The 53340-nt window shown below is 69.5% G+C and carries 46 protein-coding genes and 1 pseudogene (1 of these 47 running past the window's edge); 25 read left to right on the top strand and 22 right to left on the bottom strand.

The genetic code is table 11. From position 1 onward, the window contains the following. Positions 1 to 96: 96 nt before the first annotated feature. Positions 97 to 1032: a pirin family protein gene (locus AB0M73_RS06100; RefSeq protein ID WP_363887453.1), complete on the bottom strand. Its 936-nt coding sequence runs from the start codon at positions 1030 to 1032 to the stop codon at positions 97 to 99. Between the two features lie 36 nt (positions 1033 to 1068). Between AB0M73_RS06100 and AB0M73_RS06095 the strand changes: the two genes are divergently transcribed. Further along, a complete protein-coding gene (locus tag AB0M73_RS06095; RefSeq protein ID WP_363887450.1) occupies positions 1069 to 3003 on the top strand; it encodes an acetoacetate--CoA ligase in 1935 nt (644 codons plus the stop codon). Here the strand turns inward: AB0M73_RS06095 and AB0M73_RS06090 are convergent. Beyond that, positions 2972 to 4162: an LCP family protein gene (locus tag AB0M73_RS06090; protein ID WP_363887448.1), complete on the bottom strand. Its 1191-nt coding sequence runs from the start codon at positions 4160 to 4162 to the stop codon at positions 2972 to 2974. The genes AB0M73_RS06095 and AB0M73_RS06090 overlap by 32 nt on opposite strands. 133 nt (positions 4163 to 4295) lie before the next feature. Here AB0M73_RS06090 and AB0M73_RS06085 point away from each other — a divergent pair, with 133 nt between their 5' ends. Further along, the gene (locus tag AB0M73_RS06085) at positions 4296 to 4766 is read left to right on the top strand and encodes a DUF6542 domain-containing protein (RefSeq protein ID WP_363887446.1); all 471 of its coding nucleotides are present in this window, start codon (positions 4296 to 4298) and stop codon (positions 4764 to 4766) included. Positions 4767 to 4839: 73 nt separating this feature from the next. On the opposite strand, the pseudogene AB0M73_RS06080 reads toward AB0M73_RS06085, so the two are convergent. The 3 genes and pseudogenes from AB0M73_RS06080 to AB0M73_RS06070 form a co-directional block, all read right to left on the bottom strand. Further along, a pseudogene (locus tag AB0M73_RS06080) lies at positions 4840 to 5922 on the bottom strand (glycoside hydrolase family 19 protein). Between the two features lie 178 nt (positions 5923 to 6100). Further along, positions 6101 to 7777 carry an MFS transporter gene (locus AB0M73_RS06075; protein ID WP_363887443.1) on the bottom strand — a complete coding sequence of 559 codons (1677 nt, stop codon included), beginning with the start codon at positions 7775 to 7777 and terminating at the stop codon, positions 6101 to 6103. Further along, positions 7774 to 8223 carry a MarR family transcriptional regulator gene (locus tag AB0M73_RS06070; RefSeq protein WP_363887442.1) on the bottom strand — a complete coding sequence of 150 codons (450 nt, stop codon included), beginning with the start codon at positions 8221 to 8223 and terminating at the stop codon, positions 7774 to 7776. The genes AB0M73_RS06075 and AB0M73_RS06070 overlap by 4 nt, the downstream gene beginning before the upstream one ends. Before the next feature lie 503 nt (positions 8224 to 8726). Between AB0M73_RS06070 and AB0M73_RS06065 the strand changes: the two genes are divergently transcribed. The 8 genes from AB0M73_RS06065 to AB0M73_RS06030 are packed head-to-tail and all read left to right on the top strand — an operon-like array spanning position 8727 to position 16726. Continuing rightward, on the top strand, positions 8727 to 9968 hold the full coding sequence (locus AB0M73_RS06065) for an MFS transporter (protein WP_363887439.1): 1242 nt from the start codon (positions 8727 to 8729) through the stop codon (positions 9966 to 9968). A gap of 11 nt (positions 9969 to 9979) precedes the next feature. Continuing rightward, complete coding sequence (locus AB0M73_RS06060; RefSeq protein WP_363887435.1) at positions 9980 to 11155, top strand: radical SAM protein; 1176 nt, start codon at positions 9980 to 9982, stop codon at positions 11153 to 11155. 3 nt (positions 11156 to 11158) lie between these two features. After that, on the top strand, positions 11159 to 11413 hold the full coding sequence (locus AB0M73_RS06055; RefSeq protein WP_363887432.1) for an acyl carrier protein: 255 nt from the start codon (positions 11159 to 11161) through the stop codon (positions 11411 to 11413). Further along, positions 11410 to 12591 (top strand): hypothetical protein, encoded by a 1182-nt coding sequence (locus AB0M73_RS06050; protein ID WP_363887430.1) that lies wholly within the window; start codon positions 11410 to 11412, stop codon positions 12589 to 12591. Before AB0M73_RS06055 ends, AB0M73_RS06050 begins: the two co-directional genes overlap by 4 nt. Beyond that, positions 12581 to 13543 (top strand): Gfo/Idh/MocA family oxidoreductase, encoded by a 963-nt coding sequence (locus tag AB0M73_RS06045; RefSeq protein ID WP_363887427.1) that lies wholly within the window; start codon positions 12581 to 12583, stop codon positions 13541 to 13543. The genes AB0M73_RS06050 and AB0M73_RS06045 overlap by 11 nt, the downstream gene beginning before the upstream one ends. After that, complete coding sequence (locus AB0M73_RS06040; RefSeq protein WP_363887424.1) at positions 13540 to 14514, top strand: aminoglycoside phosphotransferase family protein; 975 nt, start codon at positions 13540 to 13542, stop codon at positions 14512 to 14514. The genes AB0M73_RS06045 and AB0M73_RS06040 overlap by 4 nt, the downstream gene beginning before the upstream one ends. Further along, positions 14511 to 15524, top strand: a complete 1014-nt coding sequence (locus tag AB0M73_RS06035) for a hypothetical protein (protein WP_363887421.1) — start codon at positions 14511 to 14513, stop codon at positions 15522 to 15524. The genes AB0M73_RS06040 and AB0M73_RS06035 overlap by 4 nt, the downstream gene beginning before the upstream one ends. Then, positions 15521 to 16726 carry a condensation domain-containing protein gene (locus AB0M73_RS06030; protein WP_363887417.1) on the top strand — a complete coding sequence of 402 codons (1206 nt, stop codon included), beginning with the start codon at positions 15521 to 15523 and terminating at the stop codon, positions 16724 to 16726. The genes AB0M73_RS06035 and AB0M73_RS06030 overlap by 4 nt, the downstream gene beginning before the upstream one ends. On the opposite strand, the gene AB0M73_RS06025 is transcribed toward AB0M73_RS06030, so the two are convergent. Then, positions 16713 to 17426: a GNAT family N-acetyltransferase gene (locus AB0M73_RS06025; RefSeq protein WP_363887414.1), complete on the bottom strand. Its 714-nt coding sequence runs from the start codon at positions 17424 to 17426 to the stop codon at positions 16713 to 16715. The two genes, AB0M73_RS06030 and AB0M73_RS06025, sit on opposite strands and share 14 nt — an antisense overlap. 577 nt (positions 17427 to 18003) lie before the next feature. Next, positions 18004 to 19323: a phenylacetate--CoA ligase PaaK gene (paaK, locus tag AB0M73_RS06020; RefSeq protein WP_363887411.1), complete on the bottom strand. Its 1320-nt coding sequence runs from the start codon at positions 19321 to 19323 to the stop codon at positions 18004 to 18006. Between the two features lie 40 nt (positions 19324 to 19363). Here paaK and AB0M73_RS06015 point away from each other — a divergent pair, with 40 nt between their 5' ends. Then, a complete protein-coding gene (locus tag AB0M73_RS06015) occupies positions 19364 to 20455 on the top strand; it encodes a LacI family DNA-binding transcriptional regulator (protein ID WP_363887409.1) in 1092 nt (363 codons plus the stop codon). Positions 20456 to 20462: 7 nt separating this feature from the next. On the opposite strand, the gene AB0M73_RS06010 is transcribed toward AB0M73_RS06015, so the two are convergent. Both AB0M73_RS06010 and AB0M73_RS06005 read right to left on the bottom strand, forming a co-directional pair. Continuing rightward, positions 20463 to 21086: a TMEM175 family protein gene (locus AB0M73_RS06010; RefSeq protein WP_363887407.1), complete on the bottom strand. Its 624-nt coding sequence runs from the start codon at positions 21084 to 21086 to the stop codon at positions 20463 to 20465. Between the two features lie 119 nt (positions 21087 to 21205). Further along, the gene (locus AB0M73_RS06005; RefSeq protein WP_363887406.1) at positions 21206 to 24172 is read right to left on the bottom strand and encodes a LuxR C-terminal-related transcriptional regulator; all 2967 of its coding nucleotides are present in this window, start codon (positions 24170 to 24172) and stop codon (positions 21206 to 21208) included. A gap of 132 nt (positions 24173 to 24304) precedes the next feature. Here AB0M73_RS06005 and AB0M73_RS06000 point away from each other — a divergent pair, with 132 nt between their 5' ends. Continuing rightward, positions 24305 to 24895 carry a dihydrofolate reductase family protein gene (locus tag AB0M73_RS06000; protein WP_363887404.1) on the top strand — a complete coding sequence of 197 codons (591 nt, stop codon included), beginning with the start codon at positions 24305 to 24307 and terminating at the stop codon, positions 24893 to 24895. A gap of 511 nt (positions 24896 to 25406) precedes the next feature. Further along, positions 25407 to 26150 (top strand): hypothetical protein, encoded by a 744-nt coding sequence (locus AB0M73_RS05995; RefSeq protein ID WP_363887401.1) that lies wholly within the window; start codon positions 25407 to 25409, stop codon positions 26148 to 26150. 1312 nt (positions 26151 to 27462) lie between these two features. Here AB0M73_RS05995 and AB0M73_RS05990 read toward each other — a convergent pair. Both AB0M73_RS05990 and AB0M73_RS05985 read right to left on the bottom strand, forming a co-directional pair. After that, the gene (locus tag AB0M73_RS05990) at positions 27463 to 28278 is read right to left on the bottom strand and encodes a transglutaminase-like domain-containing protein (protein ID WP_363887399.1); all 816 of its coding nucleotides are present in this window, start codon (positions 28276 to 28278) and stop codon (positions 27463 to 27465) included. Positions 28279 to 28288: 10 nt separating this feature from the next. Further along, complete coding sequence (locus AB0M73_RS05985; protein ID WP_363887398.1) at positions 28289 to 29728, bottom strand: methionine--tRNA ligase; 1440 nt, start codon at positions 29726 to 29728, stop codon at positions 28289 to 28291. Positions 29729 to 29877: 149 nt separating this feature from the next. On the opposite strand from AB0M73_RS05985, the gene AB0M73_RS05980 reads away from it, so the two are divergent. Beyond that, a complete protein-coding gene (locus AB0M73_RS05980) occupies positions 29878 to 30291 on the top strand; it encodes a hypothetical protein (protein ID WP_363887395.1) in 414 nt (137 codons plus the stop codon). Between the two features lie 14 nt (positions 30292 to 30305). Here the strand turns inward: AB0M73_RS05980 and nhaA are convergent, their stop codons facing one another. From nhaA to AB0M73_RS05965, 3 genes are all read right to left on the bottom strand, one after another. Further along, positions 30306 to 32192, bottom strand: a complete 1887-nt coding sequence (gene nhaA, locus AB0M73_RS05975; RefSeq protein WP_363887393.1) for a Na+/H+ antiporter NhaA — start codon at positions 32190 to 32192, stop codon at positions 30306 to 30308. A gap of 159 nt (positions 32193 to 32351) precedes the next feature. Further along, positions 32352 to 35141: a PKD domain-containing protein gene (locus tag AB0M73_RS05970; protein WP_363887391.1), complete on the bottom strand. Its 2790-nt coding sequence runs from the start codon at positions 35139 to 35141 to the stop codon at positions 32352 to 32354. A gap of 182 nt (positions 35142 to 35323) precedes the next feature. Then, positions 35324 to 35935 carry a DsbA family protein gene (locus AB0M73_RS05965; protein ID WP_363887389.1) on the bottom strand — a complete coding sequence of 204 codons (612 nt, stop codon included), beginning with the start codon at positions 35933 to 35935 and terminating at the stop codon, positions 35324 to 35326. A gap of 118 nt (positions 35936 to 36053) precedes the next feature. On the opposite strand from AB0M73_RS05965, the gene AB0M73_RS05960 reads away from it, so the two are divergent. After that, on the top strand, positions 36054 to 36986 hold the full coding sequence (locus AB0M73_RS05960) for an alpha/beta hydrolase (protein WP_363887387.1): 933 nt from the start codon (positions 36054 to 36056) through the stop codon (positions 36984 to 36986). A 4-nt stretch (positions 36987 to 36990) separates the two neighbouring features. Here the strand turns inward: AB0M73_RS05960 and AB0M73_RS05955 are convergent, their stop codons facing one another. After that, on the bottom strand, positions 36991 to 39042 hold the full coding sequence (locus AB0M73_RS05955) for a prolyl oligopeptidase family serine peptidase (protein ID WP_363887384.1): 2052 nt from the start codon (positions 39040 to 39042) through the stop codon (positions 36991 to 36993). A gap of 95 nt (positions 39043 to 39137) precedes the next feature. Between AB0M73_RS05955 and AB0M73_RS05950 the strand changes: the two genes are divergently transcribed. Next, the gene (locus tag AB0M73_RS05950) at positions 39138 to 40073 is read left to right on the top strand and encodes an amidohydrolase family protein (RefSeq protein ID WP_363887382.1); all 936 of its coding nucleotides are present in this window, start codon (positions 39138 to 39140) and stop codon (positions 40071 to 40073) included. Positions 40074 to 40113: 40 nt separating this feature from the next. On the opposite strand, the gene AB0M73_RS05945 is transcribed toward AB0M73_RS05950, so the two are convergent. Further along, positions 40114 to 40749 carry a TetR/AcrR family transcriptional regulator gene (locus tag AB0M73_RS05945; RefSeq protein ID WP_363887380.1) on the bottom strand — a complete coding sequence of 212 codons (636 nt, stop codon included), beginning with the start codon at positions 40747 to 40749 and terminating at the stop codon, positions 40114 to 40116. Positions 40750 to 41022: 273 nt separating this feature from the next. On the opposite strand from AB0M73_RS05945, the gene AB0M73_RS05940 reads away from it, so the two are divergent. From AB0M73_RS05940 to AB0M73_RS05910, 7 genes are all read left to right on the top strand, one after another. Continuing rightward, positions 41023 to 41175, top strand: a complete 153-nt coding sequence (locus tag AB0M73_RS05940) for a hypothetical protein (protein ID WP_363887379.1) — start codon at positions 41023 to 41025, stop codon at positions 41173 to 41175. Then, positions 41172 to 42968 carry a M48 family metalloprotease gene (locus tag AB0M73_RS05935; RefSeq protein WP_363887376.1) on the top strand — a complete coding sequence of 599 codons (1797 nt, stop codon included), beginning with the start codon at positions 41172 to 41174 and terminating at the stop codon, positions 42966 to 42968. The genes AB0M73_RS05940 and AB0M73_RS05935 overlap by 4 nt, the downstream gene beginning before the upstream one ends. Continuing rightward, the gene (locus AB0M73_RS05930) at positions 42965 to 44074 is read left to right on the top strand and encodes an FAD-dependent monooxygenase (protein ID WP_363887375.1); all 1110 of its coding nucleotides are present in this window, start codon (positions 42965 to 42967) and stop codon (positions 44072 to 44074) included. Before AB0M73_RS05935 ends, AB0M73_RS05930 begins: the two co-directional genes overlap by 4 nt. Before the next feature lie 72 nt (positions 44075 to 44146). Continuing rightward, positions 44147 to 45196, top strand: a complete 1050-nt coding sequence (locus AB0M73_RS05925) for a zinc-binding dehydrogenase (RefSeq protein ID WP_363887372.1) — start codon at positions 44147 to 44149, stop codon at positions 45194 to 45196. 79 nt (positions 45197 to 45275) lie between these two features. After that, entirely contained in the window at positions 45276 to 45497 is a 222-nt protein-coding gene (locus AB0M73_RS05920; protein WP_363887369.1) for a hypothetical protein, read from the top strand. A gap of 134 nt (positions 45498 to 45631) precedes the next feature. Then, positions 45632 to 46702 (top strand): histidine kinase, encoded by a 1071-nt coding sequence (locus tag AB0M73_RS05915; protein ID WP_363887367.1) that lies wholly within the window; start codon positions 45632 to 45634, stop codon positions 46700 to 46702. Further along, on the top strand, positions 46699 to 47328 hold the full coding sequence (locus AB0M73_RS05910) for a response regulator transcription factor (RefSeq protein ID WP_363887365.1): 630 nt from the start codon (positions 46699 to 46701) through the stop codon (positions 47326 to 47328). The genes AB0M73_RS05915 and AB0M73_RS05910 overlap by 4 nt, the downstream gene beginning before the upstream one ends. Here AB0M73_RS05910 and AB0M73_RS05905 read toward each other — a convergent pair. Beyond that, the gene (locus AB0M73_RS05905; RefSeq protein ID WP_363887363.1) at positions 47301 to 47786 is read right to left on the bottom strand and encodes a methylated-DNA--[protein]-cysteine S-methyltransferase; all 486 of its coding nucleotides are present in this window, start codon (positions 47784 to 47786) and stop codon (positions 47301 to 47303) included. The genes AB0M73_RS05910 and AB0M73_RS05905 overlap by 28 nt on opposite strands. A 42-nt stretch (positions 47787 to 47828) precedes the next feature. After that, positions 47829 to 48755 carry a helix-turn-helix domain-containing protein gene (locus AB0M73_RS05900; RefSeq protein ID WP_363887362.1) on the bottom strand — a complete coding sequence of 309 codons (927 nt, stop codon included), beginning with the start codon at positions 48753 to 48755 and terminating at the stop codon, positions 47829 to 47831. Between the two features lie 85 nt (positions 48756 to 48840). Between AB0M73_RS05900 and AB0M73_RS05895 the strand changes: the two genes are divergently transcribed. Further along, positions 48841 to 49269 (top strand): Rid family hydrolase, encoded by a 429-nt coding sequence (locus AB0M73_RS05895; RefSeq protein WP_363887360.1) that lies wholly within the window; start codon positions 48841 to 48843, stop codon positions 49267 to 49269. Here the strand turns inward: AB0M73_RS05895 and AB0M73_RS05890 are convergent. The 4 genes from AB0M73_RS05890 to AB0M73_RS05875 all read right to left on the bottom strand — a co-directional run bounded on the left by AB0M73_RS05890 (position 49247) and on the right by AB0M73_RS05875 (position 52600). Beyond that, complete coding sequence (locus AB0M73_RS05890) at positions 49247 to 50119, bottom strand: serine/threonine-protein kinase (protein WP_363887359.1); 873 nt, start codon at positions 50117 to 50119, stop codon at positions 49247 to 49249. The genes AB0M73_RS05895 and AB0M73_RS05890 overlap by 23 nt on opposite strands. An 81-nt stretch (positions 50120 to 50200) precedes the next feature. Continuing rightward, positions 50201 to 51073: an exodeoxyribonuclease III gene (locus AB0M73_RS05885; RefSeq protein ID WP_363887357.1), complete on the bottom strand. Its 873-nt coding sequence runs from the start codon at positions 51071 to 51073 to the stop codon at positions 50201 to 50203. 92 nt (positions 51074 to 51165) lie between these two features. Continuing rightward, positions 51166 to 52053 carry a hypothetical protein gene (locus AB0M73_RS05880; protein ID WP_363887355.1) on the bottom strand — a complete coding sequence of 296 codons (888 nt, stop codon included), beginning with the start codon at positions 52051 to 52053 and terminating at the stop codon, positions 51166 to 51168. Continuing rightward, positions 52025 to 52600 carry a hypothetical protein gene (locus tag AB0M73_RS05875; protein WP_363887353.1) on the bottom strand — a complete coding sequence of 192 codons (576 nt, stop codon included), beginning with the start codon at positions 52598 to 52600 and terminating at the stop codon, positions 52025 to 52027. Before AB0M73_RS05875 ends, AB0M73_RS05880 begins: the two co-directional genes overlap by 29 nt. A 182-nt stretch (positions 52601 to 52782) precedes the next feature. On the opposite strand from AB0M73_RS05875, the gene AB0M73_RS05870 reads away from it, so the two are divergent. Beyond that, positions 52783 to 53340, top strand: partial view of a tetratricopeptide repeat protein gene (locus AB0M73_RS05870; RefSeq protein WP_363887350.1) — the 5' portion only. Its footprint extends 2292 nt past the window's final position; 558 of the gene's 2850 nt are visible here — the first part of the coding sequence; it begins with the start codon at positions 52783 to 52785; its stop codon lies off the right edge, out of view.

Below are 53340 nucleotides of genomic sequence, written 5' to 3'. Positions count from 1 at the left end.
CGCCGCCCGGGAGATCTACCCACGCCTGATGGCCGATCTAGCCGCGCTGCCCACCCTCCAAACGGCTTGACAGACCATAGGAGCATCTCGCGGGGGTCAGCGGCGGCGGGGTGTCAATCTGACGCCGGGGAGGGGTGGGGCGGGGATGCGGGCGCCGTCGTGGCCTTTGACCAGGCCGAAGCGGTCGCCGTCCGCCCACTCGGCCCGGGCCTGGGCGATGTCGTCGTGGCTGCGGCCGACGAAGTTCCACCACATGACCAGGTCGTCCTCGTACGGCGCGCCGCCGAGCAGGACGGCCCGGGCGCCGCCGTCACTCGTCACGGTGACGTGGTCCCGATCGGCCCCCAGGTACAGCATCGGCCCCGACGGCAGGTCATGCCCCAGCGCCGACAACGACCCCTCCACGACCACCAGCGCGTGCTCGAAGTCCCGCCGCAGCGGCACGGTCGCGGTGTCGCCGGGGGAGAGGGAGAAATCGGCCCCGACCAGGGGGCTGTAGGTGGTGGCAGGGGAGGTCACGTCCCCGATGGAGCCGATGAACACCCGCGCCCGAAGGCCGTGGTCGGTGAAGACCGGCAGGTCGGCGTGCTGCTCGAAGCTCGGGGCGACGCTGTCGGCCGATCCGGGCAGGGCGACCCACAGCTGGAGCCCGTCGAGCCGGGGCCGGTCACCGAGCGAGAACTCGGAGTGCGAGATCCCCCGACCGGCGGTCATCAGGTTGAGCTGCCCGGGCTTGATCAGGACGTCGCTGCCGAGGCTGTCGCGGTGCCGGATCTCGCCGGCCAGCGGCCAGGTGACGGTCTGCAGCCCGGTGTGTGGATGGGGCAGCACGGTCATGTCGTCGTACTGCGGCCCGAACCGGTCGAGGAAGCACCAGGCGCCGACGGTGGGCAGGGTGCGGTGCGGCAGCAGCCGGTCCACCTTCATCGCCCGCAGGCCGCCGAGCGGCACGGCCCGCGCCTCCAGCAACCGCGTCTTGTCGACGACCGGGTCGGAGGCTTCGAGGGAGGGATTGGTGCACTGGTTGCTCATCAACAGACCCCTGTCGGAAGTACGCTGATCACCACTATGACAGGGCCCGTCTGGATTCCGAGCCAAGCTGTCGTCGACGGCTGCAACGTCGAACGCTACCGGCGGTGGCTGCCCGCGCACGCCTGTCCGGACCTCCCCGACTACGCGGCGTTGCACGCGTGGTCGGTGGCGGAGCCGGCGCGGTTCTGGGGCTCCCTGTGGGAGTACTTCGGGATCATCGCCACCTCGCACGACGAGGTGCTGGCCTCGGCGGAGATGCCCGGGGCGCGGTGGTTCACGGGGGCGACCCTCAATTACGTTGACCAGGTCTTCCGGCACGCCCGTGAGGGCACCGCGGTGATCGACGCACCGGAGGAAGGTCCGACCAGGACCCTCAGCTGGACCGAGCTGCGCCGCCAGGTCGCGGCCGTGGCGAACACGTTGCGGGCCCTCGGCGTCGGCCAGGGCGACCGCGTCGTCGGCTACCTGCCGAACATCGTCGAGGCAGTGGTGGCGTTCCTCGCCACGGCCAGTCTCGGGGCGATCTGGTCCTCGTGCGGGCAGGACTACTCGGCCCCGGCCGCGGTGGCCCGCCTCGGCCAGCTCTCCCCCAAGGTGCTGATCACCGCCGACGGCTACCGCTACAACGGCAGACCGCAGGACCGCCGCGAGGCGATCTCCTTGATACGCAACGAGATCCCCTCGCTCGAAGCCGTCATCGTCGTCCCCCGCCTCGGCCTCGAACTCCCGCCCGGGACCAGGCCGTGGTCGGCGGACGGCGACCACGAGCTGACCACGGTCGCCGTGCCGTTCGACCATCCGCTGTGGGTGCTGTTCTCCTCCGGCACCACCGGCAAGCCCAAGGGCATCGTGCACGGCCACGGCGGCGTGGTGCTGGAACACGTCAAACAGCTGTCCCTGCACCTGGATCTAGGACCGCGGGACACCTTCTTCTGGTACACGTCGCCGAGCTGGATGATGTGGAACTTCCAGGTGGCCGGCCTGCTCGTCGGGGCGGCGATCGTCTGCCACGACGGCAATCCCGGCTTCCCGACGCCCGGCGCGCTGTGGGATCTGGCCGCCCGCCTGGATGTCACGGTTCTCGGCACCAGCCCCGCGTACCTCCAGGCGTCGGAGAAGGCCTCCGTCCACCCATCGCTGCCCAGGCTCAGAGCCTTGGGCGCCACCGGATCCGTGGTGCCGGAAGCCGCTTACCGTTGGGTGGCAACGGAACTGGGCTCGCACATCGCCCTCGCCGCCACCAGCGGCGGCACGGACGTGGTGAGCGCCTTCGCCGGCCCGGTGCCGACGGTCCCGATCTGGGCCGGCGAGATGTCGGCCCCCTGCCTCGGCGTCGCACTGGAGGCCTGGGACGCCGAAGGCCGCAGCGTAATCGACGAAGTCGGCGAACTCGTTGTCACCCAACCGATGCCGTCGATGCCACTGTCCTTCTGGGACGATCCCGGCGACACTCGCTACCGTGACGCCTACTTCACCGCCTATCCCGACGTATGGCGGCACGGCGACTGGATCACGATCACGAGCCGCGGCACCGTGCTCGTGCACGGGCGATCCGATTCCACCTTGAACCGCAACGGGATCCGGATGGGCAGCGCTGACATCTACGCCGTGGTCGAGAAGCTCCCGGAGATCACCGAGTCGCTGGTCATCGGGGCGGAGCAGGACAACGGCGGCTACTGGATGCCGCTTTTCGTGGTGCTGAACGACGGCGTGGAACTCACCGACGAGCTCAGAGAACGGATCCGCGCCGCCATTCGCACCGACGCCTCGCCGCGGCACGTGCCCGACGAGATCATTGCCGTTGCGGGCATTCCGCACACCAGGACCGGCAAGAAGCTGGAGGTGCCGGTGAAACGGCTGCTCCAGGGGGCCAAGATTCAGGACGTCGTCGATCCGCAGTCGGTCGACGACGCCCGCCTGCTCGACGTGTTCGCCGAGCTCAGTTCACGCAGGTCACGCCGCTGGCGGTGATCGACTGGTCGGTCTTGGCGGTGTCGTCCGACACGATCGGCGACTTGCGGCTGCCGTCGGCGGCCGCCTTGCCGGTCGGCGGCGGGCCGGTGGTGGTCGACGTCGGCGGCGCGGCCGCGTCGCCGGCGAACTTGGCCGCCACGAACGCCTGCACCTGCTCGGGATCCACCTGCACGGCGTCGCCGTCGGCCGGCGTCCAGTAGGTGATGTTCACGATCGGCACGGTGTCGAAGGTGATGTTGCCGCCGGAGATGCCCTGCACCTGCTGGGCGAACTGCACCAGGTTCCAGTCCTGGTCCAGCACGATGGAGTTCTGCACGGCGGTGATGATGTCGTTGAGCTTGCTGGGGCTGGTCAGTGTGCCGACCGACAGCAGCTGGTGCACGGCCGAGGCCAGGAATGCCTGTTGGCGGCGTTCGCGGTCGATGTCGCCGTTGTCCAGTCCGTGCCGCTGGCGCACGAACTGCAGCGCCTGCACGCCGGACAGGCTCTGCGGCCCGGCCGGGAACACCGCGCCCGAGTACTCACTGTCGTTGACGGCGTGGTTGAGGCACACCGGCACGCCGCCGAGGGCCTGGCTGATCAGGTCGAAGCCGTACAGGTTGATCTCGGCGTAGTGGTCGATGGTCACGCCGGTGAACTTCTCCACCGTCTTGATCAGCGTCTTGCGGCCCTCGGTCTGCGAGCCGCCGTTGTTGTTCATGCCGATCGAGTACGCCGAGTTGATCTTGTGCTTGCCGTAGCCGCCCGAGCCGTCGCCGCTGGCGATGTCCACGTACGAGTCACGGGGAATGGAGATGGCCGACGCCTTGCCGCCGTCGCCCGGCACGTGCACGACCATGAGCGTGTCGGTGTTCAGGAAGTGGTCGTCCGGGCCGGCGTGCAGCGAGGCCAGCACGTCCGGCGGCAGCGGATTGCCGTGCACGTCGGTGCGGCTGTCGATGCCCACCAGCAGGAAGTTGACGTCCTGGCCGTCCTGGTGCTGGATGGTCGCCGGCCGGGCCGGCGGCGTGTGGTGCTCGATCACGTTGTCGGTGGTCATGTGCGCCTGGGCCTGGCTCAGCAGGCTCCAGCCGTAGCCGGACAGCCCGATGACCGCCACCGAGGCCAGCGCGACCACGGCTCTTCCCGTGACCACGGCAGGTCTTGCAGTGCGCACTGTTCCTCCCCGAAAACGAACTCCCCACAAGGCAGACGCCCGACCGCACGATCCGGTTGCATGTGTCCTGGGACGCAACCCTGGGCGTACCCACGGCGTCACTACCCTGAACGGGATGAGGTGAAGAGGGAGCATGGAAACCGAGACGACGACCGCTCGACCGTGGGGTCTGCCCTGGTGGGCGGCGATCCTGCTGCCGCTGGCGACCACCGCGGCCGGCGCGTACGTGGACCTCACGGTCAACCACGGCCTCGGCCTGCCGTTCCAGGCCGCATATGCGGGCGGCTGCCTGCTTTCCGTGCTGCTGGTGCGGCGGCGCAACCTGTTCGGCCCGATGGTCCAGCCGCCGCTGATCCTGCTGTTCGCCGCCTCGCCCATGGCCCTGCTGCTCAACGGCGGCAACGGCAGCCTCGGCTCCCAGCTCGGCTCGCAGTTCGTCAACCAGGCCCTGACCTTCGGCATGCCGCTGGTGAACAACTTCGTTCTCCAGGCCGGTGTGACCATCGCCACCGTCGTCATCGGCCTGATCCGCCTGATCATCACCCGCCGCCGCCCGGCCGCCACGGCACCCGAGCCGTCGGAGCCCGAGCCGGCCGCCGCCTGACTCCGGACGGCGTGAAGGGACCATTCCTCCACTCCGAGTGGAGGAATGGTCCCTTCCGAACTTCACAACGGCGTCAGCAGGTCAGATTGCCGCCGGGCGAGACGCCCAGCATCGAGGCGTACTGCTGGTACAGGTTGACCCGGTCCTGCATCTCGCCGGTGTTGTTGCCGTTGCACTCCAGGCCGCCGTTGATGGCCCGGATCGTCGCGCCGAAGCCGTTGCCGTTGACCATCGCGTTGTGCGACGTGACGCCGCCCGCGCCGGTGCCGGTGAACCAGTACCAGAGGCCGGTCTGCCAGGCCACGGACGGATCCTGCTCGACCAGGTACGGGTTGCCCAGCAGGTTCAGACCGAGGTAGTCGCCGGCCGCCTTGTAGTTGAAGTTCCAGCTGAGCTGGAGCGGACCGCGGCCGTAGTAGGCGTAGGTGCCGGCCGGGCAGCCGTAGGACTGGCTGGTGTCGCAGTAGTTGCCCGACTTGTCGATCTCGGTCACGTAGACCAGGTGGCCGGTCTCGTGGCTGACGTTGGCCAGGAAGGCCGCCGCTTCCTGCTTCTGCACGGTGTCGCTGCCGGTGCTGGCGAAGCCGGGGAACTTGGCGATCGCCGCGGTCAGGCCGGCGTAGGTGTAGAAGCTGTTGCGGCTGGGGAACATCGAGTTGAACTGCGCCTCGCTCACCGGGAAGGCGCCGGTGCCGCCGCCCCCACCGCCGCCGCCCCCGCCGGTGCAGGAGAACGGCGACCAGAACCAGGTGCTGATGGTCGGGTCGTAGCCGGGATTGTCGTGCGTGGCCTAGTAGTACTGGCCGTTGGCCGGGTAGCGCACGATGTTGCCGGTCACGTAGTTGACGCCCGCGGCCCAGTCCGGGTAGCTGCAGGTGGTTCCGCCGCCACCGCCGCCACCGCCCGAGCCGCCGGAACAGGCGCCCTGGTCGGCCCAGACCCCGGTGCCGCCGGTGCTCGGCGCCTCACCCTGGGTCCACCACTTGGCCTGCCAGTTGTGCGAGTTGTACGAGGCGGACATGCCACCGGTGTAGACCTGGGTGGCGCTGTAGGCGGCGGCGCAGGTGGCCGCGTTGGCGGTCGCGGGGGCCACGACCGCGAGGGTCGCGGCCACCGCGGCGGTGGCCAGTCCGGCCAGGATTCGTCGTAACGACAAGCCGATCACTCCTCGACGCGCGGGGCTGCGTGGGCCCGAGGAACTGCACAGGATCGGCGGGAGTGGCGGCTGGCGCCGAACCTGCCCTCTGTGGGCTGGACCACTCAATCCGATTGGTCTATACCAGTCAAGAGTGTGAACGTCGGATTAGGCCAGCCAGCTGACCGGATTCGTCCGGTCAGCGGACGGTGCGGCCTCGCAGCAGCGAGGCCAGCGCCGCGACCGCCGCCATGACGGCGGCCGCGCCGAACACGGTGACCAGGCCCTGGTGGAACGGGCCGGAGATCAACTGCGGGAAGAACTCCTTGCCGGTCAACGTGGCCACGTGGTCGGGCGGCAGGGTCTTGAGCACGCCGCTGGGGCCGAGCAGGTGGGCGATCGGGTTGTCACCGAGGAAGGCGGCGAACAGCGTGCTGACCGGCGGCAGCGACGCGATGGACTGGGCGGTGCCCAGCGGCACGCCCTGCGCCTGGAGGCCGGCGGTGAGCGTCGTCGGCAGCGAGGACGCGAGGCCGACGATCATCAGCGAGAAGAAGACGCCGATGGACAGCGAGGTCCCGGAGTTCTGGAACGTGGACCGCATGCCGGAGGCGACGCCGCGGTCGGCGGCCGGGACCGCGCCCATGATCGCGGACGTGTTCGGCGCGGAGAACATGCCCTGCCCGATGCCGCTGAGGAACAGCAACAGCGCGAACAGCGTGTACGAGAAGTTCACCGGCAACGCCAGCAGGCCGAGGAACGCCAGCACCACCAGGACCAGGCCGCCGGTGGCGAACAGCCGCGCGCCGAACCGGTCGGACAGGAAGCCGGCCACCGGGCCCGCCACCAGGAAGCCGAAGGTGAGCGGCAGCATGTAGATGCCGGCCCACAGCGGTGTGTCCTCGAAGTCGTAGCCGTGCAAGGGAAGCCAGATGCCCTGCAACCAGATGATCAACATGAACTGCATGCCGCCGCGGGCCACGGCCGTGAGCAGCGCGGCGATGTTGCCGGCGGCGAAGGCGCGGACCTTGAACAGGCCCAGGCGGAACATGGGATGGGGGATGCGGGTCTCCGCGATGCAGAACACCACCAGCAGCGCGATGCCCAGCGCGAGTCCACCCAGGACGGTCGGACTCGTCCAGCCGGTCGGATGTCCGCCGTAGGGCTGGATTCCGTACGTGATCGCGGCCAGCAGGGCGCCGGTGCCGGCGGTGAAGGTGAGCGTGCCGACCCAGTCGATGCGCGCCGGCTGCGGCGTGCCGATCTCGCGCAGGCTGCGGTAGGACCAGAACGTGCCGATCACGCCGATGGGAACGCTCACCCAGAACACCGCGTGCCAGTCGATCACGGCCAGGAAGCCGCCGGCCAGCAGACCGATGAACTGCCCGGCCAGCGCGGTGATCTGGTTGATGCCCAGAGCGGTTCCGCGCTGGTTGGCCGGAAAGGCGTCGGTGATGATCGCGGCCGAGTTGCCGGTCAGCATCGCGCCGCCGAACGCCTGCACGACGCGCCAGCCGATCAGCCACAGCGCGCCGGGGGCTCCCATGAGCGGATCCAGTGACAGGGCAAGGGAAGCGGCGGCGAAGATGGCAAAACCGGCGTTGTACATCTTGACCCGGCCGAACATGTCGCCCAGGCGGCCCAGCGCCACCACCAGCACCGCGGACACCAGCAGGTAGCCCAGGATCATCCACAGCAGATAGCTGATGTTGCCCGGGGCCAACGGATCCAGTCCGATGCCGCGGAAGATGGCCGGCAGCGAGATGATCACGATCGAGCCGTCGACGGTGGCGATGAACACGCCGAGCGTGGTGTTGGACAGGGCGATCCACTTGTAGCGGCCGCCGATCGCGGGCTCGTCCCTGATCGCCGTCACAGCCGCTCCGCCAGCCGGTCGAGCAGCGGCAGCACGGCCAGCAGCTTGCGTCGTTCCACGGCCGTGAACTCCTCGGCGAGGGCGTGGGTGATTCGCTCGGCGCTGGCAGATCGCCGCTCCGACAACATCTTCCGGCCAGCTGCGGTGACGGAGACCAGCACCTTGCGGCCGTCGACCGTGTCGGGTTCGCGCCGCACCAGGCCACGACTCTCCATTTCGGACAGTGTGGCGCCCATGGCCTGTGGTCGGATCCGCTCCAGCTCGGCCAGCGCGGCCGGCGTCTTCGGGCCGTCACGGTCCAGCCGGGCCAGCACCGACACCTCGGACAGGGTCACGTCGCCCACCTCGTGGGCCTGCCGCAGCCGGCGGGCGATCCGGCCGACGGCGACCCGCAGGTCGGCCCCGGCCCGGACCAGGTCCGGCGACAGCTCCTTCAGCTCAGCCACGGGTACCAACACTAGGTTTATCAGTCTGGGTTGGCAAGCTTCCAATGAAGTGACCATCCAGACACGGCGAGTAACAGCAATTAACGCACTACTCATCGAGTGAATAGTGACGCTATTCCGCGAGTGGGTAGCTCCACGGAAATTCACGTCCATGATCATCCGAACACCGAGAAGCATTCGTGTTCCGAATGTTTCAGTCCACAGAAGCACGGACCACACGGACCGATATGGTCACCGTCGGTAGCATTACTGCTCCGTTCGTGTGCATCACTGAAACGCTCTTGAGTCCACCCGGGGGCCGGGCTAGCTTCCGAACAGGGCATGAGCAGGCCCGAAAACCGGGGGTCCAAAGATGAAAGCATCACTGCCCGATGGGACAACACCGCACTGAACAATCGCGACCGTCGCTTACTTTCCATTCGTAGGCGCGCATCCTGACAACGTTGTCGCGGCATATTCGCCCATGCCGCGACGGATTGGGGACGCATGCGATCGGGCACCGCATGAGCAGAGCTCCGGCCTGTTTCCGCTGGTACTGGTTCAGTCAGACCGCGAGCTTCGTCGGGGACCGTCTCACCGGCTTCACCGCGCCCAGCATCGCCATCCTGGTGCTACACGCCTCCAGCGCCGAGGTCGGCCTGCTGTCCGCGACCGGCTGGCTGGCCTACCCCGTGTTCGGCATGCTCGCCGGCGGCCCGCTGGCCCACGTGCGCAAGCGGCCGGTGCTGGTGGCCGGCGAACTCACCCGGCTGCTCGCCTTCGTCGCCGTCGGCGCGTTCGCGACGATGGGTCACATCAGCGTCGCCGGGCTGGTCGTGGCGGTCGCGATCGCCGGTGTGGCCACGGTGTTCGGCGACGTCGCCGGCCAGACCTACCTGCCGACGCTTGTCGAGCCCCGCTCGCTGTTCGCCGCCAACGCCCGCCTCCAGAGCTCCAACAGCCTGTCCAAGCTGGTCGGGCCGGCGCTGGCCGGCCTGCTCATCGACGTGGTCGGGCCGCTGGCCGCGCTGGCCGTCAACGCCCTGCCCTTCGCGCTCTCGGCCTTCGGCCAGTCCCGGGTGGCCACCGTGGAGCCACTGCCCCGGCCTGAGCGGCGTGACCCGGTGCTGACCAGGATTCGTGACGGCCTCGGCCAGGTTCGCCGCATCCCCACGCTATGGCGGATCGTGCAGGGCTCGGCCCTGCGCGCCTTCGGCATCGGCGTCGTCGACACGGTGTTGCTGCTGTTCGCCTACCGTGCGCTGGGACTGTCCAGTGTGGGCGGTGGACTGCTACTGGCCGCCGGATCGCTGGGCGCGCTGGCCGGCGCGTTCCTGACGGCCCGGCTGGCGGCGCGGTTCGGCGTGCGGCGGTTGATGCTCGCGTCCGGGCTCGAAGGCGCCACCTGGCTGGCCCTGCCGCTGGGCCTGCTCGTCGCGCCCGTGGCCGTGGTGGTGGCCATCCGCGTGTTGTCGTCGTTCTGGCTGCCCGTGTGGGCGGTCCTCACCACGGGCGTGCGGCAGTCGCTGGCCCCGGCCGGGCACGAGAGCGCCGTGCACGCCACCGTCAGCACCATCGTCTCCTCCGCCGTCCCGGCCGGATCACTGGCCGGCGGGCTGGCGGCCGGCGCCGCCACGGGCTGGCTCGGCGTCACCGACGGGCTCGCGCTCGTGCTGGCCGCCGGCGGCCTGCTCGCCGCCGCCGGCGTGCTGTTCGTTCGCCACCCCGACCGAAACCTCGCCCCACCCGAACTTGTCGCTGCCTGATTGGGGAAGACATGCACCCGCTCACCACACGAAGGATCAACGCCAAGGAATTCGCCGACATCAAGCACACCGTGGCGATGCGGTCGCGGGCCCGGCGCAGCCTGCTGGCCGACCCCGGCTACGCCGCGCCGCTGCCGCAGGAGGTCAGCCTCCAGTTGACCTACCGCTGCAACCTGCGGTGCAGCCACTGCTACCAGTGGAACGAGCAGGGCTTCTTCCGGGACTTCAGCCCCGAGCGGCAGAAGACCGAGCTGGACGTGGAGATCATCTCCAGCGTGCTGCGCACCACCGCGCCCACCCGGTCCAAGCTGTTCCTGTGGGGCGGGGAGCCGTTGATGCACACCAAGTTCGGCCAGGTGGCCGAGCTGCTGGAGCGCTATCCCCGCACGGTCAACATGTGCACCAACGGCCTGCTGTTCAAGCGCAAGCTGGACGACCTGCTGCGCATCGGGGAGAACCTGAACCTGCTGATCAGCCTGGACGGGCTGGGCGAGGACCATGAGGCGCTGCGCGGCAAGGGCACGTTCAAGCGCACCATGGAGAACATCCGGATGATGCTGGACCTCAAGCGGTCCGGGCAGTTCGACGGCGAGATCTCGTTGTCCTGCATGGTCTCACACGTGACCGTGGGCAAGATGTACGAGTTCATGGAGTGGGCCGAGGAGCTCGGCGTCAACACCGTGTACTTCCAGTTCCCCTGGTACATCAGCCCCGAGGTGGCGACGCAGATGGACGAGGTGTACGAGAAGTCGTTCTCCTGGCTCAAGCCCGACACCGGCACCAAGCAGCCGACCTGGCACTCCTACACCTACCAGCTGCCGTCCGAGCAGCTGCCCGTGCTACGGGAGTCCATGGCGCGCCTGGCTTCCCGGTCGTGGCGGGTCCGCGTGCGGTACCAGCCGCAGCTGGAGGCCGACGAGGTCGAGGACTTCATCCTCGGCACCTCCCGTCCCGCGCAGCGCCGGTCCAAGTGCCTGGCCGTGTCCAACCGGATGGAGGTGCACGCCGACGGCAACGTCAGCTCCTGCAAGTTCTTCCCCGAGTTCGTGGTGGGCAACCTCTACGACACCGAGGTCACCGAGCTGTGGCAGAGCACGGCGTTCCGCGAGGTGCGGTCGATCCTGTCGGCCAACGGCATGATGCCGGTCTGCTCGAAGTGCATTCTCCTCTACCTGAACGGGGTGTGAGTCATGGACGACGTCGAGAACAAGGTGCGCGCGGTGCTGGTCGGCGTGCTGTCGAACGGGCTCGCGGTGGACGAGGTGGCGCTGGACGCCGACCTGGTCGACGAGTACGGCCTGGACTCGCTGCAGATGATCTCCTTCCTGCTCGGCATCGAGGACTCCTTCGACCTGGAGCTGGACTACGAGAACCTGGAGCTGGACCATCTCCGGTCGGTGTCGCAGTTCGCCTCGTACGTGCGGCAGCTGGCGCTGGCCGCGTGACAGCCGTCGTCCTGGGGACCTTCGACGCGGAACGGTGGTGGCGACCGCCCGACCTGGCCACACTGCCGGCGGCCGCTGCCGCCGACGGGGCCGCGGAGTCGATGGACGAGCTGCTGGCGGGGTTCTGTGCACCGGGCGATCTGTTGGTCACGCGGCGGCCGGTCGCGCCGGCGGTGGTGTCGGGGCTGGCCGCTCGCGGGATCACCTTCCGTCAGCATGCATGTCCAGTTCCCACTGCCGGCACTGTGGAAAGCGCTCTCCTCGGTTCGGCTCAGCTGTGGTCGCATGCCGAGTTCCGCCCCTACGCGGTGCTGCCGGACACCGTCCGTCTCGATTGGACGGACGATCTGCCGCCCCTGCCGGTGGTGGCCGCGGTGAACTCCAAGTCCTGGTCCAACGATCTCGCCCTGGAGCTGGGGCTGCCCGGCACCGGAACCGTGGTTCGTTCCGTGGAGGAGCTGACCGCGGCCGTGGACGGGACCGTGGTGGTCAAAGACCCGTACGGGGTGTCCGGGCGGGCGATGCTGGAGGTCGCCACGCCCGGGGTGTTGCGGGCGGTGACCAGGACCCTGGCCCGGCAGGATCGCCGGATCGAGCTGCTGGTGCAGCCGAAGTTCGAGAAGCGCCTGGACTTCTCCGGCCACCTGGAGGTCTTTCGGGACGGCGGCTGGGAGTTCCTCGGCGTGCAGGCCATGAACAACCGGGGCTTCCGGCACATCGGCTCCGCCCCGCCGTCCGTCGAGCTGCTGGACCTGGTGGAGCGCAGCGGTTACGTGGAGGTGCTCGGCTCGGTGGCCAAGGCGGTGTCGGCGGCCGGCTACTGGGGTCCGGTCGGCGTGGACTCGATGGGGCTGGCCGACGGGACCGTCGTGCCGGTGCTGGAGATCAACGCCCGGCGGTCGCTGGGCCTGCTGTCCCTGCTGTTGGCCCGGCGAATGCCGGGCTTCCGGTTGTGGCAGCTGGAACTTCGGATCCCCGAACGGCGCGGCATCGAGGACGTGGTGGCCGCCCTGCCGTGGCCCGAGGTGATCGTGCTCAGCGGCAGCGGGCTGGCCGCCCCGGGTGGGCGGGTGTATCTGGGGCTGGTGACCGACGATGTCCGGCGGCTTCAGGACGCGGTGGTGGTCGCGCTGACGGCCGCCGGGCTGGTGCCGAAGGGAGTTGCCGATGCCGCTTGACATCGGGCTGATCGGCGCGACCGGGATCGCGGAGAGGGCCATCCTGCGGCCGGCGTCGGCCTTCGACGACGTCACAGTGCGGGCGGTGGCGGCTTCCGATCCGGTGCGGGCCAAGGAGTTCGCCGCCCGGCACGGCATCGACCGTGTGCACGACACGTATGCCGAGCTGGTGGCGGATCCGGCCGTCAACACCGTCTACGTGTCGCTGCACAACTCCGCCCACCGGGAGTGGGTGGTCGCCGCGGCCGAAGCCGGCAAGCACGTGGTCGTCGAGAAACCGCTGTGCCTGTCGGCCTTGGAAGCGGCCGAGATCGCCGCGGCAGCGGTGGGCGTGCAGGTGATCGAGGCAGTGCCGACGATCGGGCATCCGTGGCAGGCCGCGGTCCGGGAGATGATTCTGGGCAACCGTTTCGGCCCGCTCACCCGGATCCGCACCGAGATCCGCTTCGGCGTGCCCGCGCCGGGGAGTTATCGGGATCATCCTGAGCTCGGCGGCGGCATCTTCCTGGACAGCGCCGGCTACTGGCTTCAGGCCGTGCAGGCGACGGTCGGCCTTGACGGCGCGGTCGGCTCCGCGCAGTCCGCGTTCGACGGGCCCAACGGCGTCGACCGCTCGTTCGACGCCGCGCTGACCTGGCCCGGCCTGACGGCCGAACTGCACTGCTCGGTCGGCGACAAGCACATCGCCAACCACGAGTTCACCTTCGCCGAGGCCACGGTCAAGATCCGCAACTTCCTGCTGCCCGCCGCCGGCGCCCTGCCGCTCAACCTGGCGATCCGGCGGGTGGGCGGGCCGACCACCGTGGAAGCGTTCCCACCGGTTTCGTACTACGACCTCCAGCTGGCCCGCGTGCGTGACATGGTGGCCTCCGGCGGTGGCGAACTCGACGCCGCCGTGGACCGCATCACGCTGATGGCCGCCCTCCATCGGCGGGCCAGGGAGGCATCGTGACCAGCATCAGCAGCTACCAGCGGCACATCGACGACGTACAGCTGGCCCGTGTGCTGTCGGCGTCCGGCATCGCGCCGTCCCGGCTGGCCGAGCGGTCGGAGCTGAGCGAGGCCAGCTACAACGCCGCCTACCGCCTCCGCCTCACCGACGGCTCCGGGCTGGTGCTGAAGATCGCGCCCGACCCGGCCATGCCCGGTCTGTCCTACGAGCGTGACCTCATGCGGACCGAGACTCTGTTCTACCGCACCGCTTCCGGTGTGGTGCCCGTGCCAGAGGTCGTGCACGCCGACTTCTCCCGCGATCTCCTCGACAGCGATTTCCTACTCATGACCGAGCTCCCCGGAGCCAACTGGTACGGCCTGCGTTCCTCCTTGGCCGACACCGACCGCGACCGCCTGCGTGGTGACCTCGGCCGAATGGCGGCCGACCTGCATCGGATCACCGGCGATGAATTCGGCTATCCGCAAGGGGAAACGTCGCCCAGCTGGCGCACCGCCTTCCTCGGCATGCTCGACGTCCTGCTGGCCGACGCTGCCCACTGGGAGACGCCGCTCCCGCGTTCCCTGTCCCAGATCCGCCAGTTGATCGGCGCCAACGCGTCCGTGCTGGAGGAGGTCACCACGCCGGTCCTCGTGCACTTCGACCTCTGGCCCGGCAACATCCTGTTGCACGACAACCAGATCACCGGCATCGTCGACGGCGAGCGCGCGTTCTGGGGCGATCCCCTGGCCGAGATGGTGTCCCTCGCCCTGTTCGCCAGCATCGAGGACGACGCCGCCTTCCTCGACGGCTACGGCCCGCTCGACTTCACCGACGCCGCCCGCCGACGGCTGGCCCTCTACCGCACCTATCTGTACCTGATCATGCTCATCGAGGGCGCCCCGCGCGGCTACTCGGGGCCGGACCGGGACGCGCTCGTGAAGATCACCTCCCTGCACCTGCGCAAGGCACTCACGGAGTTGCAGTCATGATCGAGATTCTCACCTCGGGTGTCGCCCTCGGCGTGCACGTGCCGGGGCTGCTGCTGGCCGACCGGTTGCGCGAGAAGGGAGTTCCCGTCGGCGTCAGCGTGGTGGAGCGGCTGCTGCCGGCCCAGAAGCTGGCCACCACCGCCACCATGAAGTTCGCCTTCCACCGGGACTTCCGGGTCGCGCTGGCCGGGCAGAAGATGGCCGGCTCGCCGGCGGACTCGGTGGATCCGGCGGCGGTCGAGGCGCTGTTCGCCGACTGGCGGGCGCGGGGTGTGGACCGCGTGGTGGTGTTCTCCGGCTTCTGGCTGCCCATCCTGGCCGGTTACGACTGTGCGATCGACGTCTGCCATGTTGATTCGGTGGCTTCACCGTCATTCACCAAGACAGTCACGGATCTTGACGTTCGTCCGGTGTGGCTGGCCGACGCCGAGGCCGGCACCATCCCGTGCAGCATCCGAGTCAGCCATGAACCTCCGATCCCCTGGGCGGATCGCTCGCCGCGTGTGTTCCTGCACGGCGGCGGTTGGGGCATGGGCACCTACCGGGACCGCATCGGCGAACTGCTGGAACACGGGTTGCAGCTGGACGTCATCGCCTACGAGGGCCGGGACGTGACAGCCCAGGGCGTGCGGTACTTCATGGTCGATCCGGAGTGGCATCCCTGGCTGGACAACGGATACCCGCCGTTCGGCGAGGTCGGCGCCGACTTCACGCGCGGCGTCGGCCACCACGGGTCTTTCGATCTGACCCGGACCGCGCTGGCCACGGTGAGCAAGCCCGGCGGCGGCACCCTGCTGGACTCCCTGTGGTCGGCGACGCCGGCCGTGCTCCTGGAGCCGTTCGGCGCGCACGAGCAGCGCAACGCCGACCTGTGGTGCTCGCTGGGGTACGGCATTCCCTTCGACACCTGGCGTGCGTCGGGCTTCGACCCGGACTTGTTGCGGCCCTTGCACGAGGCGCTGCTGAAGGCCGATGTTCCCGACTACGCCGAGGAGTTGGCGCGCCGATGACCAGCGTGGAGACGACCTGGCCGCTGTCCATCTGGCAGCGGCAGTGCATGGGCCTCGAACGCGCGCACCCCGGCTCGTTCACCGACCCGCTCTACACCATCAGCGCCGTCGTCGAGCTGCGCGGCCCGCTGGATCTCGTTGTGCTGCAACGCGCCGTCGACGAGCTGATCCGGCGGCACGAGATCCTGCGCACCCGGTTCGTCGAGGACGCCCAGGTCGTGTCCCCGCGAGCCTCGTCCGAGGTCGTGCTCCTCGACGAGGTCGGCGTGCACTTCCCGGTCTACGCTTCCAGCCCGACGCCTCTCGCGGTTACCGTGTCCCGCCACGGCACCAACGAGCACCGGCTTTCCTTTCACCTGCAACACCTTGCCTGCGATCCGGTCACACTGTGGTCGGCGCTGGCCGAACTGGGTGCCTTGTACCATGCCGAACTCGGCGGTCCTGCCGTGCCACCACCCAGTGCGCAGTTCGGCGAGTACGTCACGTTCGAAGGCCAACAGCAGCGGGCCGACGAGGTCGCCGCCCGCGCTTGGTGGGAAAGTTGCTTGGGTGGCAGGGCTTTCGCCCGCGTTCCCGCCGACTCCACCGCACCGTCGTTCGAGTACCGGGACGATCTGCTGTCCGTCGAGGAGTTCACGGCACTGGCGAAGTTCGGCCGTGCGCACCGTGGCACCGTGCTGACCACGCTGGCCGCCGCTCTCGCCTGCGCCATGGGTCCGCACGTCAGCGGCGGCGATCTGTTGTTCTCCACCATCTTCCGCAAGCGCGACCGTCCACAGTGGCAGCGGATGCTGGGGCCCTGCTTCGCAGTCACCCTTTTCCCGGTCCCCGCCCCGCCGGACCGGCTCGCCGCCGACTATTCCCGCGCCGTGCGCGACATCCTGGTGCGGTGCCAGCGATACAACCGGTTCGACCTGCTGGAGCTGCACGCCCTCATCCCGGGCTTCACCCCCGCGCTCAACCACTTCCTCGAGTTCATGCCGCCCGACCGGCCTGATGGCATCGCCTTCGGGCCGGTGACCGGCAAGGTGTTGACCGCCGCCGGCCCGCCGACGGACACCCCGTTCGGCCTCGACCTCCGCACCCGGGACACCCCGGCCGGCGCCGTCGTCGGACACATCAGCGGGTGCGGCGGCGGCTGGCGTGAGCCGGCCGTCCGTCAGCTGTGGCGGGATGTCGCCGCGCAGCTCAGGGATGGATGAACGGCGTGGTCGTGGCCAGTTGCACGAAGCCGAGCCGTTGCAGGATCGGGCTGCTGTCGTCGGAGGCGTCGGCCTGGAAGTAGCGGAATCCCGCATCCTTGGCCGCTCGTGTTCCGTGGGCCACCAGCGCCCTGAACAGGCCGCGTCCCCTCCACTGCGCCAGCGTTCCGCAGCCCCACAGGCCGGCGAAGTCCGTTCCTGGCGTGAACTCCACGCGGGCGCAGGATACTGGGCCCTCGTCGGCCACCACCACGAAGCCCCGCTGGTTCTCCTTGTCCTCCAGCAACTTCCGACCGACCGCCGAGTAGTCGCCGCCGAACACCTCGTTGTGCACCTTGACGAACATCTCGACCGTCTCTTCGTCGGTCACAGACAGGAGCGTCGTGCCCGCCGGCAACGCCGCTTCCGTCGGCAGCTCGTCGATCACCGCCACCAGCAGCGCTTCCGTCGGCTCCGGCGTGAATCCCGCCGCCAGCAACCGATCCGCGAGATCCGCCGGCTTGTCATAGGAGTAGTGCTTCCACTCCCACTCGCGGCCGAGCTCCGCGAACCGGGCCACGTGTCCCGCGATCGCCCCGTCCGCCGTCGCCTCGTCCAGATCGCTGGCCACCACCCCCGCCCAGTCGTCCTCGATCAGCACCTCACCGTCCGCCCGGCGAATCTGACGCTCGAACTCGGCCAGCACATAGTCGCGATCCACCGCCGCAGTATGCCGTCACGGCCGACGTCAAAAGGTGGGATCAGCCCTCGGCGAACGGGACCGCCGCTCGCGGCCGCGCCGGCGGCCGCCAGACGGAGAACGCCGGCCTGCACCACGCTCGTGTCGCTGATCGAATACTTCGCCCGAGCCACAACGCCGCATCACCAGCCGGCCTCGGAAACACCTAGGCCGAATCACCCACCACTTCAGCGGCCAGCTCCAGAAACACCCAGCCCGAGCCACACGCCACTTCACGGCCAGCCCGGAAACACCCAGCCCAAATCACCCACCGCATCACGGCCAGCCCCGGAAACACCCAGCCCGAATCACGCACCGCATCACCGGCCGACTCCGGCAACGGCCGGCGGCAGCCACCACCACTTCACCGGCCAGCCCCCGAGAACACCCCAGCCCGAGCCACCATCGACTTCGGCCGGAAAGAGTCGCCCCCGAATCAATCCAAGCACATGTTCCTGTGAACGGGCCGATCCACTGTTCCCGCAGGCCTTCGCCACGGAGCCCGGCTGGCCGTTTCGACTAGAATTGATTCGGGGGCTGCTCAACACCGCAAGATCAACTAGTCCTTGGGCCGTTCGTCGATGACCCGTTTGAGCTTGCCCACCGAGCGTTCCAGGGTCTCCGGATCCACCACCTCGACGGCCACGGTCACGCCGACGCCGTCCTTGACGCGGCCGACGATCTCGCCGGCGGCCGCGATCCGGTCCTGCGCCAGGGCGTCGGGCCGGGCCTCGACGACCACGGTGAGGTGGTCCATGCGGTCACGGCGGTTGAGGCGGAGCTGGAAGTGCGGGGACAGGCCGGCGGTGCCGAGCACGATCTCCTCGATCTGCGTGGGGAACACGTTCACGCCGCGCAGGATGATCATGTCGTCGCTGCGGCCGGTCACCTTGTCCATACGGCGGAATGCCGGCCGGGCGGTGCCGGGGCGCAGGGCGGTGAGGTCGCGGGTGCGGTAGCGGATGATCGGCAGGGCCTGCTTGGTCAGCGAGGTGAACAGCAGCTCGCCAGTCTCGCCGTCAGGCAACACGGTGCCGTACACGGGATCGATCACCTCGGGCAGGAAGTGGTCCTCCCATATGTGCAGCCCGTCCTTGGTCTCCACGCACTCCTGCGCGACGCCGGGCCCCATCACCTCGGACAGCCCGTAGATGTCGACGGCGTCCAGCCCGGCCCGCGTCTCGATCTCGGCCCGCATCTTCTCGGTCCACGGCTCGGCGCCGAAGATGCCGACCCGCAGCGAGCTGGTCGCGGGGTCGATGCCCTGTCGCTCGAACTCGTCGAGCAGGGTCAGCATGTACGTCGGCGTGACCATGATGATCTCGGGCCGGAAGTCGGTGATGATCTGCACCTGCCGCGCGGTCATGCCGCCGGAGGCGGGAATGACCGTGCAGCCCAGTTTCTCGGCGCCGTAGTGCGCGCCGAGGCCGCCGGTGAACAGGCCGTAGCCGTACGCCACGTGCACCTTGTGCCCGGGCCGGCCACCGGCGGCGAAGATGGAGCGCGCCATCACGGTGGCCCAGGTGTCGATGTCCTCGGCGGTGTAGCCGACGACGGTCGGTTTTCCGGTGGTGCCGCTGGAGGCGTGGATGCGCCGGACCTGTTCCTGCGGCACGGCGAACATGCCGAACGGGTAGTTGTCGCGCAGGTCATGCTTGGTCGTGACGGGAAAACCGGCCAGGTCGGTCAGTTCCCGGCAGTCCTGCGGTCGCACGCCGGCCTCGTCGAACTTCTTGCGGTAGAAGGGGACGTTCTCGTAAGCGTGCCGGAGCGTCCACTGTAGACGGGTGAGCTGGAGGGCTCGCAGCTCGTCGGCGGAGAGTCGCTCGGCGGCCGTCAGCTCGTGTACGGTCGGCGCCGCGCCCCATCTTGCCGTCATCGTCGACTCCAGTGTTAACCGACCGAACGGACGGTTAAGAATGTGCCGCCGCCGCGGCCTTGTCAAGGATCCGGGCACCGCGCCGCGCGCTGTCCTAAACTGGATGTCGAGGGGGTGGACGCAGGGCGAGAGGACAGAGGTGCCGCGAGCTACGATTCGCGATGTCGCACGCGCGGCGGGCGTGTCGGTCTCCACGGTGTCGAGGGTGTTCACCCGGCCGGAGCTGTTCCGCGACGAGACACGGCTGAAGGTGCACACCGCGGCCGAGCAGTTGAACTACTCCCCCAACCGGAACGCGGCCTCGCTGACCACGGGTCGCACCGCGAACATCGGCCTGGTGGTGCCCAACCTGGCCGATCCGCTGTTTCCGGAGATGATCAAGGCGGCCCAGCACGGCGCCCGCGAGCACGGCCTGGCCGCGCTGCTCGCGGACAGCGACGACAGCGCCGCCGACGAGGAGAAGCTGGTGCACGCCCTGGCCAAGGACGTGGACGGGCTGATCCTGTTCTCCTCGCTGCTGTCCGACGAGCAGATCGCCTCGGTGGACTCGCTGCGGCCGCTGGTGTTCGTCAACCGGCACGTGCCCGGGCACCGCAGCGTTCTCGTGCACGCCCCGCACGCGATGTCCCTGCTCACGCAGTATCTGGCCAACCTCGGCCACACTTCGGCCACCTACTACCCGGGCCCGGACAACTCGTGGGTCGCGCACGACCGGTTGGCCGCCTTGCGTAAGGCCGCGGCCGGCGCGGGCATCGACCTGGAGGTCGAGCCGATGGGGCCGGCGTCGTTCGAGAGCGGCAGCGCCGTGGCCGACGAGCTCGTGCGCCAGCCGTTACCCACGGTCGTGTTGTGCTTCAACGACCAGATGGCCATGGGCGTCGTCGCCAGGCTTTTGCAGCTGGGCGTGCGGATTCCGGAGCAGACCAGCGTGACCGGCTGGGGCGGCACCAAGGTCGGCGCCTGTTCCACGCCCGCGCTGACGACCATCGCCGCCCCGCTGGCCGACCTCGGCTCGGCCGCCGTCGCCGAGCTTCTGCTGGCGCAGCAGGACGAACCGGGCGCCGACCCCGCCCCGGTCACGCTGGAGGCCACCCTCCAGGCGCGGGCCACCACCGGCCGCGCCCGCTCGTGACTGAGTCCTATTCGGACAGTTGGGTCGGTTTGGGCGCGTCCGGGTGCACAACCCGGGCCACGATCCCCGGCACCAGCAGCAACAGCAGCGCGTAGTAGTTGACGGTCGGCACGATCAGCTCCAGCACGAAGGCGACCACCAGCGCGATGGTGGTGCCCAGCGTGTTGAACACCCAGCGGCCCGAGATGGTCGTGTCCGCGTTGATCAGCTCCGGGTCGGACCGCACGAGCATCGTCATCACCGACACGCACGCGCTGTTCACCAGGATGGTGCCGATGTAGAACAGGCAGGTGAACTCGTTGGTGGTGAAGCCGCCGACCATCTCGGTGGCGAACGGCATCACGATGACCGAGAGCAGCCACACCATGTTGGTCATGAACAGCGGGTTGTTGTAGGCGCGCACGTGCTCGAACAGGCGGTGGTGGCTGATCCACTGCCGGCCGATCACCACGAAGCTGAGCAGGAAACTCCAGATGGTGGCCTGGTTGCCGGTGATCACCTCGATCGGCTCACCGTGCGCCGCCACCACCTCCGGCACGATCTCGGCCAGCGGCAGCACCAGCAGCGTCAGCGCGATGGCGACCACGGCGTCGGTGAAGAACACCAGGCGTTCGGGCGACTTCTCGGTCATCGGTCCCCTCGGCGAGTCACGGCCAAATCGGAACAAGTATTCCCCAACGGTCACCCGGACGGCCCAGTCGGGTACCCCGCCGGCCCCGAACATCTGCCCGCGTGTGCCAGCCATGCCGGTCACGCCCCCGACTCGGCGACGGCGATGGTGGCCAGCTCGGTTCGGTTGCCGATGCCCAGCTTGGTGAAGATGTGGGACAGGTGGGTCTTCACCGTGCCCCGGCTCATGAACAGCTTGGCGGCGATCTCGGGATTGTTGAGGCCGTCGGCGACCAGCTTGGCCACGGTGACCTCGGTAGGAGTGAGGCTGGGCCAGCCGGACGAGGGACGAGTGCGTGGTCCACGGGTGCGGCGGACGTACTCGAGGGCCTCGTCGAGTGACATGAGGGCGTCATTGGTTGCGTGTGGCGGCACCAAGGCGCGTCTGGGATAGCCCATGTGCTCGCGGACGGCGGTGGCCGAGGCGAGCAGGTGCTCGGAGCCGATGAGGGCGGCGATGGCGTCGAGACTGTCGACGCAGCCGAGGCGGAGGCCGTGCTCGATCCGGATGGCGAGGGCCTGGTGATGCAGCTCCAGGTCGCTACGAAGGCGGCCTTGCTGCTCATAGGCGTCACCAAGTACGCGTTGCATGCGCAGCTCCCCGGCCATCGTGACGGCCCGGTCGAGCACGGCCAGTGCCTCGTCGCGGCGGTCGAGGCCGATCAGGGCGGAAGCGAGCGGGGGCAGGGACTGCACGGCTATGCAGGTGATGTGCTCGGTGGGTTGGGAGGCTTCGCGAAGCCAGCGCTCGGCCTCAGCGAATTCGGCGCGGGCCAGGTGGAGCTGGCCGAGGGCGGATGCCATGCCGGGCACGACAACGGGCACCTCGGCGTTGCGGACGAGGGCGAGGACCGGCTCCATCAACGCCAGGCCGGCATCGGTGCCGCCGGTGAAGCTGTGCACGGTGGCGAGCATGCTGCGCGTGGTTCCGACGCGGTTGTAGTCGCCCAGCGGGGCAGCGATGGCGACGGCCTCCTCGGCGAGATGCCGGGCCAGGTCGAGGTCGCCGGTCACCAGGGCGCTGGAGGCACGGAAGCAGAGCGCGGTGGCGGCGACTCCGCGATCGCCGCGTCGCAGCAGCTCAGCAACGGAGGTCGCCAGCAGCGGCACAGCCCGCTCGTGGTCGTCACGCAGGTGCAGCACAATGCCTTGCAGGGCAAGGGCGGAGTCGCGAACGAACTCGTCGCCGGAGATCTCCGCCGAGGCCAGCGCGGCCAGGCTCTGCCGCCACGCGCCGTCCAGATCGGCGAAGACCCGGCCGACTCCTTGCAGCACAAGGGGAAGACCCCGATCCCGCTCGTCGGCGGCGAGCTTCAAGGCCCGATCCAGCACGTCGAAGCCCAGATCGACCGGCCCGGTGACGTCCGCGACCAACGCGATGCCGGTCAGCAGCCGGGACTGGAGCGGCGAGGTGTCCTGCGGGGCTCGATCGACGGCCCGGCGCAGGAAGTCGATGCCCTCGTGGCCGGGACCGTGCAGATGCCACAGCCAGGGCAGCCCGGCCGCGAGCCGGCGGCCCTTCGCCGGGTCCTCGGCGGTCAGCCCGTGCTCAAGGGCGGCGCGGAGGTTGCCGTGCTCGGCCTGCATCCGGACCCGCCAGGAATCCTTGTCCGGCGAGGAATCCCCTTCCACGTAAGCGAGAAAGTGGTCGAGGTGGCGATCCCGGATCGCCTCTTCCTCGCCGGCCTCGCGCAACCGGGCCGCGGCGTACTCGCGGATCGTCTCCAGCAGGCGGTAGCGGCCGTCCTCGGCGACGACGAGCGACTTGTCGACAAGTCCAGCCAGCGTCACGAGCGCGTCCCGATTGCAGACGGCACGGGCTGCGTCGAGGGTGAAACCGCCGTGGAAGACCGCGAGCCGCCGGAACACCGCGCGTTCGGTGTCGTCGAGCAGGTCATGGCTCCACCGCACGGACGCCGCAAGCGTTTGCTGGCGGTTCGCGACGCCGCGAGGACCCCGCGTGAGCAGGGAAAACCGGTCGTCGAGGCCGTCGTTGATCTGCTGCGGGGTGAGCGTGCGCAGCCAGGCCGCCGCCAGCTCCAGAGCCAGCGGCATGCCGTCGAGGCGCTCGCACATCGACGTCACGGCGGCGCGGCTCGCCTCGTCCAGCTCGAACCCCGGCACCACCAGCCGAGCTCGCTCGACGAACAGGTCCTGGGCCTCGTCGGTGGCGATCGGCGGCACCCGCCAGACGACCTCGCCGGGGATGCCGAGCGGCTCGCGGCTGGTCGCCAGCACCGTCACCTCGGGGCAGGTGCGCAGCAGCTCGGCCGCCAGGTCGGCGACGCCGTCCAGCACCTGCTCGCAGTTGTCCAGGGCGAGCAGCAGGCGGCTGGTGCGCAGCTGCGGCGCCAGCCGGCCGGAGCCGACCAGCGCGCCCACCGCGTCCGCCACCGTGTCGGCCACCAGCGCCGGGTCAGTGATTTCGGACAGGTCCACCCACCAGGCGCCCTGCGGCCAGAACTCGGAGTGGTTAGCCGCCAGCTGCGCGGCCAGCCGGGTCTTGCCGCTGCCGCCCGGCCCGGCCAGCGTGACCAGGCGTTCGCCGAGCAGCAGGGTGCGCAGCGCGGACAGCTCCGCCTGTCGGCCGACGAAGGTCGTGAACTGCACCGGCAGGTTGTTCGGCACCTGGTCCAGCGACCGCGGCGGCCGGTCGTCACCGATCGCGTACAGGCGGATCGGTGACATGAGATCCCGCAATCGGTGCACGCCGAGGTCGTAAGTACGCCTTGGTAGCCCGGCCGCGGTGGCCGCGGACAGCAGGGTCTGGCCGCCGTTGGCGATCTCGCACAGGTGCCAGGCGCGGCGGGCCGTGGCCGAGCTGTCGTCGCCGGTGTGCAGGGCGATCCGCAGCCGGCCGGCCTGCGGATCGTCGGCGAACGCCCGCCGCAGCGCTTCGGCCGCTTCCACCGCGTCCTCGGGTGACACGAAAGCCGACTTGGCGGCGCCCAGCAGCAGCTCCAGGCGTCCTCGTGACGCCTGCGCCGGGTCGTTCGGCCCGGCCGCGCCCAGCGGGTCGAGACCGGCGGCCAGGTGGGTCGCGGACATGGCAGGTCATCCTGCCAGGCGCGGCGATATCGGCCACCCCGAACGGCCATGTCGGCCACCTGGCAGATCTCTCGACCACCTCCAGCGGCGAGGCTTTGACCAGCAACGACACACCAACTCAGGGAGCACGAGATGTCCGAGGTCATCGCCAACATGTCCATGTCGCTCGACGGTTTCATCGCCGACACCAACGACGGCATCGACCAGGTCTTCGGCTGGTACGGCAGCGGCGACGTGACCGTCCCGACCGCCGTCGAGTGGGCCACCTTCCGCACCTCCGAGGCCAGTGCCGGCGTGCTGCGGCACGGCCTGGCCACCATCGGCGCCCTGATCGGCGGCCGACGGCTGTTCGACCTCACCAACGGCTGGAACGGCCTGCACCCGATGGGCGTGCCGGTGTTCGTCGTGACCCACCGCGAGCCCACCGACTGGGCACACCCCGAGGCGCCGTTCACCTTCGTCACCGACGGCATCGAGAGCGCCGTCGCCAAGGCCAAGGCCGCCGCCGGCGACAAGAACGTGGCCGTCGCCAGCCCCACCATCGTGCGGCAGTGCCTGGACGCCGGGCTGCTCGACGCCGTGCAGGTCGATCTCGTGCCCGTGCTGCTGGGCAAGGGCATCCCGTTCTTCGGCGAGCTGGCGAAGAGCCCCGTGCAGCTGGACGGCCCGACCGTGGTCGAGGGCGAGGGCGTCACCCACCTCACCTACCGGGTGCGCCGCTGACCCCTTATGCAGGGACGGACGGCCAACTGCATTGACTCAGGGCTCGTAGGCTCTTGTTGGTGATGCCGGTCGCGGCGAGCAGTGTCTGAGATAAGGCACCGGTCAGGGCCATGACCCGAGGATCACCGAACCGTGTGCGCAGCCACCTTCCGACAGGAACATCGACCGTGCATGACGGACCCTCAGGTCTGCGAGTAACGGTATACCCAGACAGTCTATTGACTTCAAACATTCGACAATGACTACACTCTGCAATAATCCAATCGGACATTACGGGCAGATACCCACCCCTGGGGTGAAGAATGAATTTTGAGGCACAGTCCGCTGTTACCAAAAGTAGTGGCCATGAAAATGTGGCGTTGGTCGATCACGGTCTGCTACGTTGATGTTGCTCAGGGGGATATGAGCTTATTGAGGGGAGCCGTCCGAGAGTTGCCTCCCCGTCAATTTTCTCGCGTCGACCTCCTTGGGTGCCTTCTTACTCAATGGCACTTTGATTAGGAGACGAATAGTGTTGGAAGATGTGTCACATTCTGGTCGAACGAAGAGCGTGTTGACACAACATGCTCAAGCCTTCGCCAAAGTTGCCATGGCGGCCACCGCAGCCGTCGCCATGGCGTTGACGATTGCACCGAGTGCGCTTGCCGCGCCCGCCAACTCGACCAATACAACGGCGACGTCGCCCGCAAACGGGGTTGATGCAAACAAGAAGCTCTTAATGGCCAGGAGTCTCGAACTGACCGAGGTTGCCAGAACCCTCACCCCGTATGTGCATCGAGACGTCGATGGCACATTTCAGCTCGACGCTCCGGTTGACGTGACAAGCAAGTTGCCTTCGGACGCGTACGCGCAGATCATTAAGTTTGTCGATCTCAATAACTCCGACATCCGCACAGGCAAGCTCATCTCCACCCCGTCACTGACGGTTGCGATTCCTTCCAAGAGTGGGGCGTTCCAACCGCTCGGCGGAAGGAATGACATCGAAACCTATTGGTGGGGGGTTGCCTTCTACGTCGACGCTACCGTATCTGCCAGGATTCAGGGAGCTCTCAACATCGGAGCTGGAACCGCCGCGCTCGTGTCCATCATTGCAGCCGTTCTTGGCATCGCACCTGCCGCCGTCCCAGCAGGAATCATTTCGGCGCTCCTCTGGATCGGTGCCGGCGTATTGGCGCTCTGCACCAATGAAAATGGGGCGATCATCTACGACAGGGTCATCGACCCCATCCTTCCGTTCAGTTGCACGGGTCAGTGAAATCGCACAGTCTACCAAACCTATCACAGGGCTCACTCTTCCAACAATGAGCGACCGTGAGGGATAAAGTAGCATAGTGACAGTTTTGCCACTAAACGGTCACCCGGAGCGATCTCGCTCCGGGTGACCGTCACGCCATCCAACAGCACAAGAAGCCCACTCTATCTGGAATTCTCATACCTCCCCACCGTCAATTGCAAAAGTAGGTCGCAGCCACAGGAAGACGCGAATTTTCATGTCTGATAAGATGATCTCCACATGGTCGTCGACAGAGAGTGTGTGACCGATGAACAAGATCGAGCTAACAGGGCTTGTCGCCGGCCTGATTCTGTTCGTGATTGGGATCATTGTATACATTGTTGAATTCTCAACAGTAGACAGGGTTGCGCCGGCAATTCTTAGCGGAGCCACCCTAATTTTCCTTCTGGTGTCCATTTCGATTATAACTCGAAAGAGGACAAAGAAGTAGCGGGCAGTGACAGGGTACTCAAAAGCTCCACACCTGCGGCACGTATTCCAACCCGAGCAGTCAGTGTCCATTTTGACAGTTCAGGGGCGGCGAAGCGGGGCAAGGGAACGCATCGTAAGCGAAGCTCCCTCACATTTGAGGCTAGTCGTGTTCTTGCAGTCCGGCGCTTTCGTGTTGGGCTCGTTCCAGCCACCAAAGGAGCTCCCTTGCCCGAGCGCGCTGCCGCCTCACACTATCGGCTCGCCGTACCATAATTACGAGGTGACGCAGCAGTTCTCATGCCGGGTCGGCCCTGCGCTAGGCTGGTTTGACTAACCGGCCGGAGCAACGCGGTACCTCCTTGGACAGTACGACGTCGACCGCCCGCTCAAGGGGGGCTCTGCGCGAGACAATCGGCTAATAACCAAGGAGATTCACTGACACCCGTTACATCGCGCGTACCGAGGACAACCAATGGGACGTCTTCTTCCACGAACGCGGCGAAAAGCGCCACCGGGTCGTCTTCGCAACCGAGCACATCGCGTGAACATACATTTTCGGCCTGCTGGCTCAGTCACAGGTACTGCCGGCGAGGCAGGTCCTCGCAGACTGAGCTGCGCCGAGTTCGATACCGCTCAGTTGTCCACCACGAAAATCTGTGCCGGCTGCATCACGACTGCAGCCAGGAACGCCTGGTGACGCTCGCGGTGCGGAACCGGCCGTCGACGGGTATCGGTACCGTCGCCAGCGTAGCGGCGCCGTCACGGTGGCAATTGGCACTGTGACAAGGATTTGCATCTGGCGAGTATGTCGACCGGACATTGGCGGACACGTCCTCCTGGAATTTGAGTTGTCCCCCAAGGGTTATCGCGTCACCTCCTCGGGAACGGCCAGGTCCTCGGCGGCGTAGACCGCACCGATGGCGGCGGGGTCGTCGGCTCCGCACGCGTCGGCGATCCGATCCATGAGCTGGTCGAACTCCTCGCCGGTGCGGCCCTGGTAGGAGGCCTGCATGCGCCCCCACTCGTCCCAGGGCAGGGTCTCGATCTTCACCATGGCGGCCAGGTCGCGGATCAGGTTGCCGCGGATCTCCCCGACGCCCCAGGCGAAATCGACGCCCGCGACACCGAACAGCTGGGCGTCTACCTCGCCGGTCCGGTACCACTGCCAGGCCTCGCCGCCGGTCAGGAAGGCGCCGGCCGGCATGTCCTCGGAACTCGGCACGTACGGCCGGTGCAGGTGCTCGACGTCCACCCGGGTCCACCGGCCGTCCTGGAGGTACTCGATGACCCAGTGGTCGAGGTTCTTGCCCTTCTCGAAGTACGTGCCGAAGCCGCAACGGGCCCGCGCGGCGATCCCCCGTTGCCGTAACAGCGCCGTGGCCAGGGTCGACCAGTGCCGACAGGTTCCGACCACGCGTTTGTCCGGCGGCCTAGGCACGTCCAGCGGCGCCGGGTCGATCGCCGTCAGCGCGTCGATGAGGGCGTTGGCCGGGCGGATGTTCCGCTCGGCCAGCCGCTCCTCGGGCACGCCCGCGGCCGGCGCGTCCGTCGGCTGGATGAACAGCTGCTGCACCGCGGCGCAGATGCCGATCGGATCCTCGGGCAGGCCCTTGGTCAGCGGGACCTGCTCCGGGGCCACGGTGGTGAACACACCCGGTGTGGCGTAGTCGATGTCCATGCCGAGGATGCTAGGGCCGGGGTCTGACACTTCTCGGGAACACCGGGCTGGGCGCGGGCACAACCGCGCCGCCGCATTGCTCGGCGATGCGGCGGGCAGCAGCCGGCAGGAACGGCGTCAGGTGCTCCGCGATGTCCCGGCACGCCGCGACCAGCTCGGCCAGCACGGCGTCCAGCTCCGCCGAATTTCGGTTGAGCTGCCAGGGTTTTGTGACCTGAACGAAACGATTGGCCTCGTCGCCGATGCGCAGCACGGCCTCGACCGCCCGCCGGAAGTCGAAGGCCCGCAGCGCGGTGTCGATCGCCCCGGCCGCCTCCCGCCGCGCCGCCCGCAGATTCTCTGCTGCTGGATTCCGTTGTTGCACAACAGGAACGACACCATCCCGATACTTCCTCACCATGGCCACCGTGCGGTTGACCAGGTTGCCGAGATTGTTGGCCAGGTCCTCGTTCAGCCGGGTCTCCAGCCGGTCGTCCGAGTAGTCGGTGTCGCCGGTTCGTGCGACGTCCGACAGCAGCCACCAACGCAACGCGTCGGAGCCGAATTGCGTTGCCACGCCTAGAGGATCGGCCGTGTTGCCCAGCGACTTCCCGATCTTGCGTCCATTCGCGGTAAGGTACTCGTGCACCAGCACCCGGGACGGCAGTTCCAGACCGGCGGAGAGGAGCATGGCTGGCCAGTAGACGGCGTGGAAGCGAATGATGCCCTTGCCGATCACATGGACGCGTTCGCTGTCGTGCCAACGATCACCGGCTCCGGTGAGATAGTTGACGAGGGCGTCGAACCAGACGTAGATCACCTGGCCCGGGTCGCCGGGCACGGGGATTCCCCAGCCACGAGCCCGAGAAACACTCCTGCTGACACTGAAGTCGCCGAGTCCGCCGGCGATGAAGGCGAGCACCTCTCGCTTCCGTGTCGCGGGCACGATCTCGACGACATCGGTCCCGATCAGCTCGACCAGCCGGTCCTGGTAGCGGCTGAGCCGGAAGAACCAGTTGTCCTCGGACACCAGCTCCGGTTTCTCCTCGTGCTCCGGGCAGTCGCCCTCGACGAACGACTCGCAGCCGACGCAGTACAGGCCCGTGTACGACTTGCGGTACAGGTCGCCGCTGCGCTCGCAGGCCCGCCACAGCCGTTCGACGACAGGCCGGTGGCGTGAATCGGTGCTGGTGCGCACGAAGTCGTCGAAGGAGAGGTCCAACCCCTCCCCCAGTGCGACAAAACGATCCGCCATGCGGGCCACGTAGTCCGCGACCGGGATGCCCTCGGCTTCCGCGCTGCGCACGTTCTTCAGCGCGTTGTCGTCCGTCCCGGTCTGCGCCCACACCTCGTCGCCGCGCTGTCTCCGGTGCCGGGCAAGCACATCCGCCTGCACCAGCTCCAGCGCGTGCCCGATGTGCGGTGTCCCGTTCACGTACGGGATCGACGTCGTCACCACGGTCCGCCCCATTCATCGAGGCTAGACAACGGAGGCAATCTGATTTCCACGGGCTTGAGCGATCGCTCAATTCACGCTCCGGTTTGAGCAGTCGCTCAAACCGGGGGGGTTCGATGGACGACAGCGTTTCGACGGACTGCAGGGTTTCGACGGACGACAGGGTGTCCTGGCGGCAAAGACTGCTGCCACTGATCAACATCGCGCCGGCGGTGATCTCGCTGGCCGCCGGAGATGTGCTCGCGTACTTCCGAGCCCAGGCCATGGGGTTCGGGCCGTACACGGCCGATCCGGTGGACACGTACCTCGTCCCCGCCGGCATCGCGGTGGTGCTGGTGCTGCCGATGTTCTTCCCGCAGCGGCGGCTGTTCGTCATCGCCTGCGTGGCGTTGGGAGCGCTGGAAGTCCTGGTGTGCACGGTGCTGGTGCTGACGATTCCGTTCATCCCGATCGGGCTCGGCCTGATGGTCGCGGGTTTCGCCCGACGGCGGATCCCGTTGGCCACCGGGATCTTCGCGCTCATGTTCGTGTACAACGCATGGCTGTGGGTCGGTTTGGTGTTCGGCCGCCTGAGCTGATCGAGGCGTGACGGCTACGCGCTTCGCGCCTGGTGGCGCTCGATCACGGCCCTCGCCCGGGCAGTCTTGACCGCGGCGGAGAGGGTGTCGAGGTCGAACGCGCCGTAGTGGCGCTGGCCGTTGATGAAGAAGGTGGGGGTGCCGGAGACGCCGCTGAGGTCGGCGGACTGGACGTCCTGGGCGATGCGGGCCTCGTGCTGGTGGCGCTTGAGGTCGTCGTGGAAGCGCTCGCGGTCGAGGCCGAGTTCCTCGGCGTAAGAAAGGAGATCAGTGACGCGGAGGTTGTCCTGACGCTGCATGAGCAGGTCGTGCATGGGCCAGAAGGCGCCCTGCGCGGCGGCGGCCTCCGAGGCCTCGGCGGCGAGTTCGGCGCGGGGATGGACGTCGGTGAGCGGCAGATGCCGCCACACGTAACGAAGATCGGTGTCGGTGAGGAGGTCGCGCACGACAGGTTCGGCCAGACCGCAGTAGGGGCACTCGAAGTCGCCGTACTCGACGACGGTGACCGAGGCGTCCGCGGGCCCACGGATGTGGTCGCGGGCCGGGTCGACCTCGTCGACGAGGTCGATGAGCTGCTCGGAGGTGCCGAGCAGGGCCAGCGCCTTCTTCTTGGGCGAGAGGTAGCGGGTCGTGTGGTAGACGGCCCAGGTGACACCGGATGAGAGGAGGACCGCGGAGAGCACGCCGACCTTGGCCTGGTCGAGTTCCTGGCCGCGCAGGGCCAGCGTGGCGATGAGCAGGGAGACGGTGAAGCCGATGCCGGCGATGGTGCCGCTGCCGGCGACCGCCAGCCAGCCGACCGGCGGCCGGATGCGGCCGCGGCTGGAGCGGGTGATCAGCCAGGTGGTGCCGACGACGGCCACGGGCTTGCCGACGACGTAGCCGAGGATGATGCCGAGCGTCACCGGCGAGGTGTAGGCGCGGGCCAGGAAGCCGCCGTCGATGGCGACGCCGGCGTTGGCCAGGCCGAACAGCGGCACGATGACGTAGCTGGTCCACGGGTGGAACATGTTCTGCAGCCGGGAGTTGGGCGACAGGCTCCGGTTCAGGCCGGTGGTGGCCTCCCGCGCCAGCTCGGCGGTGGGCTGCTCGCGGAACAGCCGGAACAGGCCGGTGGCCCGTTCGAGGTCGTCGCGGGCCGGCGTGTACGCCGACGTCGCGAGGCCGACGCCGAGGCCGACAACCACGGGATCGACGCCGCTTTCCAGCAGCGCGAGCCAGGAGATGACACCGAGCAGGGCGTGCACGACGCCGCTGCGCACGCCGATCACGCGGAGGACAACCAGGGCGACGAACACCAGCACGGCGATGATCAGCGGCAGGACGCTGATCTGCTCGCTGTAGGCGATGGCGATCACCAGCAACGACACGAGGTCGTCCACGACAAAAACGGTGAGGAGGAAGACCCGCACGCGGTCCGGCACGCCGCGGCCGAGCAGGGTGAGCAGACCGAGGGCGAGTGCGGTGTCGGTGGACATCGCGACGCCCCAGCCGTGCGCGCCCGGCCCGCCGAGGTTGACCACGGTGTAGATCAGCGCCGGCAGCGCCAGGCCGACCAGGCCCGCGCTGAACGGCAGCAGGAACCGGCGCCGGTCACGGAAGTCGCCCAGGTCGAACTCGCGGCGGGCTTCGAGACCGACGACGAGGAAGAACAACGTCATCAGGCCGCTGTTCACCCACTCCCGCAGGTCCTCCACGACCTCCATGCCGCCCAGCCGCACCGACAACGTGATGTGCCAGAACGACTCGTACGAGCTGGTGTCCACGTTGGACCACAGCAGCGCCACGACGATCGCGGCCACCAGCACGCCCGCGCTGGCCGACTCCGTGCGCAGGAACGCGCGGATGGGGGCGGCGATGCCGCGCTGCCACAGCGTCCGCTGCCGGGTGGGCTCGCTCACGGCAGTGGAGTTTACCGAGTGGGCGGGGCGCTGTGCCCGGCCGCGCGCGCATTCCGGCAGGTCAGGCTACCTGAGCAGCCCCCGAACCGAGCCTGGTCCAGTGGGTGGGAACGGCGGCTCGATCGGGGGCTGTCCAGCAGGCGGCGGCGGGAACGGAGGTCAGTGCGAGAAGTAGCCGAAGACGTCGGCGATCACGTCGACGTTGCCGGCCAGGTTGGAGAAGTCGATGTCGCCGTTCGCTCCGACCGGCACGACCACCTGGTTCTGGATGATCTTGCCGGCGCCGAAGTTCAGGTTGGACACGCCGGGCCGGGCCGTGCCGCCGGGGAACACCGTGAGGAAACTGTCCGCGGTGCCGTCGGCCACGGTGACGTTCAGGACCACGGCGGTCGCGTCGGCCGGCACGCCGCCGACCCCGGCGACGTGCAGCGACCGGGTCTGGCCGGCGCCGACCGGGCCGCCGTCGGTGCGGGTGTCGAGCAGCCGGGCCGGAGCCAGCGGCAGGAACGGCATCCCGATCACGGTCGGCGGGTTGGTCAGGGCGTACGCGCCGACGTAGTCGACGACGACGTCGGCGTTGCCGGCGAGGTTGTGCAGGTCGACCTTGCCGTCCGCGCTCACGCCGACCACCACCAGGTTGGATGTGGTCTGCCCGGCGGTGAAGTTGAGGTTGGAGGCGCCGGGCAGCGGCGTGCCGTCCGGATACGCGGTGAGCACGCTGCCGGCGGTCGGGTTGGTCACCGTCACGTTGAGCACCACCGCTCCGATGGTGCTCGCGGAGGCCGGTAGCTTGCCGAACAGGCTGAGCACGCGCGTGCCGCCAGGGCCGATTGAGCCGCCGTCGGTGCGGGTGTCGAGTGCCCGGGTCGGTGTGCCGGGGATGTAGGCGTACTGGTTACCGCCCGGGAACCGATCGCTGTAGTAGCCCTCGAGGTCCACAATCACGTCGACGGAGCCGAAGCGGTTGGCGATGTCGATGGAGCCGTCGGCGCCGACCGGCACGGTCACCAGGTTCGGCACCGTCCGGCCGGCGTCGAAGTTGAGATTGGAGGTGCTGGGCTCCGGCTGCCCGTGCGGGAAGACGGTGAGGAAGCTGTCGGCGGTCGGGTTGGTGGCGGTCACGTTGAGCACGGCCGCCGTGACGCCGGTGGCCGCCACACCGTGTGTGCCGGCGATCTTCAGGTTCAGCTGGCCGCCGTTGACGAGCGTGCCACCGTCGCGGGTGTCCAGCAGCCGGGTCGGGGCGACCGGGTTGTACAGGCCGCCGATGGTCACCCGCTGGGTGGTGTGCGCGGTGGCGCCGGTCGAGTCCTTGATGGTCAGCGCGACCGTGTAGACGCCCGGGTTCAGGTAGGAGTGGCTGCTGTTGGCGCTGCGGGAATCGACCGGCGCGGTGCCGTCGCCGTAGTCGACGACGTAGTCGGTGATCTTCCACGCGTCCGTCGAGGCCGAAGCGTCGGTGACGACGCTCAGCGGTTCGTCCTGGAAGGCGCTCAGCCGGGCGACCTCCGGCGCCGGGTCGGTCACCAGGGCCTGACCCGTGTCGTGGACGGCGACGCCGGAGGGCGCGGTCGCCGTCACGGAGACGAGGTACGGGTAGGCGCCGCTGCGCTGCTGGTAGACGTGGGTGACGGATGTGTCGGTGGTGACGACCGGGCTGCCGTCCTGGAAGTCGTAGGTGTAGGTCAGCGGCGTGGACCAGGGGTTGCTGACCTGGACCGACGCGGTCACCGGCAGCGGGTGCGGGCCCTGGTCGGGGGTCACCGTGAGCTGGGTGATCGCGAACGGGTCCGGCAGCTCGACGGCCCCGCGGTCGTGCGTGCCGATGCCGGCGACCAGCGGGTCGTCCACCCGCGGCGAGTGCGTGAGGTCGCTGGCCAGCTCGCCGGGGGCGGTGTCGTTGGCCGAGTCGATCACCGGCGAGCCGTTCTGCACGGTCCAGGCCTTGGGGTGCGTGGTCATCGGGTCGCCGACCAGGTCGTGCGCGCCCTGCCCGGTGCCGGCGGTGAAGGCAGCCGGGTCGGCGTAGGTCGTGTCGGCCCAGCGGTACGGGGTCTTCGCGGCCGGGCCGAACAGGTTGTACGCGGCGGTCGTGCCGGCGGTGGCCGTCGCGGCCACCGAGAGCTCGGCGAAGCTGCCCGTCTTGCAGGCCGACCGGTTCACGCCGTTGCCGCTCAGCACGTTGTTCTGGATGGACGCGCCGGCCGAGGCGCCGGTCAGCGAGATGCCGACCGGACAGTTGGTCAGCACGGTGTTCGAGGTGACGACCGTGGCCGCCGAGTCGGTGACCTGGATGCCGGGGCCGGCGTTGTTGGCGAGCACGTTGGTGGTGACGACGGCGCCGGTGACACCGGCCCCGACGGCGATGCCGGCCGCGCCACGGTGCTCGATGTCGTTGCGGCTCAGGGTGATCCGGGCGCTCGCGCCGGTGATGTCGATGCCGTCGCTGGCCGGCGGCGGGGTTCCGTTGCCGTAGACGGTCATGCCGTCCACGGTGACGTCGGTCGAGTTGTCGATCAGCACCGCCGACGACAGGCCCGCGGCCTGGAAGTTGCCACGCACCACGATGTCGTGCACGCCGTGCATGGTGACGGCGTGCTGCAGGGCGTTGAAGTGCGGGTCGTAGCCGAGCTGGATCGGCCCGAAGAAGCCGTTGTTCCCGTCCGCCAGGTACGTGATCGGCGCGCCCGGCCGGCCGGAGTGGGTCACATCGATTTCGCCCCACTGACCGCCCGTGATGTGCACCGTGTCGCCCGGCTGGGCCACGTCGGCCGCGCCCTGCGCCGTGCAGAGGGGCTGCGCGACCGTGCCCGGCCCTTGGTCGGAGCAGTTGCCGAGCGGAATCACCCACAGGTCAGGACCGGTGTCCGCGGCCGCGACGCCCGTCGCGACCAGGGTTGACGTGCCTATTACCGCAGCCAGCATCGCTGCGACGGCGCGCGTGCGCATATGTCGACTTCTCCCCTTGAGCTGGTAGCCCACCTTGTCGCCCGTATCGAGGACGTGGGCGGCCGCGTTACTCGGGCCGGCGATCGAATTCATGGCCACTAGCTGGGAAAACGGACAAAGGGATCGTTACCGGGAAGCAAGAACGGCCGCCCACCGCGGGCGGCCGTTCGGGACTGCGCGGGTCAGCTGAAGTCGAGGTCGGCGTTGCGGCTGCGCTTGAGCTCGAAGAAGTGCGGGAAGCCGGCCAGGACGCGGGCGGCGTCGAAGAGCTCGGCGGCACGCTCGCCGCGGGGGATCGAGGCCAGGACGGGGCCGAAGTAGGCGACCTCGTCGATGTGGATGGTCGGGGTGCCGACCTCGTCGCCGACGGGGTCCATGCCGCGGTGGTGGCTCTTGCGCAGCTCCTCGTCGTGGTCGGTGCTGTGCGCGGCGGCGGCGAGCTCGGCGGGCAGGCCGACCTCGGCCAGGGCTTCGGTGATGACGGCGTCGTAGTCCTTGTTGCCACCGTTGTGGATCCGCGTGCCGAGCGCGGTGTACAGGTCACGCAGCACGTCGTCGCCATGCTGCTGGGCGGCGGCGATGCAGACCCGCACGGGACCCCAGGCCCGGTCGCAGAACTCGCGGTACCACGGCTCGATCTCGCGGTGCTCGTTGAGCACCGACAGGCTCATCACCCGGAAGTGCAGGTCGATGTCGCGGTGCTGCTCGACCTCCAGGATCCAGCGGGACGTGATCCACGCGAACGGGCAGGCGGGATCGAAGTAGAAGTCGACCCGCGGCGAGGTGGCGGACATGGTTCTCCTGTCGGTTCGTGCTGCTGTCCACACGGTAGGCAGAAACCGCCGATCGCGCCCACGAGTTGAGTCGACGGTTCGGTGTGATGCTGAACGGGACCCGCGCGATACTGGGTGGATGTCGATCGTGACCACGGGCCAGGATGTGGCCGAGGAGACCGTCGCCTTCAACCGGCGGCTGGCCGAGACCCTGGCCACGGTGCCGCCGGTGTACGAAGTGGACGACATCGCCCAGGTCCGGGCCGGTTTCGGCGTCTTCCCGCCGCCGAAGGTCCTGGACGAAGGCGTGGACCGGGTGGTGCCCGGCCGCGACGGCGACGTGGCCGTGCGGGTGTTCACGCCGGCCGAGGTTCGCGGCGTCTACCTGCACATGCACCCGGGCGGCCGGGTCCTCGGCTCCGCGCGCAACCAGGACGTCCGGCTGTGGGCCCTGGCCGAGCAGACCGGACTCGCGGTCGTGTCCGTCGACTACCGCCTGGCGCCCGAGCACCCTCACCCCGCCGCCGTGCACGACTGCGTCGACGCCGCTCGATGGCTGGTTTCCACCTCTGTCACCGAGTTCGGCACCTCCAGGCTGCTGCTCGGCGGCGAGTCCGCCGGCGCCGAGTTGGCAGTGCAGGTGTTGCTGGGGCTGAGGGAATCCGGCCAGCACCGGGCATTCAGCGCCGCCCACCTGTCGTACGGCGTCTACGACATGGCCTTGACGCCGAGTGCCCGGGCCTACGGCGAGCAGAACCTGGTCACCGGAACGCTTTCCGAGCGCTGGTTCCGGGCGCAGTCGTTCCCAGGGCTGTCCGAGGCCGAGCTGCACGCGCCGGACATCTCCCCGCTGTACGCCGACCTCCACGACCTGCCGGCGGCTCGTTTTGTCGTGGGCGGCAACGATCCGCTGCTCGACGACACCCTGTTCATGTCCGCACGCTGGCAGGCCGCCGGAAACCCCTGCGAGGTGGAGGTTGTCGCCGAGGCCGTGCACGGCTTCACGGCGTTCCCCATCACCGTCGCCACCCGCGAGCTCGCCGCCCAGAATGCCTGGCTCGCGGCGCACTGAGCGGTCACGGTTCGAGTTCGGCCGCCAGGAAGGCGAAGATGTCGGCCATCACGGCGTTGCGCTGGTCGCGGGTCGACCCGAGGCCGTGGCCGCCGTGCTGCTCCACGCGGATCAGCACCGGCCGGTCGGACGCGGTCGCGGCCTGGAGCCGGGCGGCCATCTTGGCCGGCTGCCACGCCGCTACGCGCGGGTCGTTCAGGCCGGCAGTGATCAGCACGGCCGGATACTCGGCGCCGTCGACCACACGCAGGTAGCTGTCCACGATGAGCAGCGCCCGCAGGCCTTCCTCGGTGGTCTGGGTGCCGAACTCCGGCGCGTTGATCGGGCCGTTCTCGCTGAACTCCATGCGGGTCGTGTTGAACACCGGGACCTGCGACACCATGGCCGCGAACAGGTCCGGGCGGCGAACGAGCGCGCCGCCGGTGGGGATGCCGCCGGCGCTGGCGCCCTCGCCGGCCAGCCGTTCCGGGCTGGTGTAGCCGGTGTCGACCAGGTACTCGGCGCAGTCGATGAAGTCGGAGATGGTGTTCTCCTTGGTGAGCAGGCGCCCCGCCGCGTGCCACTCGTGGCCGTGGTCGCCGCCGCCACGCAGGCCGGCCAAGGCGTACACGCCGCCGCGCTCCAGCCACGGCAGCAGCCGGGGATTGAACGCCCGACGCAGCACGAGCCCGTACGAGCCGTAGCCGGTCATCATGGTCGGGTTGTTACCGTCGAGCGCGAGTCCCTTGCGGTGCAACACGGTCAATGGCACGAGCACGCCGTCACGGGCCGAGGCGCGCAGCTGGGTGACCTCGATGTCGGAGAAATCCACCGGAGAGCGTGGGATCCAACCGGTGTCGTGCAACTCGCCGTCGTAGCGGTAGGCGGTCGGCGGCTGCGTCCACGAGCTGAACACGATCAGCGCCGACTTGCCGTCGGGGTGGGCCGTCCACTGCGCGATGGTGCCGCCGGTGGGCAGCGGGATCTCCTCGATGTCCCCGCCGGCTAACGGAATTCGCCGCATACGGGCGGTCCCGGCGTCGATGTCGCGGATCACCAGGTGATCGCCGACGACTTTGACGCCCATCACGGCCCGGTCGCCGCCGGGCACCACGGTCCGGCGCGTGCCGTCGGTCAGCGACCAGGCCTGCACCTCGGACCGCGGGGCGTCCTTGTGCGTGACGACGTAGATCGTGTCGCCGTGGATCGCGTAGCCGGTGACCTCGTCGGCCGGGTCGATGATCTTGCGCCACACACAGGTGGTCGGATCGGCCAGGGCGGCGCGATCGGTGGCGTACAGGGAGAACTCGGACAGTTCCTCGGACAGCGAGCCAGCGGAGGCGGCGTGCGAGATCAGCGCGAACGCCAGCTCGCTGTCCCCGGGCAGCACCACGAAGGCGCGGTCGATCGGCGACAACGGTAGCGTCGGATTGTGACCGCGCCGCAACGTGATCGTCGGTTCGCCGCCGCCGATCGCCTGGAACCAGGTCGCGCTGTTGTCGCGCCGCCGGTCGGCCGGCACGGCCGGATCGGGCGCCGGGCGGCGGTGGCAGAAGAAACCCGAGCCGTCGGGCAGCCAGGTCGGGTGGCCCTGGAGCGAATGCGTGATCTCGGTCGGGGTGAGGTCGCCGGTGGCCACGTCCAGCACGTGCACGTGGCACTGCTCGGAGCCGCCCTGGGCCAGGCCGCAGGCGACCAGGCGGCCGTCCGGGCTCGGGTCGAAGAATTCGAGGGTGCTGTGCTCGTCGCCCTCGATCGTGGCCGGATCGAGCAGCACCCGCTCCTCGCCGCCCTCGCGGACCACCAGCACCGGCACATCACCGGTCTGGCGCAGGAAGAACACGCGGTTGCCGGCCATGGCGAAGGAGGTGACCTCGACGGTGTCCCTGGTGACTTCGTCCAGTCGCGCCAGCAGTTCCGCCCGCAGCGGCAGCCCGGTGAGGTGCTCCTTGGTCTTCGCACCCTGGGCCAGGAGCCATTCCCGGAGCTCAGGCCCCTCTTCCATCCACCGGTACGGATCGGCCAGCTCGTGCCCGAACACCGTGTCCACGACCGTCTGCACGCGAGCGTTGGTCACGTCTGCTCCCCCCACTTGACAGCACCACCGGGGAGCGTACCGTGACGGAGGTAAGTGAACTGTACGGATCAGTTCATTTGAGCGGAGGTCCCGAGATGCGTATCGACGTGCACGCCCACCTGTGGAGCGAGAGCTACCTGGACCTGATGACCGAACTGGGCGTGCCCACGCAGGCCCAGCGCGGCCTCGGCGCCGGATCGGCGGACCAGGAGCTGGCCGACCGGTTCGCCCAGCTCGACGCGGCCGGCGTCGACCGGCAGGTGCTGTCGGTCACGCCCGTCTCGCCACACCTGGCCGACGAGGCCGCCGCCGTCCGCGCCGCACGGCTGGCCAACGACGAGTACGCCGGCATCGTGGCCAAGCACCCCGAGCGGTTCCGCGCCTTCGCCGCCCTGCCCCTGCCGCACGTCGACGCCTCGCTCAAGGAGCTCACCCGCGCCCTGGACGACCTCGGCATGGTCGGCGCCGCCGTCACCACGTCCGTGCTCGGGCGCGGCCTCGGCGATCCCCTGTTCGAGCCGCTGTACGAGGAGCTCAACCGTCGCGGCAGCGTGCTGTACGTGCACCCGGCCGGCGAGGGCGCCGGGGCCGAGCTCATCGCCGGCCACAACCTGACCTGGTCGATCGGGGCGCCCATCGAGGACACCGTCGCGATCATGCACCTGATCCTGGCCGGCATCCCCAGCCGCCACCCCGACCTGAAGATCATCGCCTCGCACCTGGGCGGCGCACTGCCGATGGTGCTCAACCGCACCGACCACCAGGTGCCCTGGGAGGCCCCCGGCACGCCGGAGCTGCCGAGCGTGGCCGCCGGCCGGATGTGGTTCGACACCGTCGGGCACGACCACGCCCCGGCGCTGCGGGCCGCCGTCGACACCTTCGGGGCCGACCGCCTCGTGCTGGGCACCGACTTTCCCTACCAGGCCAAGCAGGAGTACCAGGAGGCCATCGACTACGTCACCAAGACCGTGACGGCCGAGCAGGCGACGGCGATCCTGGACACCAACGCCCAGGCGATCTTCGGGTTCTAGGACACAAGCCCGTCAACGCCGATCACCGCCCGGGCCGGCTTCAGTCGGTCCCGTAGTAGCCGAGGAACATGTCCACGCCGGCGACGATCAGCCGGTCCGCCAGCTTCTTGCCCGGCGTGCGGCCGTAGGCGCCGTACACCAAGTTCGGGGAGAGCACGAGGCCCGAGAGCTGGAGGACCGCCAGCTCGACGTCGGGGATGTCCAGCACGCCGCGCTGGTTGAGCCTGGTCAGCGCGGTCACGAACACCTCGTGCAGGCGGTTCGGGCCGTGCTCCAGCCAGGTCTCCCCCAGCTCCGGGAACCGCTTGGACTCGCCGACGACCAGGTGGCGCAGCGCCATCATGTCCGGCAGCGTCAGCGCCGTCACCCAGGCCCGGCAGGCCTTGGTCAGCTCGGCGCGCACGTCGTCGGAGTCGCCGAGGCGGGACTCCACCAGCTGCTCCACCACCGACAGCGCGTTGTGCAGCTGCCCGGACACCACCGCCCGGAACAGATTCTCCTTGCTGTCGAAGTGGTTGTACACGGTGACCTTGGAGACGCCGGCCGCCGCCGCGATCCGGTCCATGCTCACGTCGAAGCCGTCGGCCAGGAACGCCAGCAGGGCCGCCTCCACGATGGCCTTGCGCTTGCCGTCCGCCCGCGCGCCCGAGGGCGCCGCCCGTCCCGCCTCACTCATCCCGCGACTGTACCACTGAGTACAGTTAGCGACACGATGAACATTCGCGGCGCGGCTGTCTCCTCGTGACGGACCGAGACGGGAGGACACGACGCACCCTGGCTGCTGACGGCACTTTTGGCCGGTGCGCGACTGGTGTTCGGGATGGCACGCTGGGGATGATGTTGGGCGCCGAGCGGTCGCGGGTGTGGTTGCTGGGCCGGTTGTCGCGGGCCCCACGGTGGCGCGCCGGGACGACGGGGGCTGGCTGGTGATCGCTCGTGGGGAGGGCGGATGACCGACTTGGACGAGTTCTTCCGGACGTCCTGTCCGCGGCTGATGGCCCGAGCGGTGCTGCTGTGCGGCGACCGGGCCGACAACGAGGCCAACCGGGTGCACGCGGCCGTGGATCGAGGGCAAGCACAGCGCTGGTGGGGGCGCGGATGACCACGCTGCGCGCGGCCCTGGCGATCGCCCTGCTGTTCGGCGTGTACGTGTTGGCCCTGCTCGGCATCGCGGTCGCCGTCGCACTGGTGGTCCTGGCCGTCTGGTCGACGCAGGGCTTCGTGCGGGGCGAGGTCGACAACTTCGCCCCGCAGATCGTGGTGCTGCCCTTCGCCTCGCTGGCCGCGCTGGTGGCCGTGGCCAGCGGCCTCGTCTCGGCCGGCAGGGCCGGCTCGGACGCCGATTCCGTGCAGGTGGACGAGGAGGACGCGCCGGAGCTGTGGGCGTTCGTCAGGCAGGTGGCGGCCGAGGCCGGCATCCGCCCGCCGGACGAGCTGCGGCTCAACAGCGAGGTCGACGCCTCGGTCACGGAGGACGCGCGGCTGCTAGGCCTGCTGCCCGGCCGCCGCCGGCTCACCCTGGGCCTGCCGCTGCTGGCCGCGTTGCCGGCCAACGAGATCCGGGCGCTGCTCGGCCACGAGTTCGGGCACCACATCGGCGGGCACACCCGGGTCGGCGTGGTCGTGCACCGCGGCTACGCGGCGCTGGACCGGCTCCAGGACAACCTCATCGAGGCCAGCCACCTCCGCTTCTGGCCGGCCGGGCTGTTCGCCCGGATGTTCATCGGCTACACCCACATCTACGCGCGGATCTCCTTCGCGGTGCGGCGTCGGCAGGAGTTCGAGGCCGACGCCGTCGCCGCCCGCATCGCCGGGCCCGAGGCCATCGCCACGGCGCTGCGGTCGCTGGCCTCGATCGACGCCCGCTGGCAGCTGTTCCTACGCCAGTACCTGAACCGGACCGCGGCCGCCGGCTACGCGCCCGAGGATCCGCTGGCCATGTTCGCGGCCATGCTCGTGGATCGTCCGATCGAGGTCACGGACCCCGAGCCGGAGCGGCGCAGCCCGTTCGCCAGCCATCCCAGCACCGCCGACCGGCTGGCCCGGCTGGCGGCGATGGACGCCGAGGTCCCTTCCCGGCTGGGCGAGCCCACGACCTGGCGTTATCCCAAGCGGGAGCTCCTGCGGCACCTGCTGCCCGATCACGACGTGGAGGCCCTGCCGTCGGCGCGGTGGATGGCCAAGGCCGCCCGGCAGGCCGCGCCGATCGCCTCCGCCCGGATGCTGCTCGACGGTCCCGATGCCACCCTTGCCACCGTGTTCGACGTGCTTTCCGATGGCGAAGCCGCGCTGCTGGCCGCCCGTTTCGACACCGGCGACCCGCATCGTGCCATCGCCCGGCTGTGCGAGGCCCTGCACGCCTTGGTCGGGCACTACCTGGTCGAGGCCGGCAGCGCCCATTGGCGGCTGTCGTGGACCGGCCCCAGCAAGCTCGTCGTCAGCGAGCTGCGGGCCGACGGCGTGCACGTGCTGCCCTTCGCTGAATTGAACGGTTTGGTCTTCGAGGCCGTCGACCACCCCTCCGGCGTCGACCGCCTCCGCCTGCACCTCGCGTCCTTGCGCGTCGATCCGAAGCGGCGTTTCGCCGCCGAAGTCGTGCAGTCCACCACCGTCACCGTCGACACCGCGCCCACTCGCCGCGCCAACTCCCGCCGCATGGGCATCTTCGCCCTCTACGGCGCCGCCCTCGTCGCCGTCGTCGCCGTGTTCGTGATCGCCGACGTGTCCAACGACGACCGGCCCAGCCGCAGCACCACCATCCGGCCCACCTACACCCGGCCGACCACCTACTTCCGGCTGCCCAGCGGCATCTTCCTCCCGCCATCCCCGCCGGAGTCCAGCTTTGACCTCACCTTCATCCCGCCGCCGCTGGCCACCACGGACGGACATCCATGACTCACGCACTGATCATCGGCGGCGGCATCGCCGGCGCCGCGACCGCACTGGCGCTGGGCAAGGCCGGCGTGACCTCGACCGTGTACGAGGCCTATCCCAGCGGTGGCGACGATGTCGGCGCGTGGCTCATGGTGATGCACAACGGAATGGACGCGCTGCGGGCGATCGACGCGGACCGGCCGGTGATCGAGCGGTCGTTCCGCACCACCAACGTCGAATACCTCGACCCGGCCGACACGATCTTCGCCAGCGGGCCGCTCGGCACCGGCCATCCCGATCCCGACGGCCCACGCACGATCCGACGGGCCGATCTCTACCGTGCCCTGCAAGGGGAATTGCTCCGGCGGGGCGGGAAGATCGAGCACGGCAAACGCTTGGTGAGCGCCGCGGGCTCCGACCGTGTGGTGGCAACGTTTGCCGACGGCAGCACCGCCGAGGGCGACTTCCTGGTCGGCGCGGACGGCGTCTGGTCGACGACTCGCAACCTGATCGACCCGGAGGCGCCGCAGCCACAGTTCACCGGGCTCACGCTGGTGTACGGCTACAGCCGCGACACCTCGATCCCCATCGTGCCGGACACCTGCCGGCTGGTGGCCGGCGGCGTGGTCTACACGACGTCGCCGGACAACGAGACCTTCTGGGCCTCCGGCGTGCCCGGCGAGGGGGACGGGCCGTGGCTCAAGGCGCTGGCCGCGCAGTTCGCCGATGCCCCGGGCGAAGTGCCGCGCCGGATCGTCGGCGCCGAGCACGAGGAGGTGCTGGCCACCGCCATTCACCACCTGCCCGAGCAGCTGCCGCACTGGCACAACGCGCGGATGGCGCTGGTCGGCGACGCCGCCCACCTGAGCGCCACCTCCGCGGCCCAGGGCGCGTCGATCGCGTTGGAGGACAGCGTGATCCTCGCGATGTGCGTGCGGGACATCCCCGATCTGGAGCAGGCTTTCGCCACGTACCAGCGCATTCGCGCGCCAAGGGCCCAGCGGCTGGCCGAGCTGACGGCGCGGCAGGTCCGCACCCCCGAGGAGGCCAGGGACAACGCCCGGCCGGAGGTGCGGGCCTGGCTGTACGAGCATGAAATTCACTGGAACGAGGTCATCAAGCCGTGAAGGCGTTGGCACGGGCGCGGGGCCTGTCGTAGCGTCGGGCGCACAAACGTTGCACTGGAAGGGATTCCGCCGTTGAGCCTGCCCGAGACCATGCGCGCCGTCCGATTCCACGCCGAGTCGGGAAAGCTGAGCCTGGAGACGGTGGCGGTGCCGCGCCCGGGGCCGCGCGAGGTGGTGGTGCGGGTCGCGGCGTGCGGCATCTGCCACTCCGACCTGAGCCAGTTCGACGGCCACATCCCGGCCCAGCTGCCGGCGATCACGCCGGGCCATGAGGCGTCGGGCACGGTCGCGGCGGTGGGCAGCGACGTGCGGCACTGGCAGGTCGGGGACCGCGTGGCGATCGCCGCCGGCCGGGCCTGCGGGCGCTGCCGGTCGTGCGTGTTCGGCGGCACGATCGACGACTGCGAGGCGCTGGAGGTCATGGCCTTCGCGTACGACGGCGCGTGGGCGGAGTACGTGGTCACGCCGGGCGTGTCGCTGATCTCCGTGCCGGACAACGTGCCCATGGAGCAGGCGGCCGTGCTGGCCGACGCCGTCGCCACGCCGTACGGGGCGCTGGAGACGGCCGATCTTCGTATGGCGCAGTCGGTGGGCGTGTGGGGGCTGGGCGGCATCGGCTCGCACCTGGTGCAGCTGGCCCGGCTCGCCGGCGCGTCGCCGATCATCGGCCTCGACCCGGTGGCCGGCGTGCGTGACCGGGCGCTCGCGCTCGGCGCGGACTTCGTGCTGGACCCGCTGGCCGCGGACACCCCGGACCGGATCAAGGAGATCACCGACGGCCGCGGGCTGCGGGTGGCGTTCGACTGCGTCGGCCGCACGTCCACGGTGGCGCAGGCCAACGGCGTGCTCGGCCAGCGGGGCAAGGTCGTGCTGGTCGGCATCAGCGCCGAGAACATCGAACTCGGCCGCGAGGGCTCGTTCCTCGGCCGCCGGCACGCCGTCATCGGGCACCTCGGCTACAAGATGAAGCACCTGTCCGACCTGGTGGAACTGGTCTCCCGGGGCCGCCTCGACCTGTCCGCGTCGGTCAGCGCCGTGCTGCCGCTGGAGGACTTCGAGGAGGGCATCCGCCGGCTGCGCGAGCACGACGGCCACCCGATCCGGGTGCTGCTGAAGCCCTGAGCAGTGGAGGCGCGGTCCACCCCGATCTCCACCGCCGGGAGGTGCTGGTCCACCCGGGTCTCTCCGTAGCGTCCGGGCCATGGAGATCTACCTGGAGTACCTGGCGATTCGCTTCGCCATTATCGGCGGCGTGATCGCGTTGGTCGTGCTCGCGCTGTTCGCCGTGGCCATGATCCTGCGGCGGCTGGGCAAGCTCGACCGGGCGCGGGACATGGTCGAGCCGATGATCCGCGAGTCGGCCCGTCGCCGAGGCGGGCTCGCGAACATGGTCGTCGAGCGTGTGGTCAAGGAGCGCCGCTGATGGGCGCCGTGCTGGAGTTCCTGATGGTCCGGTTCCTGATGATCGGGGCCGGGGTGGTCGCGTTGATCGTGCTGGTTTTCGTGCTGGCGCTGATCTGGCGGCGGACGGGCCGCTGACGTGGCAGCCTGATGCTCGTGCGACTGCTCGATCGGATCGGTCCCCCGTGGCTGGTGGTCGGCCTGGTCGGGACCGCCGTGTTCGTGATCACGCTGGCCACCGTGCAGCGGCCGACACCGGCCTGGCTCTGGCTGCTCTACGGCGTCGGCCTGGCCTGCTGGCTCGGTTTTGTGCTGCTCGACCGCCGTTCGCCCCGGACGGCGACCGCCCTGCTGCTGGCCTGCCTGCTGGTGTCGGTGGCGGCGATCGGGCCCGCGCCCGACGGCACTCCCGTGCTGCTCACCTGTGTCGGGCTGGCGGTCACGTGCTCGCTGCCCCGGCTGTCGTCCCGGGTGCTGGCCGCCGTGCTCGGTCTGACGTTCGTGATCGCCGGCGGCGGGACCTTGGCCTGGAACCAGGGCGCTACTTCCCTGTTCGGCGACCTGGCCGTGCTGCTGATCATGGCGTTGATCGGGTTGAGTTCCCGGCAGCACCAGATGCGGGCCCGGCTGCTCGCTTCCTACGCCGCGTTGGACGAGCGGGCCCGGATCGCCCGGGAGATGCACGACGTGTTGGCTCATTCCCTTGGCGCCCTGGGTGTGCAGCTGGAGGTCGCCGAGGCGCTGTTGTCCGAGCGCGGCGACCTGGACGGCGGGTTGCTCCGGGTGCAACGGGCCCGTTTGTTGGCTCATGAGGGCCTGGACGAGGCCCGCCGGGCCGTTGCCGCCCTGCGGGCCGACGTCGTGGCGTTGGACGAGGCGTTGTCCGGCCTCATCGAGGACGGTCGGCGGGATCGTGGTCTGGAGGTGGATTTCGTCGTCACCGGCACGGTCCGGCCATTGCCGGCCGGCGCCACCGTGGCGTTGCTGAGGATCGCTCGGGAAGCGCTGACCAACGCCGCCAAGCACGCCCCCGGCTCGGCCGTCTCCGTGTCGCTCGACTACGGTTCAAGCGTCTGTTTGAGGGTGTACAACGCTTTCGTCGGCGATACCGGTGTTCCCGGGCATGGGCTCACCGGGATGCGGGAGCGGATCGCCCTCGTCGGTGGCACGCTGACCGCGGGACGATCGGGAGAGGGCTGGCTCGTGACCGCCGAGGTGCCGGAATGATCAGGGTTGTCGTCGTCGACGACCAACTGGTGATGCGCGAGGGCCTGGTCGCCCTGCTCGACCTCGCCGACGACATCGAGGTCGTCGGCTCCGCCGGCACCGGCTCGGAAGCCTTGGAACTAGTGACTTCCGTAGCCGTCGACGTTGTGCTCATGGACCTTCGCATGCCCGTCATGGATGGCGTCGAGGCCACCCGCCGCATCTCTGCCGCTCACCCGGACCTCGCCGTTGTCGTGCTCACCACCTACTCCGACGACGAGTCCATCACCACCGCGTTGCAGGCCGGCGCCCGCGGCTACCTCACCAAGGACGCCGGCCGCGCCGAGATCACCGCCGCCCTGCGAGCCGTCGCCGCCGGTCAGTCCACTTTCGACGCCGCCGTCTCCCGCCGCCTCGTCGCCGCCCTCGCCACGCCCGCCCCGCCGCCCGCCGGTCTCACCGCCCGGGAGGCCGAGGTCCTCACCCTCATCGCCCGCGGCCTCGCCAACGCCGACATCGCCGCCGCCCTGTTCATCGGCGAGACCACCGTCAAGACCCACATCAACAACCTCTTCGCCAAGATCGGCGTCCGCACCCGCCCCGAGGCCATCCGCTACGCCTACAGCAGCGGCATCGTCGCCCCCTGAGCCTCGAACGCCAGCAGGTACTGCTTGCGGTCCAGGCCACCGCCGTAACCCGTCAGGCCGCCGCCCGCGCCGACCACCCGGTGGCAGGGCACGATGATGCCGATCGGGTTCTTCCCGTTGGCCAGCCCCACCGCCCTCGACGCGCTGGGCTTGCCGATCTGCTCCGCCAGCTCGCCGTAGGACACCGTTTCGCCGTAGGGGATCTCCCGCAGCGCCGCCCACACCGTCCGCTGGAACTCCGTCCCCCGCAGCGAAAGCTCCAGGTCGAACACATCCAGCTCGCCCTTGAAGTACGCCTCCAACTGCTCCACCACGTCCCCGAAGGCCCCCTCGACCACCTCGCCGAAGGTCTCCTCCGCCGGCCGGTGCCGCTGGCTGTCCATGTACAGGCCGGTGAGCTTGCCGTCCTCACCCACCAGCGTCAGCTGCCCCACGGGGCTGTCCACAATGGTCTTCATGACACCAGCATGGCCTTCGCGCGAGGCGATGGCTGGCGGGATTCAGCCATCAAGGCCGCGGTAGGTGCGGCGGTAGTCGCTGGGCAGGGAACCGGTCTCCCGCCGGAAGATCGCCCGGAAGTTGGCGGCGGTGCCCATGCCGGCGGCGCCGGCGATGCGGTCGACGGACCAGTCGGAGGTCTCCAGCAGGCGGCGGGCGACGAGGACGCGCTGGAGGGTGAGCCAGCGCATCGGGGGCAGGCCGGATTCCTCGCTGAAGCGGCGGATGAAGGTGCGGCGGGACATGGCGGCGTGACGGGCGAGGGCGTCGACGGTGAGGGGCTGGGCCAGGCGGGAGAGGGCCCACTCGCGGGTGGCGGCGAGGTCGGCGCCTGGTGGGGAGAGGACATCGACGTACTGGGGCTGGGGGCCGAGGCGGGCGGGGGAAGCGATGGCCTCCCGGCCGGCGGCGTGGGAGGCGTCGACGCCGAAGTCCTCGCGGATGAGGTGCAGGCACAGGTCGATGGCCGCGCCGGCGCCGGCCGAGGTCAACAGGTTGCCGTCCTGGACGAACAGCACGTTGTCGACGACCTTGGTGTCGGGGAACAACTCCCGCAACTGGTCGGACCACCGCCAGTGGGTGGTGACCCGGCGGTCGGTGGTGATGCCGGCGAAGGCCAGGCCGAACGTCCCGGTGCAGAGGCCGACGACGGTGGCGCCGCGGGCGTGGCCACGCGCGATGGCGTCGAGGTAGGAATCGGGCGGCGGGAGATGCGGGTCGCCGAAGCCGGGCACGACGATCATGTCGGCGTCGTCGGCGGCGGACAGCGGATGCGACGGCACGATCACCACGCCGTCGTCCGAGGCGACGCCGGGCTCGCCGACCGACAGCACCGAGTACCCGGGCTGATCGCCGAGGATGTTGACGCCGATGCTGTAGTCCAGGGCGCTCACCCGAGGCGGCACGAGGAGCGCGATCCGGCGAACCATCCACGCACCTCCTGGCACGATCCTTGGCATCTACGGCACAGTCTGGCCTGGTCGGGGGCCATGAGTGAATCCTAGGTTTCCCACCATGACGACAACGCAGGTGGAGAGCTTCGGGGTGCCGTGGGAGGAGTCCTACGGCTACGTGCAGGCGATCAGGCGCGGCGACACGATCTACGTCTCCGGGCAGCTGTCCCACGAGGGCGCGGACTTCGTGGCCCCGGCGCCGCTGGACGAGCAGGGCCGCGTCACCGACTACCGCCCGATGGCCGAGCAGATGGCCCAGACCTACGCCAACGCCAAGACGCTGCTGGCCCGCTTCGGGGCGTCGCTGGACAACGTGGTCGAAGAGGTGATCTACGTGCTGGACGTGGACGCCGGCATGGCGGCGGCCGGGCCGGTGCGCAAGGCGGCCTACGGCACGGAGAAGCCGCAGGTGGCGAGCACGATCATCGGCGTGACCCGGCTCGCGCTGCCCCCGCAGCTGCTGGAGATCAAGCTGATCGCCAAGGTGTAGACAGCGTCTCGGTCTCCGGCTCGGCCGCCTCGACGACCAGCGCTGACAGCGTGTTGACGCAGTGCTGCGCGGTCGGGCGGCGGCCCGGCTCGCGGGCGGTCATGGCCCGCAGCAGCCCGGCCAGCGGCCCCGGCAGCTCCTCCGGGATCTGCGGGTCGCGGCTGAGCCGGGCCAGCGCGGCCTCCAGCTTGTTGGGGCCGTCGTACTCGCGGTGGCCGGTGATGCACTCCAGCAGCACGAGGCCCAGCGCGTAGATGTCGACGGCCGGCCCGAGGGCGCCGCTGAGGATCTGCTCCGGCGCGAGGTAGGCGGGGGTGCCGATGACCTCGTCGACGGCGGTCACCCGGGACTGCCCGGCCAGCAGGGCGATGCCGAAGTCGCTCAGGTGCGGCAGGCCCTCCTCGTCCAGCAGGATGTTGGACGGCTTCACGTCGCGGTGGACTACGCCCTGCGCGTGCACGTGGGCCAGCGCGTCGGCCAGCAGCGCGACCAGCACCACGGCCTCGGCGGTGAGCATCGCGTCCTCGCGCAAACGCTTGCTGAGGCTGAGGCCGCGGATCAGCTGCATCACCAGGTACGGCCGGCCCTGGTGGATGCCGCCGTCGAACACCGAGACCAGCCGCCGGTGGTTGAGCCGGTCCAGCGCCCGGGCCTCGTCGGCGATGCGCCGGCAGGCGGTCTCGTCCAGGTCGGCCGGGAACAGCTTGACCGCGACCTCACGGTCCAGGTCGTCGTCGTAGGCCTCGTACACCTCCGTGCCGACGCCGCGCCCCAGCAGGCCGCCGACCTGGAACCTGGTCGGCAGCGGCTGATTCGACGGCCGGTACGCCACGTATGGGCGCTGCCTCATCCGGTTCACCTCTCCCAGTCGGCAGCCGGGTCAACGATACGGTGCCGGATGGGCCAGTGATGTCCGGTTGTGACGTGTGGATCACTTCTTTGCCTGTGGCAGCCTCGCTTTCCTGCTCGTCCCGCGGGCCGACGGCGGCGGCACCACCGGCCCGATGTCCCCGTCCGGCGCCTCGTCCAGGTCCACGATCACCGGCGCGTGGTCGCTGGGCCCGGTGCCCTTGCGGGCGTGGCGGTCCACCCAGGCCGCCCGCACCCGCCCGGCCACCGGCGCCGAGGCCAGCACCAGGTCGATCCGCATGCCCAGGTCCTGGTGGAACATGCCGGCCCGGTAGTCCCAGTAGCTGAACACGCGTTCGGTCGGCCACTTCTCGCGCACCACGTCGTGCAGCCCCAGGTCAAGGAGCTGCTGCAACGCGGCCCGCTCCGGCGGCGTCACGTGCGTCTGGCCCACGAACGCGTCGGGGTCGAAGACGTCGGCGTCCGTCGGCGCGATGTTGATGTCCCCGCACACCACCGCGTCCGCCGGGCCGCCGGCCACCACGTCCCGAAGCGCCGCCAACCACTCCAACTTGTAACGGTAATGGTCCGAATCCGGTTCACGTCCGTTCGGCACGTACAGCGAATGCACGCGCACCCCGCCGCAGGTGGCGGCAACCGCCCGCGCCTCCGGATGCGGGAACCCGGGCGCCCCCGCCACCCCGACCACCACGTCGTCGAGGCCGACCCGGGACAGCACCGCGACCCCGTTCCACCGCGACTCCCCGGCCACGGCGGCCTCGTACCCGCGTTGGGCCAGGTCCTCGCCGAGCAGCTCGGTGAACGCCTCCGTGGTCAGCTTCGTCTCCTGGAGACACACCACGTCCGGCCGCCGCTCGTCCAGCCACGGCAGCAACCTCGGCAGCCGCTGCTTCACCGAGTTCACGTTCCACGTCGCCACTCGCACAACCACCACCGTAACCACCACCCCCGACAATCACCTCCCGGCTTCGCCACATGCGCTTCCCACTTGACGCCAGGGCGCAAGTGGGAAGCGCATGTGGCAGTTCAGCGCGGCCACTCCCAGCGAGCGCCATAGGCCAGTCCGGGAGTCAGCTGGTGGAAGCGCACGTGGATCTCCCCGGCGAGGTCCACCGGCTGCTCGTGCCCGTCGTGCAGCGGGTTCTCCCGAGGCGCCCCGCGCAGGGCGAACACCGTCGGCGGCTCGCGGTCCTGCCGGAACCTCACCCGCAGGTCGAACCGCTCGCACGGCCGCCTCGGCACGCACAGCAGGTGCCGCATGGCCTGCCGGGTCGACGGCCGGAACCGCACCGCCACGTCGTGTCGCTCCTCCTTGGACACCGGCGCCGGCAGGGTGAGGGTGAACCCGCCGTCGGTCGGCACGAGCGTGCCGCCGTAGAGCACCTGCACGTCGGACTCGGTGAGCGGGATCGGCGCGACGAGCTCCAGCTCGCGCAGGCCGTCCTGCTCGGCGATGATCCGCCGCTGCTCCAGCACCTCCGGCCGGTCCTGGTCCAGCGCGACGGACACGGCCAGCGCGGCCGTCCGCCACCCGCCGGCGCGGGCGCCGGTGACGGCGGCCAGCTCGGCCAGCTGGTTGACGGCGTCGTCGACGCGACGCCGGACCGTCCGTTCGTCACGGTCCATTCGCGCCGCCACCGCCGCCACCCGCTGCTGGTAGAGCGGCTGCCGGGCCTCGGTGTCCAGGTTGAACGCCACCAGCGCGGCCGGCCGCAGGTCCTCGGGCAGCTGCTGGATCAGCTCGGTCAGCCGGGCGGTCAGCTTGCGCCGCACCGCCACCGGGCCGTCCCCGACGTCGATCTCGCACGCCGCCCGCACGGCCGGCCCCACCCGCCGTTCGATCCGCCCCGCATGCACGCCACGCCCCTTGCGCAACGACTTCAACTCACGCACCAGATCCAGATGTCCGTTCATCGCCCTGCCTCCCCGTGGACTCGGCGACAGCGTCCGGCGGGCGAGTGGACCAGAAGTGGACACGGCGTGGATGCAGCACGGTCGCGGCCAGCGCGGCCCCCAGGCGCACCCCGCCGAGGAACACCCCGGACGTCCCGATCCGGGCGAGCGTGTCCGGATCCGCCGCCCCCACCGCGAAAGCAATCACCTCGGGCCGCGTCAACCTGGCGAACGCGGCGGGCCAGGTGTCGTCGGCCGGTCGGCCGTCCGACACGAAGAACACGATCGGACGAAGGGCAGCCCGCCGTTCCCGCCTGAGAGCGTTCACGTCCGCCTCGATCCGTTCGGCCAACAACTCGAACACAGGCCCGAAGAACGTTGTGGCGCAGGGACTCTGCTCGGCGATGTCGATCAGTTCGGCCGCCGGGCGCAAGGGTTGCAGCACGGTCGGCGTCTGCGCCATGCCGATCACGCAGACGTGAATCCGAGCCGCCGCAACTGGATCGGCGTGCACGGCGCCACAGAATTCCCGTAACCCGGCGCGCAGCTCTCCGATGTAGTCGGTCATGGACGAGGAGCAGTCGCACACCACATAGCAGGGCAACACATCGGCTTCCACGGCGGCAGCGTGCCGAGCGGGCGTCGAGAGATCGTGGACGGAACGGGGACGGGGCCGCACCCGGACGGGCGCTTGCGCCGCCGGTGCCCCCACATCAGGCTCGGACGCCGGGAGGCCGCGTGGAGTTTCGGATGCTGGGCCCACTGCAGGCCTGGCACGAAGGTGCGCAGGTGCCGCTCGGCGACCAGCAGCAGCGCTTCGTGTTGGTGGTGTTGCTGTTGCACGCCAACAAACCGGTGTCGCCGGAGCGGTTGACCGAGACGGTGTGGCCGGGCATCGCGGAACGTCGCTCCCTTGTTCGGGGATACATCAAGAGGCTGCGGATAGCCTTTCAGGACGCCGGGGACGTGGCGATCGACACCACGCCGACCGGCTACGTGCTGAGGATCGACCCGGACCAGCTCGACGTCCTGCGGTTCGACCGGTTGCGCGAGGAGTCGTTGCGCACGAACGATCCTCGTGAGCAGATCGAGTTGCTGCGGGCGGCGGTGGATCTTCGGCACGGTGCGTTCCTGGAGGACATCGACATCGACCGGGTCGGCGGCGCCGAGGTGGTGTCGCCGGACGCCGCGTACTTCGACGCCGTCGGCGACCTGGCCGAACTGGAGCTGGCAGCCGGCGATCACCGCTCGGCGCGGGATCGGCTGCGGCCCGTCGTGAAGCTCGATCCGGCTCGGCAGAAGCATGCC

Source organism: Kutzneria sp. NPDC051319, from assembly GCF_040682195.1.
Classification (GTDB): Bacteria; Actinomycetota; Actinomycetes; order Mycobacteriales; family Pseudonocardiaceae; genus Kutzneria.
The sequence above is the reverse complement of the archived record's forward strand: the minus strand, read 5'-3'. Positions and strand labels throughout refer to the sequence as shown.

Coding starts and splice junctions, on each gene's coding strand:
- AB0M73_RS06100 (WP_363887453.1), bottom strand. CDS start 1,032: ATGAGCAACCAGTGCACCAATCCCTCCCTCGAAGCCTCCGACCCGGTC.
- AB0M73_RS06095 (WP_363887450.1), top strand. CDS start 1,069: ATGACAGGGCCCGTCTGGATTCCGAGCCAAGCTGTCGTCGACGGCTGC.
- AB0M73_RS06085 (WP_363887446.1), top strand. CDS start 4,296: ATGGAAACCGAGACGACGACCGCTCGACCGTGGGGTCTGCCCTGGTGG.
- AB0M73_RS06065 (WP_363887439.1), top strand. CDS start 8,727: ATGAGCAGAGCTCCGGCCTGTTTCCGCTGGTACTGGTTCAGTCAGACC.
- AB0M73_RS06060 (WP_363887435.1), top strand. CDS start 9,980: ATGCACCCGCTCACCACACGAAGGATCAACGCCAAGGAATTCGCCGAC.
- AB0M73_RS06055 (WP_363887432.1), top strand. CDS start 11,159: ATGGACGACGTCGAGAACAAGGTGCGCGCGGTGCTGGTCGGCGTGCTG.
- AB0M73_RS06045 (WP_363887427.1), top strand. CDS start 12,581: ATGCCGCTTGACATCGGGCTGATCGGCGCGACCGGGATCGCGGAGAGG.
- AB0M73_RS06035 (WP_363887421.1), top strand. CDS start 14,511: ATGATCGAGATTCTCACCTCGGGTGTCGCCCTCGGCGTGCACGTGCCG.
- AB0M73_RS06030 (WP_363887417.1), top strand. CDS start 15,521: ATGACCAGCGTGGAGACGACCTGGCCGCTGTCCATCTGGCAGCGGCAG.
- paaK (WP_363887411.1), bottom strand. CDS start 19,323: ATGACGGCAAGATGGGGCGCGGCGCCGACCGTACACGAGCTGACGGCC.
- AB0M73_RS06015 (WP_363887409.1), top strand. CDS start 19,364: ATGTGCCGCCGCCGCGGCCTTGTCAAGGATCCGGGCACCGCGCCGCGC.
- AB0M73_RS06010 (WP_363887407.1), bottom strand. CDS start 21,086: ATGACCGAGAAGTCGCCCGAACGCCTGGTGTTCTTCACCGACGCCGTG.
- AB0M73_RS06005 (WP_363887406.1), bottom strand. CDS start 24,172: ATGTCCGCGACCCACCTGGCCGCCGGTCTCGACCCGCTGGGCGCGGCC.
- AB0M73_RS06000 (WP_363887404.1), top strand. CDS start 24,305: ATGTCCGAGGTCATCGCCAACATGTCCATGTCGCTCGACGGTTTCATC.
- AB0M73_RS05990 (WP_363887399.1), bottom strand. CDS start 28,278: ATGGACATCGACTACGCCACACCGGGTGTGTTCACCACCGTGGCCCCG.
- AB0M73_RS05985 (WP_363887398.1), bottom strand. CDS start 29,728: ATGGGGCGGACCGTGGTGACGACGTCGATCCCGTACGTGAACGGGACA.
- AB0M73_RS05970 (WP_363887391.1), bottom strand. CDS start 35,141: ATGCGCACGCGCGCCGTCGCAGCGATGCTGGCTGCGGTAATAGGCACG.
- AB0M73_RS05965 (WP_363887389.1), bottom strand. CDS start 35,935: ATGTCCGCCACCTCGCCGCGGGTCGACTTCTACTTCGATCCCGCCTGC.
- AB0M73_RS05960 (WP_363887387.1), top strand. CDS start 36,054: ATGTCGATCGTGACCACGGGCCAGGATGTGGCCGAGGAGACCGTCGCC.
- AB0M73_RS05950 (WP_363887382.1), top strand. CDS start 39,138: ATGCGTATCGACGTGCACGCCCACCTGTGGAGCGAGAGCTACCTGGAC.
- AB0M73_RS05945 (WP_363887380.1), bottom strand. CDS start 40,749: ATGAGTGAGGCGGGACGGGCGGCGCCCTCGGGCGCGCGGGCGGACGGC.
- AB0M73_RS05940 (WP_363887379.1), top strand. CDS start 41,023: ATGACCGACTTGGACGAGTTCTTCCGGACGTCCTGTCCGCGGCTGATG.
- AB0M73_RS05935 (WP_363887376.1), top strand. CDS start 41,172: ATGACCACGCTGCGCGCGGCCCTGGCGATCGCCCTGCTGTTCGGCGTG.
- AB0M73_RS05930 (WP_363887375.1), top strand. CDS start 42,965: ATGACTCACGCACTGATCATCGGCGGCGGCATCGCCGGCGCCGCGACC.
- AB0M73_RS05920 (WP_363887369.1), top strand. CDS start 45,276: ATGGAGATCTACCTGGAGTACCTGGCGATTCGCTTCGCCATTATCGGC.
- AB0M73_RS05910 (WP_363887365.1), top strand. CDS start 46,699: ATGATCAGGGTTGTCGTCGTCGACGACCAACTGGTGATGCGCGAGGGC.
- AB0M73_RS05905 (WP_363887363.1), bottom strand. CDS start 47,786: ATGAAGACCATTGTGGACAGCCCCGTGGGGCAGCTGACGCTGGTGGGT.
- AB0M73_RS05900 (WP_363887362.1), bottom strand. CDS start 48,755: ATGGTTCGCCGGATCGCGCTCCTCGTGCCGCCTCGGGTGAGCGCCCTG.
- AB0M73_RS05895 (WP_363887360.1), top strand. CDS start 48,841: ATGACGACAACGCAGGTGGAGAGCTTCGGGGTGCCGTGGGAGGAGTCC.
- AB0M73_RS05890 (WP_363887359.1), bottom strand. CDS start 50,119: ATGAGGCAGCGCCCATACGTGGCGTACCGGCCGTCGAATCAGCCGCTG.
- AB0M73_RS05880 (WP_363887355.1), bottom strand. CDS start 52,053: ATGAACGGACATCTGGATCTGGTGCGTGAGTTGAAGTCGTTGCGCAAG.
- AB0M73_RS05875 (WP_363887353.1), bottom strand. CDS start 52,600: ATGACCGACTACATCGGAGAGCTGCGCGCCGGGTTACGGGAATTCTGT.